Genomic DNA, 55,858 nt, shown 5'->3' on the forward strand with positions numbered 1-55,858 from the left:
CGCCTCGCCGAGGACGCCCGCGCGTGCGCCCTGATGCGCGTCGACCAGGTGCTCCTCGACCACGCCGACGGCCCGTACCGCAACAGCGAGCCCCTGACCGCTCTGACCGACTTCCTCGCCGCCCTGCCGCTCACCACCCGGGTCCTGCTCCCCCTCGGCACCAACCAACGCGACCACCAGGCCGTACGCGACCAGGCCCTCGCCGCCCTCGCGACCCGCCCCGGCGCCGAAGCCGCGCCCCGCCCCTGGGTCTACGCCGACCTCCCCTACTCCGGCGCGTCGGACGAATGGGGCACCGACGAGGCGTCAGCCGCCCTGGAACGCAGCGACCGCGGCAGCGCGTACCGCGACCTGAAGTCCCAGTACCGCCTAGACGTCGTACAGGATCTCCACCTCACCGAAGAGGAATGGATCGCCAAACGCGAAGCGGTCCTCTGCTACACCTCCCAGCTCGCCCCCGTAGCCGTGGACCACAAGACCTACCTCCGCCACCCCGGCCCCCTCCAGTCCGAACTGGTCTGGGAACTGAGCTAGCGCCATGGCGGCCGACGGCCGCTGCTCCGCCCTGTCGCCGGCCGGGAGCCGTCAGTGGAGGCCGGGGCCGGGCATCCCGAGCGAGACGATGTCGGCGCCGCCCAGGCGGCGTACGGTCTCCCGAGCGGCGGCCAGCCGCTCGGCACGCTGATCGGCGGTCGGCTGCTCGGCGGCCAGGGCCTCGACCAGTTGGCCGATGGTCATGCCGCGCTCCTTGGCGAGCTCGGCGAGGTGGTCGCGGATCTCCCGCGGGACCCGAATTGTCGATGGCGCCATCCCGCCACTATAGGAGCCCGCCGGACAGCGACCGGGAATCCCGTGTCCCAAGGCCCCACAGCGAAAGGCCCCGCCCCCGTCCGAAGACAGATGCGGGGCCTCGGTGCGCGAGCCCGGAGTGGAGACCCGGGCGAAGCTCAGAAGCGGCGCGTGATCAGGGCGCGCTTCACTTCCTGGATGGCCTTCGTGACCTCGATGCCGCGCGGGCACGCGTCGGTGCAGTTGAAGGTGGTCCGGCAGCGCCAGACGCCGTCCTTGTCGTTGAGGATCTCCAGGCGCTGCTCGCCGCCCTCGTCGCGCGAGTCGAAGATGAAGCGGTGCGCGTTGACGATGGCCGCCGGGCCGAAGTACTGGCCGTCGTTCCAGAACACCGGGCACGAGGACGTGCACGCGGCGCACAGGATGCACTTGGTGGTGTCGTCGAAGCGCTCGCGGTCCTCGGCGGTCTGGTGGCGCTCGCGGGTCGGCTCGTTGCCCGTGGTGATCAGGAATGGCATGACGTCGCGGTACGCCTGGAAGAACGGCTCCATGTCGACCACGAGGTCCTTGAGGACCGTGAGGCCCTTGATGGCCTCGACCGTGATCGGCTTGTCCGGGTTTATGTCCTTGATCAGCGTCTTGCACGCGAGGCGGTTCTTGCCGTTGATGCGCATCGCGTCGGAGCCGCAGATGCCGTGCGCGCAGGAGCGCCGGAAGGTCAGCGTCCCGTCGAGCTCCCACTTGATCTTGTGGAGGGCGTCGAGGACCCGTTCCTTGGGGTCGATTTCGAGCTTGAAGTCCTCCCAGACCGCGTCCGCCGAGACCTCCGGGTTGAACCGGCGGATTCGGAAGGTGGCCGTGACCAGGTGGCCCTTGTCGGCCTCCAGCGCGTCCAAGGAGGCCGAATGCCCGTCGGCCTTGTCAATCGTGGGGGTGCTCATCAGTACTTACGCTCCATCGGCTGGTAGCGGGTCTGCACGACCGGCTTGTAGTCGAGGCGGATCGTCTCTTTGCCGGAGGAGTCCGTCTCGCGGTACGCCATGGTGTGCCGCATGAAGTTGACGTCGTCGCGGTTCGGGTAGTCCTCGCGGTAGTGACCGCCGCGCGACTCCTTGCGGGCCAGCGCCGATACGGCCATGACCTCGGCCAGGTCGAGCAGGTTGCCCAGCTCGATGGCCTCCAGCAGGTCGGTGTTGAACCGCTTGCCCTTGTCCTGCACGGACACGTTCTTGTACCGCTCGCGCAGCGCGCCGATGGTCTCCACGGCGGTCTTGATCGTCTGCTCGGTGCGGAACACCATCACGTTGGCGTCCATGCACTCCTGGAGCGCCTTGCGCAGCTCGGTGACGCGCTCGGTGCCCGTGGAGTCGCGCAGGGACTCGACCTGCGAGGCGACCAGCGAGGCCGGGTCCTCGGGCAGCTCGACGAAGTCGCTCTTCGCCGCGTACTCGGCGGCGGCGATGCCCGCCCGGCGGCCGAAGACGTTGATGTCGAGCAGCGAGTTGGTGCCCAGCCGGTTGGCGCCGTGCACGGAGACGCAGGCGACCTCGCCGGCGGCGTACAGGCCCGGCACGACGGTGGTGTTGTCGAGGAGCACCTCGCCCTCGACGTTGGTCGGGATGCCGCCCATGGCGTAGTGCGCGGTCGGCTGGATCGGGATCGGGTCCGTGTAGGGCTCGATGCCCAGGTACGTACGCGCGAACTCGGTGATGTCCGGGAGCTTGGCGTCCAGCTGCTCCGGCGGCAGGTGGGTCAGGTCCAGGTAGACGTGGTCGCCGTCGGGGCCGCAGCCGCGGCCCTCGCGGATCTCCGTGTAGATGGAGCGGGAGACGACGTCGCGGGAGGCGAGGTCCTTCATGACGGGCGCGTACTTCTCCATGAAGCGCTCGCCGTCCTTGTTGCGGAGGATGCCGCCCTCGCCGCGCGCGCCCTCGGTCAGGAGGATGCCCATCCGCCAGATGCCTGTCGGGTGGAACTGGAAGAACTCCATGTCCTCCAGCGGCAGCCCGCGGCGGTAGGCCGCGGCCTGGCCGTCGCCGGTCAGGGTGTGCGCGTTGGAGGTCACCTTGAAGAACTTGCCGGTGCCGCCGGAGGCGAAGATGATCGCCTTCGCCTGGAAGACGTGGATCTCACCGGTCGCCAGCTCGTACGCGACGACGCCGGCGGCCTTCTTGACCCCGTCCACCTCCTGGAGCAGCAGGTCCAGGACGTAGAACTCGTTGTAGAACTCCACGCCCTCCTTGACGCAGTTCTGGTACAGCGTCTGGAGGATCATGTGGCCGGTGCGGTCCGAGGCGTAGCAGGACCGGCGGACGGGGGCCTCGCCGTGGTTACGGCTGTGGCCGCCGAAGCGTCGCTGGTCGATGGTGCCGTCGGGCGTCCGGTTGAACGGCAGGCCCATCCGCTCCAGGTCGAGGACCGAGTCGATGGCCTCCTTCGCCAGGATCTCGGCGGCGTCCTGGTCGACCAGGTAGTCGCCGCCCTTGATCGTGTCGAAGGTGTGCCACTCCCAGTTGTCCTCCTCGACGTTGGCGAGGGCGGCGGCCATGCCGCCCTGCGCCGCGCCGGTGTGGGAGCGGGTCGGGTAGAGCTTGGTCAGCACGGCGGTACGGCTGCGCTTCGTCGACTCGATGGCCGCGCGCATGCCGGCGCCGCCGGCGCCGACGATCACGGTGTCGTACTTGTGAATCTTCATGGGTTAAGCCTCAGCCCCGGGGTCTACTGGATGTTCGGGTCGAAGGTGAAGATCACCAGCGTGCCCAGAAGGACGGTGAACACCGTGGCGGTGTAGAGCAGCATCTTCAGCCAGAAGCGGGTGTTGTCCCGCTGCGCGTAGTCGTTGATGACCGTGCGCAGGCCGTTGGCGCCGTGCAGCATCGCCAGCCACAGCATCGTGAGGTCCCACACCTGCCAGAACGGCGAGGCCCAGCGGCCGGCGACGAACGCGAAGCCGATCTTGGAGACACCGCCGTCCAGCACGAGCTGGATCAGCAGGTGGCCGAGGACGAGGACGACCAGCACGATGCCGGACAGGCGCATGAAGAGCCAGCCGTACATCTCGAAGTTGGTGCGGGTCGACTTGGGGGTCTTCTTGGTACGCGCGCGGGGCGGCTCGATCACCGGAGCCGGGTGTTCCGCGTCGTACAGCGACACGGAGTCGTGCGGCGTTGTGGTCTCTGCGGAGGACATCTCAGCTCCCGAACAGCGTGCGCAGGGTGTGCTGCAGCACGGGGTAGAAAGCGCCGGCCATCAGCACGACCCAGACGCCGACGACGGTCCAGAGCAGCTGCTTCTGGTACTTCGGGCCCTTCGACCAGAAATCCACGGCGATGACCCGCAGGCCGTTGAGCGCGTGGAAGAGGATGGCGGCCACCAGGCCGTACTCCATCACGTTGACGATGGGCGTCTTGTACGTCGCTACGACGTCGTCGTACGCCTGGGGAGAGACGCGGACGAGAGCGGTGTCGAGGACGTGCACGAACAGGAAGAAGAAAATGAGGACGCCAGTGACTCGATGAGCCACCCAGGACCACATGCCTTCCCGGCCGCGGTACAGCGTTCCAGCCGGCACTGAAAACCCTCCGGGAGCGGGGATTGGGGGCTGCCGCCAGCTTCTAACAGGTAAGAGAGGAGCACTGTCGGTCGGGCCCGGCCGGGTACGGTCCACCGGCCCTGGCCATCGTAGCGACGACGTGTCGGTTCGCTCGCCCGGGGTCCTTAGGTGTGATCAAACAGGCACGTACGGCCTACTCGGGAGGGGTGCGGACCGCCCTGGAAGCCCGATTTCGGGGCGTATGTTCGTACGGGCGTTCGAAGCGGGCGGTATGCGCGCGGCGCGCCGCTCAGGCTCCCGGGCACCCTTGCGCGTCCGGTACGGGCGCGGCCTCCGTGACGAGCCGGGCCTCCGTGACGAGCCGGGCCAGCCGGCCGCGGGCGAGCCGGCGCGTCTCGTCGGCCGTGACGGCGCGCTCCTCGTCGGGCTCATGGGTGAGCCGGACGCGGATGGCGGCCAGCACCTGGCCCAGCGCCTCCTCCGGCGCGAAACTGTCCAGGCAGATCACGAAGACATGGCCGAATTTGCTCTCGTACGCGGCGTGCGCGGCCCGTAGCGCGGTGTATGCGGCGAGCGTGCCCGGACCGGGCGGGCCGGCCGGGTCGTCGCCGTCGGCGGCCAGCGGCGGGTGGTGCGCGGCGTGCTCGCCCGCGAGCGCCTCGGCGAGGTCCGCGGGGGTGAGATCGTAGGCCGCCTCGTCGGCGGCGGCGAGCAGCGCGTCCAGGTCGGGGTAGGGGCGGTGGGCCGTGATCCGCTCGATCCACCGGCGGCTGCCGCAGCAGGCGCGCAGGGCTTCCTCGGCCGCTCGGGGTGCGGCGGAGTTGAGGCGGTCGAGGCCGTGGTGCATGAATTCCTCGGGCTGGGTCGGGCGGCTGGGGCTGGTGGCCGGGCCGGATGGCCGGGTCAGCTGGCCGGATCGGATGCATGGATCGGGCGCGTAGCGAGTGGGGCAAGGGGTGGGGAAGGGGTTAAGGGTGAGGCGAGGGGGATTGAGTCGTCACCGTAGCGATGCAACTCGGCCACTGTCCGACGGATGCGCGAATTTCACCCGGACGTGAGGGCCTACGGGCGCGTAACTGACGGCTGAAGGGGCAACACCCAATACCTTCGCCCCGAAATCATCCTGACGCCCCGAATTCACCATGACACTCCGAATTCGTCATGACGCCCCGGATTCACCACGAAAATCATGAAACAGGAGGTATGCGCCATGCGGTTGCCCCGCAGGATCAGCCGAGCAGCGGCCGTACGCGCCGCCATCGCGGGCGCCGCCGTGGTCGTGGCCGTCGTCGTCGCCCTCATCGTGTGGCCGAGCGACGACGGCCCCACGACCCCCAGCGCGCCCGCCCGGAGCCCCACGCCCACCCCCGCCCCCACCGGCCCGCTCTCCAAGCCGCCCCGCACCATCCCCGCCGTACGGGACTTCGACGCCGCCCGCGGCCCCGGCTGGCGGCCCTCGCGCACCGCCCGCGTCATCGCCGACCCGAGCGGCCCGCTCGGCGAATCGGCCCGCCTCCTCGCCCGCGACCTCGACCTGGGGACCGCCTCCGGCCCCGCCCACCGCGGCGACGTCGAACTCCGCCTCGGCCACGACGGCGGCCCCGAGTCGTACACCATGACCACCCGCGACGGCCGCGTGGTGATCACCGGAGCGGACGAGGCCGGCGCCTTCTACGGCACCCGCACCGTCGTACAGGCCGTGCGCTCCGGCGGACAGGTGCCCGAAGGGAGCGTGCGGGACCGCCCCGACCGGCCCCAGCGCGGCCTCAACCTCGACATCGCCCGCAAGTTCTTCGACGCCGACTGGATCGAGGCCCGCCTCCGCGAGATGGCCGACCTCAAGCTCAACCAGCTCTGCCTGCACTTCTCCGACGACCAGGGCTTCCGCATCGAGAGCGGCAGCCACCCCGAGATCGTCTCCGACCAGCACCTCACCAAGGCGCAGCTGCGCCACATCACCGACCTCGCCACCAGCCTGCACATCGAGGTCATCCCCGAGATCGACTCGCCCGGCCACCTCGGCGCGGTCTTCAAGGCCCACCCCGGCCTCGAACTCCGCAACGCCTCCGGAACCCCCGCCCGCGGCGCGGCGGACATCTCCGACAAGAAGGCCGCCCGCGTCGTCGACGACCTGCTGCGCGAGTACGCCCCGCTGTTCCCCGGCCCGTACACGCACCTCGGCGGCGACGAGTACCTCGCCCTCATGGCCAGGGACCCCGAGAGCTCGTACCCCGGCCTCGCGGAGGCGGCCCGTGCCGAGTACGGGCCCGACGCCAAGGTCCAGGACCTGGCGACGGGGTGGCTCAACGACCGGGCGGCGACCGTGCGTTCCCTCGGCGGCAAGGCCAAGGTGTGGAACGACGGCGTCCACGCCGGCGGCGTCGTCGCCACCGACAAGAACCGCGAGATCGAGTACTGGACCGGCACCGAGATCGGCGCCCGCGACCCGCTGGAGTATCTGAAGGAGGGCCGCAAACTCGTCAACCTCAACGACGAGTTCCTCTACTACGTGCTCGGCCAGCCCAACCAGTTCCGCTACCCCACCGGGCAGCGGATCTACGAGCGGTGGACGCCCGCCGTGCTGCGCGGCACCGATCCCGTACCCGCCTCCCTCGCCGGACCGGACCGCGTGCTCGGCGGCCGGCTGGCGATCTGGGGCGACATCCCCGACGCCCAGACGACCCAGCAGGTGGCGCGCGGCATCCGGCTGCCGCTGCGGGCCCTGGCCCAGAAGCTGTGGGACCCGCGCCGCCCCGCATTGCCCTGGAAGGAGTTCACGGCGCTCGCCGACCGCGTCGAGCACTGAGAGCCGGGGCGGTCGTGTTCTGGCCGCGGGTCCCGATGATCGTGTCGCGCCCGCGAGGCCCGCCGTCCCCCCGGCCCCGCGGTACCTGGCAGTAGGGCCCCGGGCCGCACCGCGCCACAGCAAGGCTTGTCACTATGGGGGACAACCAATGCCGATGCTCGCGCATCTAGCCACGGCGGAGTGCGCGTTCGCGCTCCCGCGCACCTGAACGAGGGCCCGATGAAGATCGAATTTCTGATTCACAACGCGTACGGAATCGGCGGCACGATCCGCTCGACCGTCAACCTCGCCGCAGCACTAGCTGACCGGCACGACGTCCGCATCACGAGCGTCAACCGCCCGGCGGACGCCCCCGAGCTGACGATCGACCCCCGGGTCCCCGTCACCCCCCTCGTCGACCTCCGCGAGGGCGCCGACACCGACGAGTACGCCGACCCGCTCAACCAGCGGCCCAGCGCCCTCTTCCGCGACGAGCGGATCGACAACGGCCGGATGGCCGCCACCGCCCTGACCGACCAGCGCGTCGCCGCGCACCTCGCCGCCACCGACGCCGACGTCGTCATCGCCACCCGCCCCAAGCTCATCGGCTACCTCGCCGAGTACGGCAGCGACCGCTACCTCCGCCTCGGCCAGGAGCACCTCACCCACGAGGCGCACGTACCCGAGCTGCACGAGGTGATGGACCCCGCCATCGCCGCCCTCGACGCGTTCGCCACCGTCTCCGAGGCCGACGCCGGGCACTACCGGGAGGCCCTCCCCGACGCCCACGCGCGCATCCTGTGCATCCCCAACGCCGTGCCCGCCCCCGCCGCCGAATCCGCCGACCTCGGCGCGGGCGCCACCAACACCATCGTCTCGGCCGGCCGCCTCGTCGCCGTCAAGCGCTACGACCGGCTCATCGCGGCCTTCGCCAAGGTCGCCGCCGACCGCCCCGACTGGAACCTGCGGATCTACGGCCGCGGCCCCGCCAAGGCCAAGCTGCGCAAGCAGATCGAGCGGCTCGGACTGTACGAGCGGGTGCTGCTCATGGGCGCCCGCTCGCCCATCGAGACCGAGTGGGCCAAGGGCTCCATCGCCGCCGTCGCCTCCGACGCCGAGTCCTTCGGCATGACCATCGTCGAGGCCATGCACGCGGGCCTCCCCGTCGTCGCCACCGACTGCCCGTACGGCCCGCGCGAGATCCTCACCGACGGCACCGACGGCCTCCTCGTGCCCCTCGACGACTCCGACGCCGTCGACGCCTACGCCGACGCGCTCCTGAAACTCACCGGCGACGCCGAACTCCGCCGCACGCTGGGCGCCGCCGCCCGCCGGACCGCCCACCGCTACGAGCCGTCCGCCATCGCCGGCCGCTACGAGCAGCTCTTCGAGGAGCTGCGCCCCGGTTCCACGACCGCCGCCCCGGCCAAGGGCGGGCTGCTGCGCGGCCTGTTCGGCGGCGGCAAGTCCGCGTCCAAGGCCGGGGCCAAGTCCGGTTCCAAGGCCGGCGGCAAGAAGAAGACGGGCCCCGCCCACAGCCCGTCCGACCCGAACCCCGGCGCCCGCTGCGCCGTCGACAGCGACGGCACCCTGACCGTGGCGCTCCGCGCCGAACAGCTCGCCGCCGCCGACACCCACCTCCTGCTGCGCCACCGCGGCACCAAGGGCAAGGAGTCGCTGCGCGTCGAACTCCCCAAGCGGCGGCTGCCCGGCGAGCGCGTCGAGGTCCGCGTCGAACGGTCGGCGCACACCATGGCCGAGGGCCGCTGGGACAGCTACGTGGAGCGCTCCGGCGAGCAGACCCGCCGTCGCCTCGCGGCCGAACTCGTCGAGCAGAAGCGCCTGTTGAACCTCCCGCTCACCGAGACCGGCGACGGCGTCGGCCACTGGGTCCCGTACGAGACGAGCGACGGCTTCCTCGCCGTACGCACCTGGCAGCGCGCCGTGCACGCCGAGGCCGCCGAGGTGCTGGTCGGCGAGGACGGCATCACGGTCGCCGTCGACGTCGGCCCCGCCCTCGGCGGCATGCGGCTCGGCGACGGCGCGGAGCTCATCGCCCGGCTGCGCGGCGGCGACGGCTCCGTCGGGGACGTGCGCGCCCCGATCGAGAACCACAGCGGCTGCCTCCCGTACGGACCGATGGCCGAGCGGCGCGGTGCCGAGGCCGACCTGTGGGACCTGTGGGTACGCCCGTCGAAGGGCGCCGAACTCGTCCGCGTCGGCCGCCTCCGCGGCGACTTCGCGGACCGCAAGGGCGTCGACACCTTCCCCGCCGCCGCACGCGGCGAGGTGCGGCTGCGCCCGTACTTCACGGTCACCAACGACCTGACCGTCTCGGTGAAGGACGCCGCCGACGAGTCGGCGTGAGGCGTGCGCCGGAGCCGGAGCCGGACGCCGACGAGGTGTCCGGCTCCCCGGCATCGAACTTCGGCGGGTGCGGCGGCAGTATGGACGGGTGCCGCCGCCCGCCGCATCGCCAGGCGCGGAGGGACCCGGCGGGCGCCGGGGTGTGACGTTGCCGTGGGGCCGTGCGCTGTAAGGCCAAGAGCCGTGTGATCAAAGGAGATCAGGATGGGCTTCTGGGGCTACTTCGTCATCGGCCGAAGCGAACGGGGGCTCGTCGAGTGCGCCGTCTTCGACGAGAGCCGCGACCACCTGGAGCTCACCGACACCTTCGCCGACGGCTGGCAGCTGTGGCAGCACCCGCCCGAGCCCGAACTCGGCGACATCGACTCGCTGGTAAGAGGCCTCACCAAGGAGACCGGCGCCCCGGCCCTGGCCGCGTACGTACTGGACAGCGAGTGCGCGGTCGTGGCGGCGGCGAGCCCGTCCGGCGGCTCCTGGTCCGCGTGCCTGGGCCGCGCGACGATGGCCCGCTACATGGAGCAGAGCGAGATGGACATCGGCGAACTGTTCCTCACCCCGCGCGACGCCGCCTCCCAGGGCGTCGCCTGGGCCGCCGCCGCGGGCCACATCGCGAACGCGGGCGCGCTGGCGCGGGTAATGGCGGCAGAGCCCGAACCGTTCGTCGAGAACCTCTTCTACGACCTGCTCGCGGAACTCGGCATCGAGGACGAGGCGGAGGAGGGGGAGAGGGAGCGCGGACGGGAGGGCTGAGCGCCGGTCGTCACGGCGGTCAGCCGCCGGGCGTCCCGCTGGATCCGCTGGGCTCGGTTGTCGCAGAGAGAATCCCACTACGACACTTTCTGTCGAAGTAGACTTAGACGCATTCCGTCGCAGTCTGTGTATGGGAGAGCGAGTGAAGAACAGCCTGGCGGCCAAGCCGGACGACGTGGTCGATCGGGACCGGGAGTGGGATCTGCTCGCGGAGTTCCTCGCCGATCCGGATCCGGCGATGCGGCTCGGCATCGTGTCGGGGCGGCGTCGGCATGGGAAGTCGTACCTACTGCGGGCCCTGTCCGAGCAGGTCGGCGGCCTGTACGTCACAGCGGTCCGGGAGGAAGGACGCCTGCCCGCGATCCGGCGGTTCAGTGACGCGATCGCTGTCCACGCCGGCCTGCGGCCGGGGAGTCTGCGTCTGGCCGACTGGCGTGACGTCTTGTCCAACGCCCTTGATGTGACAGCTCGTTCGGCACACCCGCTCCTGGTGATCGACGAGTTGCCGTATCTGCTCCAGCACTCGCCCGAGATCCCGGGGCTGCTGCAACAGCTCTACGACGAGCGTCAACGGGGTGCCCGGCCCGGTGCCGGGCCGGGGCCGCGGCTGATCCTGTGCGGCTCCGCGATGAGCGTCATGCACGAACTGCTCTCGGGGACGAAACCGCTGCGGGGACGCGCAGTGGTCGATCTGAGGCTGGGGGCCTTCGGCTACCGCGGCAGCCGGGACTTCTGGCAGATCGCCGACCCGCTGACCGCACTGAAGGTGCACGCGGTCCTGGGCGGGGCCCCCGGCTACCGGCCGGTGGCCGCCCGCCCGCACCCGGACGACGGCTTCGACACGTGGCTCACCCGGACGCTGCTCGACCCGGGTCGGGCGGTGTACTCGCGGACCGAGACCGAATACCTGCTGCGCGAGGACCCCAGGATCACGCAGCACACGCTGTACTACGACATCCTCACCGCGATCGCGCGAGGCGCCACCACCCCCAGCAAGATCGGCGCCGCCCTGGAGCGCCCGCGCAACGCCGTCGCCCACCCGCTCGGAGTGCTGGAATCCACCGGCTACATCCAGCGGGAACAGGACATCCTCCGCTCCAGGCACCCCGTCATCACGCTCGCCGACCCCGTCATCCGCTTCAACCAGCTCATCACCCTCCCGCAGGCCGCCGCCGTGGAGCAGGGCTTCGCCGAGCAGGTGTGGCAGCAGGCCGCCCCGACCTTCAACTCCAAAATCCTCGGGCCGCACTTCGAGGACCTGGCTCGCGACTTCACCCGCCGCTACGCCCACACCCTGCTGCCCGGTGGACTGCCCGGACCGGTCGGCACCACCGAGGTCGCCGACCAGGCCGGCCGGACGAAGCACGAGGTCGATGTCATCGCTCTGGCCGCCGGTGAGCGGCCGCAGGCTCCCCGCGCGAGGATCGCGCTGCTGGGCGAGGCCAAGGCGACGGCCGCCCGCCGTGGGACCGGCGACCTGGAGCGCCTGGAACACATCCGCGTCCTGCTCGCAGAACAGGGCTACGACACCACTGCGACCACCCTGGCCCTGTACTCCCTGCACGGCTTCTACCCCGACCTGGTCGACCTGGCCGACCGGCGTGACGATCTCCTCCTGGTCGACCTGCCCGCCCTCTACGGCGGCTGACGAGCAGTGGGCGCGCCTAGGCCTTTCCGCCGCTCCGGGGAGGCGTGAGCTTGTCGAGGTCGAGACTGATCTCGAAGGGCACCGGGCGCTGGAGGGAGCCCCGGAAGATGCCCGCGGGCGCGTAGGCGCCCGCAGGCTCGTCGAGCTCGTAGACATGGACGGCGGGTGCGCCGTCCTCTTCCTCGACGCACCAGTAGTGGGGGATGCCGGCCTCCGCGTATTTGCGGAGCTTGACCGTGCGGTCGCGGTGGGCGGACTCGGGGGACACGACTTCCACGACGAGTTTCACGTCGTCGGGCGCGTACCAGGTGCGGTCGGGGTCGTAGGGGAGATTCGTCAGCAGGAGGTCCGGCTCGGGGCGGTTGCGGGCGTCGAGGCGGACCGTCATCTCCCGCTCGACCTCCACGCCCGCCGGCGCCTGCGCCATGAGGGCGGTGGTCAGGGCGGTGACGAGACGCCCGTGCCAGGACCGCCGGGGCGACATCATGAATACGAGGGCTCCGTCGATCAGCTCGGTGTGGCGCGGCGCCTCGGGGAGGTGATCCAGATCCTCCGCAAACCAGCCTTCCGTACGGGGCGGGCGCATCCAGTCGGGCAGCGCGGTCATGGCTTTACGGTAGCCGCGGCCGCGGCGAGCCGGGAGCTCCTCGGAGCCTCGGGTCCGGACCTCGGCCCGGCCGTACGCACCTGCGGCGCGGGATCGCGGTGGCCGGTACGGCGGGGCCGGAGAGACAGCCGGGGCCGCCACCCCCCACAGGAGAGGCCCCGGCCGCCCGTCCGGTACGGGCGGGTGTACGGCCCGTACTTCTTACAGCGCCGCGCGGCGTGAAACCGTCACACCGCACGGCCGTACGGGCGGCTGTGCGGCTCTGGACGGAACCGGGCGGGTGCCCGTAACGTGCTGGTCCGCGCCGGTGGGCGCGATATTCGCTCATCACGCCCGTGACTGGCGAAACGGTCACGTCCCCTGGGGGTCTCGAAGATGTATCCGTGCGGGAACTGCCGCGCCGTCGCCGTGGGGCAGGACGGCCGCTGTGCCGCGTGCGGCGCCTACCAGCAGCCGCAGCCGGGCGGGTACCAGCAGCCGGGGCCGTATCAGCAGCCCGGCGCGTACGCCGCGCAGCCGGGCGGGCCGCACGCCCCGTACGCGCCGCCGTCGATGCCCGCCGGGGGCGTGGATCTGCGCCGCGGGCTCGCGACGGCGGTGACGGTGCTGTTCGCGGTGACCATCCTCGTGCTGGTGCTGCGCGTCATCGCCGCGGCCGGGCAGTACGGCGTCATCTCGGACGCCCTCGACGGGGGCCGGGCGAGCGAGTCCGACCTCGACGGCGCGGACGATTTCTTCCGGGTCACGCTGCTGCTCGGCTCGCTGACGCAGGTGGCCACGGCCGTCGTGTGGGCGGTGTGGTTCCGGCGGACGCGGCTCAACGCCGAGGTGTTCGCGCCCGGTCAGCACCGGTACGGCAGCGGCTGGGCCGCGGGCGCCTGGTTCACGCCGGTGGTGAGCTTCTGGTTCCCCAAGCAGATCGCCAACGACATCTGGCGGGCCAGCTCCCCCTCCGGGCCGTACGCGCCGCGCGGGCTGCTCAACGCCTGGTGGGTGCTGTGGATCGTGGGGGCCGTGCTCAACTCGGCCACCACCATGCAGTACGTCGTCGCGCGCGGCCGGATGGTCGACGCCGACGTCGCCGTCTTCAACGTCCGCAGCCGCGTCGACGCCTTCCAGAACGCGCTCGCCTCCAGCATCGTCGCGTACCTCGTGCTGCTCGCCGCCGCGATCCTCGCCATCCTCCTCGTCCGCCGCCTCACCGCGATGCAGGAGCAGCGGGCCATGGCGGGGCCGCAGGGCGGCCCGGGGTACGGCGGCGCGATGCCGGGCATGCCGTACGGAAATCCGGGGTACCCGGCCCCGGGCGGCGGCGCCGGCTATCCGGCTCCGGGCACTGGTTACGGCTACCCGGGCGCTCAGGGCACTCCGGGTGCTCCTGGCACTCCGGGCGGCGGCTACGGCCAACCGGGCGCCGCGGGTGGTGGCTACGGTCAACCGGCCGCTCCGGGCAGTGGCTACGGCTACCCCGGCCCGCCGCAGAGCCCGCCCCCGCCGCCCCCGCAGGCGGGTCAGTACGGGCAGCAGGGCCAACAGGGCCCGCAGCCGCCGAACGGTTCCGGCCCGGCGGGGTACTGAACCGCGGGCCGATCGGAGTGGGGCAGGATGTGGGCGTGCTGGGGGACGACGCTGAACTGACCGCCGCCGTGTACGCGGCCCAGGACGGGGACGAGACGGCCTTCAGAACCGTCTACCGCTCCGTACAGCCCCGGCTGCTCGGCTACCTGCGGACGCTGGTCGGCGAGCCCGACGCGGAGGACGTGGCCTCCGAGACGTGGCTCCAGATCGCCCGCGACCTCGGCCGGTTCCGCGGCGACGCCGACCGGTTCCGCGGCTGGGCGGCCCGTATCGCCCGCAACCGCGCCCTCGACCACATCCGGCTGCGCGGGCGGCGCCCGGCCATCGGCGGCGACGAGAGCGAGTTGGAGGGCCGGGCCGCCGACGCCGACACGGCGGGAGAGGCGCTGGAATCGCTGGGCACCGGACGCGCGTTCGCCCTCATAGCCCAGCTGCCGCAGGACCAGGCGGAGGCCGTCGTGCTGCGCGTGGTGGTCGGCCTCGACGCGAAGAGCGCCGCCGGAGTGCTGGGCAAACGGCCCGGAGCGGTACGCACCGCCGCGCACCGGGGGCTGCGGCGGCTGGCGGAACTGGTGACGGGACCGGCGGGACCAGTGGGACCGGACCCCGCGCCGGGGCGGCGGGGCGGGCGCACGCCGCCCACCGGGGTGGGCGCTTCCGCAAGTGTGACGCAATTGCGTTCCGGGACGCAGAAGGACATGTGATGGCGGACGACCACCGGTACGGCTGGCTGGACGACGACGCCGTGGAGCGGTTGCTGCGCGGCGAGCCGGTCCATGCCGATGATCCGGCCGGTACGGACGCGGTGAGCGCGCCGGGTGTGACGAGTGCGGCGGGTGCGACAGACGCTATGGACGCTGCGGATGAGCCGAGCGCTACGGGCGCGGTGGGCGGTGCGGCCGGTACGGATGTGGTCGCAGACGCGCGCGGCACCGGGGATGTGAGCGGGGCGGGCGAGGCCGGTGAGGCGAATGCCGCGCGAGGTACAGGCGGGCAGGCCGCCCCCCGTCGGCTCGCCGCCGCTCTCTCCGAGGCGTTGTCCGAAGCCTCCGCCGAGCTGACGGCCGCCGGGCCGGACGGACTGTCCGCCGGTGAGGAACGGGCGCTCGCCGCGTTCCGGGCGGCGCGCGCCGAGCAGCCCGCGCCGGTACGGACCGTGTGGCTGGGCGCCCTCGCCGGTCGGCCCTCCTTCGTACGGCGGCCCCTGAAGGCCGCGTTCGCCCTGGCCCTCGCGGGCTGTGCGCTGGGCGGGGTGGCGGTCGCGGCCGGTACGGGCATGCTCCCGGCGCCGTTCAGCGACGGCGGCGAACCGGGGCCCGCGACCAGCGTCTCGGCGGCCGACGACACAGGCGGCAGCGGCCGGTCGCCGGGGCCCGACCTCGAACTGAGCACGGGGGAGCCCTCGCGGTACCCGTCGGGTTCGGCCGGCACCGCACCGGACCCGTCCCCTTCGCCGACCGGCGGCCCGCCGGGGGACCGGCGCGGGGGCGAGGACGGCGCCGACCCGTCCCACGGCCGGAAGGACGACGGCGACCGCCGCGGCGACGGCAAGGCGGAACACGGCGGCGGCGAGCACGGCAAGGACGGCAGGGCCGGGAGAGCACGGGCCGAAGAGGTGTGCCGCGCGTACCTGTCCGCGAAGCGCGGTCCGGACGGCGAGGTCGAGGACAAGAAGCTGCGCCGGCTGGAACGCGCCGTCGGCGGCCCGTCCGCGGCGCACAAGTACTGCGAGCGCGTGCTGGATTCCGGCGGCTCCGGGGGTTCCGGGGGTTCCGGAGGCTCGGCGGGCTCCGGGGAGTCGGGCGGCTCCCAGGGAAGCGAGGCGGGCGGCGGCCACGGTGGCGGCGGGGGCGGTCACGGCCACGACGGCGGCCCCGGTCACGCCGGGGGCGGATCCGGAGCCGGAGACGGTGACGACGCGGGGGACGGGGACGGAGGTGAGGGCGACGGCTCGGGACCAGGCGGGGGCATGGGTGGCGGAAACAGCGGCCCCAGCCCCGACCCCACCGCCCACACATCGGCCCCGCCCACGCCCACACCGTCCCGAACCGCCTCGGCAGCACCGTCCGCGAAGGCCCGGCCGGTACTGGCGATGGCCTCGGCGAACCGGTGACGCCGCCGGGTGTGACGTTTTTCGGACGGCCGGCGCTGAATGAAGTAGGCCGACTGGTCATCGGCTGCGCATGAGGCCGGGGTTCCCCCCGTACCAACGGCCAGTGCGCATTTCGGCGCGGGCGGGGCACGTTCCCCCGGCCCTGCCCGCGCTGCTCTTCGAGAGCGGACCACCGGGAGACGGCCGCCGGGAGCGGACCGACGGTGACGGACAGTCGGTAGCGACGAACTGCTGATAGCGGCCGACCGGTAGCGGCCTACCGGTAGACGACGACGCGGTCGCCCTTGCGGACCTCCCGGAAGAGTGCCGCGATCTTCTTCTTGTCCCGGACGTTGATGCAGCCGTGCGAAGCCCCCGCGTAGCCGCGGGCCGCGAAGTCCGAGGAGTAGTGGACGGCCTGGCCGCCGCTGAAGAACATCGCGTACGGCATCGCCGAGTGGTAGATCGTCGACACGTGGTCGCGGCTCTTGAAGTCCACTTTGAACGCGCCCTCGCGCGTCGGCGAGTACTGCGAGCCGAACCGCACATCCATGGCCGACACGACCTTGCCGTCGACCATCCAGGCCAGCGTGTCGCTCTTCTTGCTGATGCACAGTACGCGCCCGGTCCGGCACCGCCGGTCGGGTGTGTCGAGCGGCTTCGTGGTCGGCGGGCGCAGCTCCATGTCCGAGGGCCGGCCGGTCGCGGAGCGCAGCGCGCGCCAGGTGCCGCTGTCGGTCGTGCCGGTGCCGTTCAGCCCGTGCCCGCGCTGGAAGGCGGCCACGGAACTCTTGGTCGCCGGCCCGTAGTAGCCGGTCGGGTTGGGGCCGAAGAGCGCGAGCCGGCGCAGCCGCGCCTGCAACTCGCGCACGCGCGAGCCGTGCGCGCCCGGTGCGAGGACGACCTTGGGCGCCGCCGGACGGGTCGCGTGAGGCGCGTGGGTCCGATTGGGGCCGTGAGGGGCATGAGAGACATGGGGTGCTTGAGAGGCGTGCGAGCCGTGGGGAGCGTCGCGCCCGGATGAGCCGGGCCAGGACGGCCACGGCCGTACGCCCGTAGCGGGCTTGGCGTCCGGGCCGGGGTCCGTACGGGCGTGACTGCCGCCGACCGGCTGCGAGGCGCCGGAGACGGGCGCGGTCTGCACCTTGCACCCGGCGGTCAGCGCCACCGCTCCCGCCGCCACTCCTGCCGCGACGAGCACTCTGCGTACGACGGTTGTCTGCTGCATCACCGGTGGATGATGCCCAGAGCCGCCGAAGACCGAACCTCGCCCCCGCAGATGGGCGAAGCCCGCCACCTCCCGCGTGCGAACCTCCCCGTCCCTTCCCGGCACCGATCACCGAACCTCGCCCAGGCCACAGCCGCTCCTCGACACCGCCCGAGGCCGAACCTCGCCCCCGCCCCGAGGTGGCTCAGCCTCGCTCGACGGGCAGGCTGTGAGGAAGGTCCCAGGCCGTGCGGCTCCACCCTTCGCGCGGCCGCCGCTACAGTCCGCGGCGAGACCCCGGCAGCTGCCTTTCGGCAGTTCGGCAACTCAGCGGGAGGCACAGCCCATGGCGCGTGAGACAGAGTCCGGTCTGCCCATCGAGCCGGTCTACGGTCCGGACGCACTCGCCGGCCGGGACGCGGCCGACATACTGGGCGAGCCGGGTTCGTACCCCTTCACGCGCGGCGTGTACCCGACGATGTACACGGGGCGGCCGTGGACGATGCGCCAGTACGCCGGGTTCGGCACGGCCACCGAGTCCAACGCCCGCTACAAGCGGCTGATCGCCGACGGCACGACGGGTCTGTCCGTCGCCTTCGACCTGCCGACTCAGATGGGCCACGACTCCGACGCGCCGCTGGCGAGCGGCGAGGTCGGCAAGGTCGGCGTCGCCATCGACTCCATCGAGGACATGCGCATCCTGTTCGACGGCATCCCGCTGGACAAGGTCTCCACCTCGATGACCATCAACGCGCCCGGCGCGCTCCTGCTGCTCCTCTACCAGCTCGTCGGCGAGGAGCAGGGCGTACGGGCGGACCAGCTGACCGGCACCATCCAGAACGACGTGCTCAAGGAGTACATCGCCCGCGGCACGTACATCTTCCCGCCCAAGCCCTCGCTGCGGCTGATCGCGGACATCTTCAAGTACTGCAAGGCCGAGATCCCGAGGTGGAACACGATCTCGATCTCCGGCTACCACATGGCGGAGGCCGGGGCCTCGCCCGCGCAGGAGATCGCCTTCACGCTCGCGGACGGCATCGAGTACGTGCGTACGGCGGTGGCGGCGGGCATGGACGTCGACGACTTCGCGCCGCGCCTGTCCTTCTTCTTCGTCTCGCGGACGACGATCCTCGAAGAGGTCGCCAAGTTCCGCGCCGCGCGCCGGATCTGGGCGCGGGTCATGCGCGAGGAGTTCGGCGCGCTGAACCCCAAGTCGCAGATGCTGCGCTTCCACACCCAGACCGCCGGCGTGCAGCTCACGGCGCAGCAGCCCGAGGTCAACCTCGTACGGGTGGCCGTGCAGGGGCTCGCGGCGGTGCTCGGCGGCACGCAGTCGCTGCACACCAATTCCTTCGACGAGGCCATCGCCCTGCCGACCGACAAGTCGGCGCGGCTCGCCCTGCGCACACAGCAGGTGCTGGCCTATGAGACGGACGTGACCGCGACCGTCGACCCCTTCGCGGGCTCCTATGTCGTCGAGACGATGACCGACGACGTCGAACGGGCCGCGCTCGACCTCATGGCCAGGGTCGAGGACATGGGCGGCGCGGTCGCCGCGATCGAGAACGGTTTCCAGAAGAACGAGATCGAGCGCAGTGCGTACCGCATCGCGCAGGAGACGGACAGCGCCGAACGTGTCGTCGTCGGCGTCAACCGCTACCAGCTCGACGAGGAGGAGCCGTACGAGCCGCTGCGCGTCGACCCCGCCATCGAGGCCCAGCAGGCCGCGCGGCTGGCCGCGCTGCGCGCCGAACGAAACCAGACGGCGGTGGACGCGGCGCTGGCCGAACTGAAGAAGGCCGCAGAGAGCGAGGCGGGCTCGGTCAGCTCGGTCAATGTTCTCTATCCGATGAAGGACGCCCTGCGGGCGAAGGCGACGGTGGGCGAGGTCTGCGACGCGCTGCGCGAGGTGTGGGGGACGTACGTGCCTGCCGACGCGTTCTGAGTTCCGACGTGCAGAGCGGGGGCACAGGCGGCTGGCTCGGCTTCAGCCACGGCTACGGCCTCTTCGTCGTCGGCGGGCTGGACCTGCCGCGGCTGACGGACGCCCTCGCGGAGGGCTTCGGCGTGTCGGCGGCGGAGATCGGCGTGGCGGCCGCGGGCGACACGCCCGCGGCCTGCCCCGTCGTCTGCGCGTACCGGTCCGTGACCGGCGACGTCTCCTGGCACCTGGAGATCCGCGTCCGCGAGGGCGCGCCCGACCCGCCCGGGGGCCGGGCCCTGGGGCAGATCCTCGCCGCCCGGCTCGCCCGGCCCGTGCTGTACGAGGCGGAGCTGTTCCGCCCGAGCGCGTACTGGGTCGTCACCCCGGACGGCACGCACGGCCGGGCGCGGCTGCACGGCCCGCAGCAGCAGCAATCGCGGCAGCAGGAAGCGCGGCAGCAGCAGGAATCGCGGCAGCAGGAAGCGCGGCGGCAGCAGGAATCGCAGCACGGCTCGCGGCGCGGCTCGCGAGGCGGGGGCGGCGGCGGGCAGGCTGGTGGGCGGCGCGCGGGCCGGCCCGTAGGACAGCCCGCAAGACAGCCCCTAGGACAGCCCGTAGGACGGCCCGTTTACGTCCTGGACGCCGCCGAAGTCCCCGTGCCAGGGCTGCCGAACGTCCCCGTCGAGATCATCTACGAGGCGATCGGGGACCGCTGCGGCTTCGCCTTCGCCGAGGCCCTGCGCCGGATCGTCGACGCCCTGGCGGACTGCTGCCCCCAGGCCCGTACGGCCGTCCTGCGCGGTTCGCTGGCCACTGACACGGCGGATCGTTACAGCGACTTCGACCTCGTGTGGACGGTGCCCGACGCGGACTTCGCGGCCTGCGTCGACGCCGTCCCGTCCGCCCTGAACGCCGCCCATCCGCTGCTCCTACCGGCGCGCAGCGACCCCGACTTCCACGCCCGCCCCGACCGCCGTCTGCTGTTCCTCACCTTCCGCGACCTGCCGCTGTTCTGGCGCCTGGACCTGGAGGTACGGGCGGAGTCCGGCTCCCCGGCCGGGCCCGCGGCGCCGGCGGGCGGGGGATGGCCGCTGTCCGTGAGCGCCCTCGCCAACGCGGTGGCCGCCGTGAAAGCCGTGAAACGCGACCGGCCCGACGCGGCCCGCGGCCTCCTGGACCGGGGCTTCGAACGCGTCGGCTCCGACCGCCGCGCCACGGGCCGCTGGCCGGAGGACATCCGCCGCCTGGCCGCGGAGGCGGAGGCGGAGGCGGCTGAAGAGGAGGGGGAGGGGGTGAGGGCTTTCGCGGACCGGGTGCGTGGCTTGGTGGCGACGGAACTGGAGTGATGAGGGGCGGTTCGGACGGGGCGAGGTGCCGATGCGGGCTGATCCGCGCCGATGCGCGCCGATCCGGCCCGATGCCGCGATCAGCCTGAGTCAAACTGGTGTCATGTCGTCTCCCCGCCGCGCCTGCCCCATCTGCACCCGCGAGATCGCCGTCGTCGGCGGCCGCTACGCCCGCCACGACCCGCCGGGCCGCCGTACGAGCTTCGAGCTGATCTCCTGCCCCGGCTCCCGCCGGATGGCCCCGCTCATGGCGGCGGCCCCCAAGCTCTTCGACCCGGAGGAGCCGCCGATCCCCGGCCAGCAGCCGCTGTTCTAGCTGTTCCGGCTACGGGCCGGCTGTTCCGGCTGTTCCTGCTACGGGCCGGCGTCGCACCGCAGGTCGTGACGGGGCAGCTCACCGGAGGCGAGGTAGGCGTTGGTCAGGTCGTCGACGCAACGGCTGACGCCGCTCCCGTACGCGATGTGGACCCGGGCCCGTAGCGTTGCGAGGCGTGACTCCCGCAGCAGGCCGTGGAGGGCGACGCCTTCCGAGTAGGCGGCCTTGACGTCGCCGGTGGCGGCGATGAGGAGGGCGGGCACGCGGTTGCCGATGACGGGATGCGGCTCGCGCGGGGACGGCCAGAAGGCGCACGGCAGGATGTTGTGGAACAGCGGCCCGAACACCGGCAGGGCGGCGCGGCTGCGCTGGACGTCGCGCCAGTACGCCATCGGGTCGTGCGGCGCGGGCCCGTCCGCGCAGGAGACCAGGACGTCGGCGCCGGTGGGCCCGTCGGGCGGGGCGGCCATGGCGCGGAGCAGCTGTTCGGCCGCCCCGCCGCTGGGCGGCGGCGCGGGCTTCCCGTCGGCGGCCGTACGGAAGAGGCTCAGGACCTCGCCGAGCTGCGGGTCCCGCCGGGCGTCGGCGAGCAACGCGTACAGGGCGATGGGGAACTGCCGCTCGCCGAGCGTGTACGGGCCGAGCCGCAGCGGCGCGCGGGCGGCGGCGCGCTGGATGTGAGCGACGGTGCGCAGCACCTCTTGGCGGGTGGCCCCGAGCCCGTAGGCGTCGTCGCGCCGGGCCGCCCAGCCGGCCCACGCGTGCAGCGCGCGTTCGGTGGACGCGGCCTGCCCCTGGAGCGTACGGAGCGGCCAGCGGCGCGGATCGACGGGTGCGTCGAGTACGAGCCGGTCGACGCGGGAGGGGAACAACTGCGCGTAGACGGCGCCGAGGTACGTACCGTACGACTCGCCCAGGTAGGAGACCCGCTCCTCGCCCAGCGCGACGCGCACCCGGTCGAGGTCGCGGGCCGCGGAGACGGTGCCCGCGTACGGCAGGGCGTCGGCGGCGTGGACACGGCACGCCTGCGCCAACTCCCGCTGTCGTGCGGCCGACCGCCTGAATCCTTCGAGGTCGTGCCCGGCGGCCTCTGCCCAACTCCGCACCTTCCAGCGGCAGTCGGCGGCCGAACTCCGCCCGATGAACCGCGGGTCCACCCCGATAAGGTCGAACCGGGCGGCCAGTTCGGCCCCCATGGCCCGTCGCGCCCTCACGGGCATGCCGAGCCCCGGGCTGCCGGGGCCGCCTGGGTTGTGCAGCAGGGCGCCGATCCGGTGCGCCCGGTCGGTGGCGGCGATGCGTGAGACGCGGAGGGTGACGGTACGGCCGTCGTGGGGGTGGGCGTAGTCGAGGGGTACGACCAGGTCGGCGCAGCGGGCCTTCGCCGCGTCCAGTGCGGCGTCGTGGCAGGTCTCCCAGTTCGGCGACGACCGGCGGCTCGGGGCCGGAGGCTCCTTGCCGTGCGCGGGTGAACCGGGGGCGAGCAGTCCGGCGGCGAGGGCGATGCATACGGCGGTGTTCCTGCTGCGAATCCCCATGGGGGAGGGGACGCGGGGGGAGAGGGTGGGGTTGACGGGGCCTGTGCCAACTCGTGGGCTGGGAACGGTGGATGGGGAGAGGGCAGGTCGACGAGAACTTTGATCCAACTGAAGAAATGTCAGATGTCCGAAGCCGTCTGTATTCGAGGAGAGCAGTGACCGCAGAAGTTACGGCTTGGCTGGCGGCGAACGCCGTCCCGCTGGACAGCCTCACGGCAGGGTCGCCCACCGGAGACCTGGAGCCGCTGAAGCGGACCCTGGACGGGGTCCGGGTCGTGGGGCTGGGGGAGGCCACGCACGGCACGCGGGAGTTCTTCCTGCTCAAGCACCGGCTGCTGGAGTTCCTGGTCACGGAGATGGGGTTCTCCGTCCTGGCTATGGAGGCCAGCGCCTCGGCGGGCCTCGCGGTCGACCAGTACGTCCTGCACGGCACCGGTGAGGCCGCGGACGTGCTGGCGCGGCTGGGCTTCTGGACCTGGCGCACGTACGAGGTGCTCGCGATGATCGAGTGGATGCGCGCGTACAACCGCGGGGTGCCCGACGACAAGCCCGACGACAAGAAGGTGCGCTTCGTGGGCATCGATCCACAGCGCTGTGGGGACTCGATCACGGTGCTCGACGCCTTCTTGCGCGCGGCGGCGCCGGAGAGGGCGGCAGCGTTTCGAGCGGGGCTCGGCGGACTCGCCGACGCGACACCGGGCGCGCCCCTCGCAGCACGGCGCCAGTGGCTGCGCGATACCCAGGAGCTCGTCGGCTATCTGGAACGAGACGCGGCTGAGCTGACCGAACTCACCTCCGCGACAAGAGTCGATGAAGCACGTCGGCACGCCCGCCTCGTCGTCCGGGCCGCTGATGTGGTCAGCCGTCCCCCGCACCATGAGGCGCCGGAGCGCAGCGCCCTCGTCGCCCGCGACCGGTACATGGCCGAGGCCGTCGCGGAGCTGCTCGACCGCGATGACGCCGCCAAGGTCGCCCTGTGGGCGCACAACGGCCACATCATGACCGGCCACTACGGCGGCGGAGTCCCCGCGGCGGGCCGACACCTGCGGCAGCGCTACGGCGAGGCGTATTACGGGCTCGGCCTGCTGTTCGGCAAGGGGGCCTTTCGGGCCTGTCGCGGCGGGCGGCGCGCTCTCGCCCGGCCCGCTTCGGCGCCGCGGCGGCCCGTCAGGAACACGATCGGCGCGGCCGGCTCCGATTTCGTGGAAGCGAAGCTGTCCGAGGCTTCCGCCGGAAGCCACATGGTGAACCTCCGCACCGACGGCGACGCTCCGCCGACCGTGGAACAGTGGCTGCGCGAAAGCCACTCCCAGCGCAGCTTCGGGGCGTACGTTCCGCGCTTCGTCTACCGGCTGAGCTCTATGCCGACGGTCCTGGCCGAGGAGTACGACGGCCTCGTATTCATACCGGAATCGACGTGTTCCCGGCCTCTGCCGCCCCTGCCCGGGAAGGCTTCGCCCGCCTGATGCCTGATGTCTGATGCCCTCTGGACGCGGCGAATTCCAGGGCCCGGCTGTGTTCAGCGGCCGTGTTCAGCGGTCGTGTTCAGTGGCCGGGGATGGGGACGACGTTGCCCGCCGCGTCGCAGCGTACGGTCCACGGCGTCTTGTAGCCGGGCTCGTGGACTCGTACGGTCACGTCCGGTGGCTGCTTGCCGCCGGGCAGGCGGGCGTTGGCGGCGGTGCAGACGATCTGGCTGAGGCCGAGGCCGCCGCCGCCGTTCATCTGGGACACGGGGGCGGGGAGGCGTACGTCCACGGCTCCGTAGGCGGCCTGTGCGGCCAACCGGCCGTGGAACGGCGGGACTTCCGTCGTCAGGCCGCGGGAGCGTTCGGTGGCGTCGGGGCCTTTGAGGAGCAGGTCGAGCGCCTGTTGCGGTGGCGCTGGGGCGGTGACCTCGCGGGCGGTCGACTGGAGACCGTTGGGGCTGACGAAGTAGAGCTGCGCGTACTCCGTCCCGGACCCTGGCTCGCGCAGCCCGGAAGCCGGAGCGCCGGCCCGGACCGGGCCGGTGGAGCCGGTCCCGCAGCCGGTCACCGCGAGCGCGAGCGTCAGCGCGGCGGCCCCCATGTACGTGAGTGAGCGCTTCACGACGGGGCCTCTTCCGGTTCCGGGGGTGGTGGCTGCGGCAGCGTCACGGTGAACACCGCGCCGCCGTCCGGGAGGTTGGCGGCGGTGAGGGTTCCGTGGTGCAGGCGTACGTTCTCCATCGCGATGGACAGTCCCAGGCCGCTGCCCTCGGACCGGGTACGCGCCGTGTCCGCCTTGTAGAACCGGTCGAAGACATGGGTCAGGACCTCGTCGGGGATTCCGGGCCCGCTGTCGGCGATGCCGATGACGAGGGAGTGGGGCGTGGTGGTCGCCCGTACGGTGACGGGGGCCGCGCCGTGGCGCAGGGCGTTGCCGATGAGGTTGGCGAGGACCACGTCGATGCGGCGCGCGTCGACGCGGATGCGCGGGCTGTCGGCGGGGAGATCGGTGATGACCTGGTGCGACGGCGACGGCGACGGCGACTGGGACTGGGACTGCGACGGCGACTGGGATTGTGACTGGGACTGGGACTGGGACGGCGTCTGCGACCGTGATTGTGATTGCGATTCGTGCCAGCCCCGCAGTTGGAGCGTCTTGCCGATCAGGGTGCGCAGGTCGACGTCGTCCAGGTGGAGGTGCGCGGCCCCGGCGTCGAAGCGGGACATCTCCATGAGGTCCTCGACCATCGTGGTCAGCTTGCGGGTCTCGTCGCTGATGAGGAGGACCGCGTCGGCGGTGTCCGCCGGCAGCTCGCCCGAACGGGCGTCTTCGTCGAGGGCGTCGGTGACGGCGGCCATCGCGGCGAGCGGGGTGCGCAGTTCGTGCGTGACGTCGGCGGCGAACCGGCGGGAGTCGGCCTCCATCCGCCGCAGCTTGGTGTCGTTCCGTTCCAGCGCGCCGGCCATGGTGTTGAAGGTGCCGGTGAGCGCGGCGAGTTCGTCCTTGCCCGTGGCGTCGAGGCGGGTGTCGAGTGCCCCCTCGGTGATCTTCTCGGCCGCGGTCCGCAGCCGCCGTACGGGACGCAGTACGCGGCGGGCCGCGAACAGGGCGGGCACGACCGCGAACGCCAGCGCCGGGATCGCGCCTGCCCAGGCGGCGGTGATCAGTGCGGAGATGTCGGTGCGTTCGCGGTCCAGGGAGAGGGCGGCGTAGATGACGAGGCCCGAGGGCTTCGCCGTGCTCCGCCGGCCGTGATGGTCGTAGCCGACAGGCATGCCGATGAGCAGGCGCGGCCTGCCGTCGCGGTCGACGCGCTCGTAGAAGCTGGCGTCGCCGCTCCTGGCGGTCGCGTCGCGCAGGGCGCCGCTGACGTCGACCGCGGCGCCGATGAGCGGTCCGCCGTCGCGGGAGACGGCGGTGTGCCAGTCCCGGGAGCCGGTCGCGCGGTCGAGCTGGCGGGCGAGGGCGCGCAGGTCCTCGTCGGTCGGGCTGACCGGGAGGTTCGGGGCGAGCGAGTCGGCCTGGACGCGCAGATCGTGAACGGCGCTGCTCTGGGCGCGGTCCAGGATCGACTGGCGGGCCTGGCGGAAGGTGAGGGCGGCGGTGACCAGGGCGCTGACCGCCGCGACCAGGAGGAACGCGACGACCAGGCGCGGGCGCAGGCCACGGGATGGCGTGATTCTCATGCGGGCGGTGTTTTCATACGGGTGGTGCCTTCATGCGCGCGCTGTCTCCATACGGGCGGTGCCTTCATACGGGCGGTGCCTTCATGCGGGTGGCGTTCTCGTGCGGATGGACATCTACAGCGGGCGGCGTTCATGCGGCGGAGTTGTCATGCGGCGGAGTTGTCATGCAGGCGGTGTTCTCACGCGGGCGGCTTTCTCATGCGGGCAGCGGGCCGAAGCGGTAGCCGAAGCCGCGCACGGTCTGGACGTACACGGGCTCCCGCGGTTCGTCCTCGATCTTGCCGCGCAGCCGCATGACGCAGGCGTCGACCAGGCGGGCGTCCCCGTAGTAACTGTGCTCCCAGACGTCCTCCAGGAGCTGCTGGCGGTTGAAGGTGAGCCCGGGGGCGGCGCTGAGGAAGAGCAGCAGCTTCAGCTCCGAGGGGGCGAGGGTGAGGTCCGTACCCCTCTTGCGGACGATGAGCGAGTCACGGTCGATCTCCAAGTCGCCGATCTGGGTCAGGCCGGTGGCCGTTCCGGCGGCGTCCTGGGCCGGGGCGACGCGCCGCAGGACCGCGCGCATCCGCGCTTCGATGACCGCGGCACTGGCCGGCTTGACGACGTAGTCGTCGGCGCCCGCCTCAAGGCCGACGACGATGTCGACGTCGTCGCCGCGGGCGGAGAGGATCACGAGGGGTACCTGGCTGGTCTCGCGGATGCGGCGGCACACCTCCAGGCCGCTCATTCCCGGCAGCATCAGATCCAGGAGCACGAGATCGGGTCTGATGGCCTCCAGCGCCTCCAGGCCGTCCTCGCCGGTGCCGACCGCCTCCGTCTCGTGGCCCATGCGGTTCAGGCCGAACACGATGCCGCGGCGGACGGCCGGGTCGTCCTCGATCAGCAGGACGCGGGACATGGACGGGACCTCCTGGGCAGCGAGCACAGATGTCATATCGGGTCATATCGTGACGCAGGGTGTGTACGGTCGTCGACTCCACGCGCAGGACGTACAGCCGTCGGCTCCTGCGGCGCGGTGGACGTACAGCCTCCGCCTCCCCCGACGCGGTGGACGTACGGCTGCCGCCCCACGACACAGTCTGACTCCACGGCGTAGGACGACCCGACGACGCGGTCTGACTCCATGGCACGGGCCGCCCCCACGACGCAGGCCAGCCCGACGACCGAGGCCGACCTCACCACGACCCAGGCCGGCCCGACGAAACAGGCCGCCCCCACGACGTAGGACGGCTCGACGACGCAGGACGGCTCGATGACGCAGGAAGCGTACGGCCGCCGATTCAACGGCGCGCTCACCGCAACTGCTCGATGTCGACGGTGCCCGCGCCCGTCACCGGTTCGGGCACCGTCGCCCACAACACGGCCGTCGCCAGCGCCGCCACGGCCACGGCGGCCGCCCCGCGCCGGCCGCGCGCCCAGCCCGTCCGGAACCGCACCGGGTCCTCCACGACGGCCTTCGTCAGCGCCGCCGCCAGCAACGACACGGCGATGGCCACGGCCGTCGCGCCCCAGTCGCCCAGCCAGCCGAGCCAACCGAACCGGCCGAGCCCGGTGAGCCGGGGCAGCAACAGCAGGTAGACCGGCCAATGCCACAGGTAGAGGCTGTACGACAGCGCGCCGAGGCCCCGCGGGAGCCGACTTCCGGCGACGCGCGCCGCGTACGTATCCGGTACGTGCGTCAGGAGCGCGATGAGCACGGCCGCGGCGAGTGAGTGCAGGAACAGCCCGCCCTTGAAGAGCAGCGGCGAGCCCTCGCCCCCGGTCACCGTCCAGGCCACGGCGAGGCCGCACGCGATCCCCAGGCACACCAGGTCGGCCGCGCGGCGCGGCACCCGCCGCGCCAGGGCCCGTAGCGGGGCGGTGGCGGCCAGCGCCCCGAGCAGCAGGGCGGCCGCGCGGGTGTCGGTGCCCTCGTACGCGCGGGTGGTGTCCACGGCCGTCCCGAGCCAGACGGTCAGGAGGAGCGAGACCAGGGCGCCCGCCCCTGCGAGGACCGCCACGATCCGCTGGCCGTACCGCCCCCGGGCGGCCACCGCCACGACCAGCGGCCAGGCCAGATAGAACTGCCACTCCACACCGATGCTCCACAGGTGGGCGAAGACCCGGGTGCCGGAACCGTCCCAGTAGCCGATCTGCTCACCTATGTAGTGCCAGTTGACCGCCTGGGCCCCGACCCAGGGGGTGTCGTCCAGCGCGAACCGCAGCAAGTTGCCGCCGCCCCATGCCCAGGTGGCAGGCAGGACGACCGCCACCACACAGACCAGGGCCGGCAGCAGCCGCCGGGCCCGGCGCCACCAGAAGGCGCCCAAGGCGACCCGGCCCTTGTCCGCCGCCTCGCCGAGCAGCAGGCCGGTGATCAGGAACCCGGACAGGACGAAGAAGAGGTCGACTCCGAGGAACCCGCCGTTCAGCCGGCCGGCGTGGAAGAGCAGTACGGCCGCCACGGCGAAGCCGCGCAGCCCGTCGAGCGCGGAGACGTGGTTACGGGCGGTTCCCCGGCTATCGGGGGACCGGTGCCGCCCGGGAACGGCAGGGACAAGAGCTGCCGCCGACGAGGCTGCCACAGCCCCTCAGCTCTCGCACTTGAGCTTGCCGTACCGGTCGGAACCGGTCCACCCGCCCTTGGCCCACTTGTCGACGGGCGCGGGCTTGAACCCTTCGCTCTTGCCGAGCTCCTCGCCGAACCACTTGGCGAAGGCGGCCGCGCCCTGCTGGCAGTTGTGGATACCGTCCGGCCCGCGCTGCGCCTTTTTGGCCGACCTGTCGGTGCCCCACAACTGCGAGGCGTCCAGGTACGTCGCCGTTCCCCCGCTCTTCCCGGCGACTTCCTCGGCCGTCTTCGGCGCGGTGCGCATCTGCGCCTCGTGCTGCTTGTAGAAGTCGTCGATCTTGATGGGCGGCGACGGCACGAACACCACCTTCGCCTTGGCGTCCTTCGCCGTGCGTACGAGCTTCTCGTACGCGGCACGCTGCTGGTCCGCGCTTCCCCAGTCATACGTGGTGACCTGGTAGGCGATCACGGTCGGCTTGAACGCCTTGATGTTCTCGGCCAGTTGCTTCCAGGTGTCACCGGAGATCATCTGCGTGATCTTCTCGCCACTGTCCACGACCGTGCCGCCGCCGTCGGACGAGGCGTCCTTGAACTTCACGCCGCTCGCCTCCAGCGCCGCGCCGATCGCCGGGGCCTCGGCCGCGGCGATGGAGTCACCCACCCACAACACCTTCGCCCCGCCGCCCGAGGCCGCCTGCTGCTTGTGCTCATCCGGCGCCCCGGAGCCCGACTCCTGCTGCCCGCAACCCACCAGGGCCACACCGAGCACGGCGACGGAGGCCATCGCGGTCAGGACGGGGCGGTAGGGGGAGCGGTGCTTCTCATCGCTGTTCCTGCGGTTCCTGCTGTTCTTGCTGTTTGCGTTGCTCATGCGCCGAGAGAATCAGCCGGATGACCGCCGATCGCCGCCCGTCATCGTCCGGTCATATTCCGGGAAACAAACCCTCACGAGCCCGAGGGACGTCACATCGGCCGGTCCCCGCGTATGAGGCGGAGGAGCCCGGTCAGGGCGAGGGGGGTGGTGGTGACGGCGACGGCGGGCGTGTCGCTCTCGCGGAGGTGGACGTGGCCGGCGGATATGCCGACCTCGACGCAGTTGTTGTTCTCGCCGCCCCCGGAGTAGGAGGACTTCTGCCAGATGATCTTTACGGGCGTGGTCACGGTGGGTCCTCTCAGAGTTCTTGCGCGTGGCTGCAGACCTCGTAGGGGAAACCCTCACGAGCCTGAGGGACGTCACATCGGCCGGTCCCCGCGTATGAGGCGGAGGAGTCCGGTCAGGGCGAGGGGGGTGGTGGTGACGGCGACGGCGGGCGTGTCGCTCTCGCGGAGGTGGACGTGGCCGGCGGATATGCCGACCTCGACGCAGTTCTCCTCCTCGCCGCCGCCGGAGAACGAGGACTTCTGCCAGTCGATTGATGAGGGCACGAATACCCCTTTCACATGTCCGTTGCGATGCGGTGGATGAGCTCTCGCGACTTCCCGGGATCCAGCGCCGAGCGACCGACTCTGTCGAGACGCGCCCGGTAGGGCTTGAGCTGGGGTTCGGCGTCCAGGAACGTACTGCCGTGCGCGGCGTCCAACTGCACTGTGTCGAGCTGCGGAACACAGCCGCGGACGAAGAGCATCGAATGCCCGGCGCCGGCGAAGTCCTCGGCGGAGAACGGGATGACGCGTACGGTCACATTCTCTCGGTCGGAGGCGTTCAGGATATGTGCGAGCTGCGCTCGTGCGACCACCGTGCCGCCCACCTTGATGCGCAGCGCGGCCTCGTGGACGACGACGTCGTACGGCAAGGGCGGGGCGCGGTCGATGACGGCTTGCCGACGCATGCGGTATTCGACCCTCGGATCGAGTTCGGAGGGCGGCAACTCCGGGTCGACATAAGAGAAAGCGGCTCGTACATGTGCTTCCGTCTGGAGCAGCCCGGGGATGTGGGCGATCTCCATGGTGCGGAGGCCGGTGGCGTGGTGCTCCATTTCGGCGAGGTCCAGCGCCTTCGGGGCCAGGATTCCGCGGTACTCCTCCCACCACCCGCCGCCGCGTTCGTTCGCCATCGCGACCAGCGAGTCGACGAGTTGGCGATCGTCGCACGCGTAGAACGCCGCCAGCCTGCGAAGCCGGTCCTCGCTGACGCCGAATCGGCCCGCCTCGATGTGGCTTATCTGGGTCTGACCGCTTCCGAGCAGCGCGGCGGCCTCACGAGCGGTTGCACCCGCCGCCTCGCGCATCTTGCGGAGTTCGGCGCCCAGTCGCCCCTGACGTGCCGTTGGATTGCTCCTCGGCGGCATGCGGCCCTTCCCTTGCGTTGGTCACTGAGTGTGCGGCGACACCATCCCACGGTTTATGAAACGGCTTACGGGCCCCACGGACACGGTTGCGACGTATCAACCATGTCCTCTACGGTCTGTAACGTATCCCTCACGCAAGGGTACGGGTCGCGATCCGCTGCCCAACTCCCTTGGCCTGCCCGTGAGTCGGAAGCGCACCCAGCACGGCCCCCACAGAGAGAAGCCCCCCATGGGAGTTAATGCCGCCTGCCCTGCTGACGGCCTCGCGGTGCCGCACTCGTACACCCTCTACTGCCCGCCCCTCAGAACCTCTCCCCGCGTGGCCCGCGACTTCGTAACCTCGGTCCTGCGCACCCTGGACCTGACGGCGGCCGTGGACGCGGCGGCCCTGTGCACGTCGGAACTGGTGACCAACACCTACCTCCACACCAGGGGCGCGGGCTCCGTCCTCTGGCTGGCCATCGAACTCCCCACGGTCCGCGTAACGGTCTACGACGACAACCCCGCCGAACCGACCTCCCACCCGGCACCCGATTTCGACGAACACGGCAGGGGCCTGCATTTGGTGGGCGCGCTGGCGGACAAGTGGGGCGTATGCCAGGGCGCTCCGATGGGGTTGGGGGGTATGTGGGGGAAGGGGGTGTGGTTCGTGCTGGCGGCGGGGTGACGGGCTGCCGGGTTACACCCCTTGGTCAAACACGCCGCACAACCGAGCGGCGGTGACCGTGCGGGACCCTTCCCGTACGAGCAGCTCGACGCCGGGGGGCGCAGGCGGGGCCGTGCCGGTTCAGGCACCAGGAAGCCGGCCAGACATCGCCGCCAGCCGGCCGCCCCGACCTCGGGCCTCCCCCTCGGGGGAGTGCCCCATCAAGGGCTATGACCGCCGAGGTCCGGTTCCGGGGTCAGCTCTGAAGCCCAGAAAATCGGAGGCGGACAGGGAGATTTCGATCAGATGCTCGCAGGGCACGGCAGGGACTTCGAAATGATTCTCCGTCATGAACGTCATGAAATCATCTGGCAGTTGGATTGGATACCGTTCGACGTAGGCCGCCAAATCCAGTCGCCAAACGAAAGTACCATCCGTCAGGATCGATGAACCGCCGAGTACTTGGAAGGCTCCCTCAAGGACATCTGTGGTCCCTTCCATGACGTCCAGGATCGGGTGCCCTGCGCTGAGGTATTGAACGACCAGCCCGCTGGGATACTCGTGGCGAAGGGTGAGAGAGTCCCGGATCGACCCCTGATAGGCCCGCGGGGAATCGGGCTCCAGCTCACGAAAGAATCCGACCGGCTGCATTGTGTTCGTCTCCAAGATGACGGGACGGGGCGAGGCTGTGGCTGCCGAGCGCTCAGCCAGCGTTCCTGCGCCCGGCCTCCAGTACCGCTGCGCAGAATTCTTCCGGCGGCAGATATCCGTGGTCGGCGACGTAGTGCACGATCAGCAGAGGCGCCGCGTAGGTGGTCCCGCTGCTGCCCGTAACCCAAATTTCCCCGCTTCCCAGAGACAGGCCCTCGCTGTCGAGGTGGTCCCTGGCGGCATCCAACGTAGGGCAGAGCTCGCAGAAGTGCACGCCCCGGTATACGTTCTCCGGGTTCTTCGCCAGTTCCCGCAGCTGGGAAAGTAGACCGAGCGGGATGGGCCCGCACGAGTACTCATGCTTTGACGAGAGCCAACCCACGTTGCGGGCCGGGGGAGTGGGGTCTGAATAACTGTAGGGTGACAAATCTGGGAAATGTGCCATATGCCCAAAAGTTGGAGAGTCGTTTGAAACTGGGGTGCTCCGATGATCAGTCCGTCCACGAAGCCTGGTTCCAAACCTCGACGAACTCGACCTTGTGGATCACGGCGGCTGTAAATTCTGCCTGGGCTTCCACGTCTTCAATGGAGCCGGAGCCCACAGGGACCTCACTCAGCCCGATGGCGTCCGACTCGTGCAAGTGGTCTGCTCACAGGAGGCGGCCATCGCGGTATCTTTGCACTTTCCGTACCTCGTAGCCGTCCGCTCCAATTTCACTGAAAAGCGCAACGGGCTCTTCGGTAAGATCGTGATGCCAAAATACCTTCCAGTACTCCACGTCACTTTACTCCTGTGCAGAGCTTTCTCGTGGCTCCACTCTCAGTTTGATCTGTCGATTGTGCTCGGCGTGGGCCACGACCTTTGCTTCGATGCTGTCGCCGGGTGCGGGCCATTCTTCAGGCGGGACGGGTGAGCCGTGTGGCAGGTAGGAGATTGCGTCTACTACGGCTACTGTTCCGGGAGCCTCGGGAATATCCAGAAAGAATCCGAAAGGTCTTTTCTCTTTTACCGCTCCGCATACGCGAATCCCGATCGGGAAGTTTTCTTTCGCGATTCGCCAGGTGGTGTCATCGATCATCGGTGCCAATCCCTCGGGTGCTCGTTGAGTTTTTCGACATGCTCTTTTGGGATGACGACCTCCGTTAGAGGGCCTCCTTCGTATAGATATTCGTATTCCTTGAAATGTTCCGCATACTTGTCCGCCGGTATCCTGACCTCGATCACTCCGTCGCCGTAATGTTTAGCGTAGTTGTCGGCCAGTTCGCGTTCTTTGGCGAAATATGCCTTACCGTCCGCGTATGGATCATGAGGGCCGCCAGGGAAATCGCTTTCCAGGAATCCGTTGTCATAATGGTATTGGCCTTGCCCTCTGGCTGGTGCTTTGAAGAGGCTGATCTCGTCGCCGCAACCTGGAGCGAGCCCCAAGAGGTCCGCCCACGTATGCGGATTATGAACATACGCGACCGGGTTCGGAGCCGGAGCCAGTCCCAGCGGGTCCGGCGTGGCGTAGCGGGCCGTTTCCGGGTCGTAGTGGCGGTGGTAGTTGTAGTGGAGGCCGGTTTCCGGGTCGAAGTATTGGCCGGGGAAGCGGAGGGGAGTGTAGGCCGGGCTGTTCGCCGGCCAGGTGGTGGTGCCCCATAGGGTGGATCTTTTGCGCCAGGCGATTTCGCCGGATTCGGCTACGAGTTCGCTCGGGGTGCCGACCAGGTCGGTGATGATGGCGAAGAAGCGCTGGTCGATTTCCTGCTGGGGCGCCTCGGCCGCGGTGATGCGTTCGGTCTGGGCGATCGGCTGGAGGCCGTTGTGGTCCCAGGTGAGGGTGACCGAGTTCGGGTGGGTGGAGGTGGTCGTGGTCTGTTCGGTGAGGGTGGGGCCGTCCCAGGTGAAGTCGGTCTGTTCCGCCACCTCGCCCGACTCCGTCAGGCGCTGTTTTGCCGTGCGGCGGCCCAGCGGGTCGTAGCGGTAGCGCCAGCGGGTGCCGTCGGGGGTGGTCACGGAGGTGAGGCGGTCCTCGGCGTCCCACTCGTAGCGCCAGGTGTCCGGCTTGCGGGAGAGGCGTGTCTTCTGGCGGAGTACGACGCGGCCCAGCGCGTCGTACTCGTAGCGGACGGCGCCCGCCCGAGTTACGCGAGTACCCGTGTAGGAGCGGGCGCCCCTGGCCTCGGCGCCCGGGTGGTCGTCCGGCCAGTCGGCTTCCGACTGGTTGCCCGCCGCGTCGTACGCGTAGCGCTCCGTCCAGTCGGGGGCGTCGACCGACGTGACGCGGCCCGTCGCGTCCAGGCCGAAGGAGCGCGGGCCGGAGAGCAGGTCGTCGACGGCGGTGAGGTTGCCGTCGCGGCGGTAGGTGTACGCGCGGGTCTGGAGCGGGGCGGCGGAGGGCCCCGCCGTCACGGTCTGGTCCGTCAGGCGGCCCGCCGGGTCCCAGGCCTGGGTCAGCGACAGCGCGTCGCCGAAGTGGCGCGCGACCTCCCGCCCCGCCGCGTCGTGTTCCAGCGCGAAGGCGTGCCCGGAGGCGGACACGGAGGTGCGGCGGCCCGCCGCGTCGTACGACCCGGTGCTGACCGCGCCCGTGGGGGTGACTCGGCGCGTACGGCGGCCCAGCTCGTCGTACGCGAAGGTGAGGGTGCGGCCGTCGCACGTCTGCGACTTGACCCGGCCGAGCCGGTCGCGGCCGTAGACGAGCGTCGCGTCCGGGCCCGCCGCCTCCATGAGCCGGCCCGCCACGTCGTGCCGGAACCGGGTGACCTTGCCCGCCGCGTCCTTCGCGACGACGCGGTCGAGCACGTCGTGTTCGTAGCCGATGGTCTGCCCCAGCGCGTCGGTACGGGACGTGAGGCGGCCCGCCGCGTCGTGCGCGTACGTCAGCGTGCGCCCGTCGAAGTCCGTCTCGGCCAGTAGGCGGCCCGTCGGGTCGTACTCGTAACTCCACTCCAAACCCTGGGGGTTGACCACCCCGACGAGCTGGAGCTGGGTGTTGTGCCGGAACTCGTGGCGCATCCCGTCGGGGCCGGTCCGCGCGCTGAGCTGGTCGAAGTGCGTGTACTCGGAGCGGGTCACGCCGCCGAGCGCGTCGGTGTGCGACGTGCGGTTGCCCTCGCCGTCGTACGTCCAGGACTGCTCGGAACCGTCTGCCTCGACGCGGCGCACCAGCTGCCCCTCCACCGACCAGGAGAGCCGGGTCGTCGCGCCCATCGGGTCGATGATGGCGGTGATACGGCCGAAGGCGTCCCGCCGGTAGGTGGTTGTTCCGTCGAGCGGATCGGTGATCTCCACCGGCAGCCCGGCCGCGTCGCACCGGATGCGGGTGGTGGCGCCGAGCGCGTCCGTCACCGAGGCGGGGTGGCCCAGCGCGTCGTACGTGAAGCGGGTCGTCGCCCCGGCGGGGTCGGTGACGGAGGTGCGGCGGCCCGCGTCGTCGAACGTCTGGTGCCACGTCGTGCCGTCCGGCTCCGTGATCGTCTCCGGCTTGCCCAGCCCGTTCTGCGTGCTGTGCGTGCCGTGCGAGCTGTGCGTGCCGTCCGAATTGTGCGAGCTGTACGAGGCCGTGGCCGCCCGGCCGTCCGGGCGGACGACCGCGGTCAGCCGGCCCGCCTCGTCCCTGCGGTACTCGGTGGTGCGGCCGAGCGCGTCGGTGCGTGCGCACAGCCGGTCGTAGCGGTCCCATCGCGAGTGGACGGCCGCGCCCGTGGGGTCGATCTCGGTGACGACCTGGAGTGCCCGGTTGATGACGTAACGGTTCTTGTGGCCAAGGGAGTTGGTGAGAGTCGTGACGCTGAGTCCGGTGTCCGGGTCACGCGGCCCGTACTCCAAGGTGGCCCGCATATGGCCCTCGGCCCCGGACTCGAAGACACAGCGGTCCCACTCGTCGTACGTGTACTCGTACCGGCTGTCGTTGCGGTCCGTCCAGGCCGTGATGCGGCCGCGCTCGTCGTACTCGAACCGCAGCGGCAGCCCGGAGGAGTTGACCACCTCCGTGAGGTCGCCGCCGGTGTAGCCGTAGCGCACCAGTTCCGCGTCTTCCCCGCCCGGCCCGCCGCCCACCAGGTGCAGCGCCGTGATGCGCGGCCCGCCGTCCGTAGCGCCGGTGGTGACGCGGACGCGGTAGCCGCTGTCGTGGACGATGGCGGTCGGCACGCCGTCCGCGTCCCGTTCGAAGGCGATCCAGTGGCCGTCGCGGTCCGAGATCTGTTCCAGCGGGGCGGTCCCGTCGCCGTAGCTGTTCGGTGCCGGGGCCGGACTCGGTGCCGACCCGTTCTCGTACGAGCGCGCCCCGCCCGGACCGTCGGCACCCCCGGCCCCGCCTCCGAACCCAGCCGCCGCGCCCCCGTACGCCCCGCCCCCGTACACCCCGAAGTGCCACACCCGCCCCGAAGCCGGGTCCCGGACGGCATAGCCGCCGTCCTCCGGAATCTCCAGTGGCCACCGCGGCCCCTCGACCGGCAGCGTCGCGACACCCGGTACCGGGTGCGGATAGGACAGCACCATGCCGTCCTCGCCGACGAACACCACGCCCTCGGCGTCGATCTCCAGCCGCTGATCGGCGGTGCTCGACCACGACGGCCCCAGCCACCGCCCGGCCCGGTACCCGGACTGCGCCTTGCGTACGAACGCCAGCGGCAGCGCACCGGGCAGCACCACGTCGGCCTGCGGCAGGAACATCCGGCCCGAGGCCAGGTCGACCGGGTCCGTGCCCTTGGTGGCCTTCGTGCCGTCCGGGCGGGTGCCCTCGTGCGGCCCCCGCTCGGCCTCGCGCCGGGCCGCACCCTTGCCGGCCTGCCTCGCGCCGGCCTCCGCGCCCTCCTCTGCCGCCTTCTTGGTGGCATTGAGGACCGCGCCCTCGGTCGCCTTCGCCGCCGTACCGGCGCCGCCGGTGCCGATGGCCATGATGATGTTGCCGAACAGCCGCCCGCCCGCCTCCGACGGGTCCGAACCCCAGCCGGTGCCCAGCAGGGCGCCGGGCAGGCGCTCCGGGTGGGAGGCGAGGGAGAGGATTCCGGCGGCGGTGTTGGAGACGGTGTCGAGGTACGCCGCGGGGTGCGTGAGGTTGTACGGGTCCGTGGGGTTGAGGCCGCGGGCGAACTTCAGCACGTCCGTACCCGAGCGGATGACGCCGCCGGTGAAGTGCAGCAGCTCGACCTGGCCGCCCTCGAACCCGTCGAGCGCGTCCCCGGCCATCCGGTCGTGGAACTCGGGCTTGTCCGGGGCGAGTTTCGTCGCGGCGTCGACCTTCGCCTTGGCGGTGGCGGCCGCCGTGTTGCGCTGCTTACGGGCCTCGGCGAGGACGCGCTGCGCCTCCTTGCCGTCCGCCACCCCCGGATCGTGGAACTCGCCCGGCTTCGGCCCCGGGTCCTCGCCCTTGTCGACCTTCGCGTTGTAGGCGTCGACCTTCTTGTTGTGCGCGTCCACGGCCTCCTTGGACGCGGCCTTGCCCTTCTTATAGAGGCGGACCGCTTCCTTCGCCTGCTTCTGCGCCCAGGTGACCGTGTGCCCGTACGCCGTGAGCGCGCCCGCGGCGTCCTCGCAGGCGTCGGCGGCCCGCGCCCACTTCTTCGGATGCTCTGCGAACTTCTTGGCGAACGCCTGCTTGCCCTCGCCCTCCCACTCCGCGGAGCCGACCTTCAGCAGCCCGGCGTGCACGGTGTCGAACGCGGTGTGGAACTTCTTGAGGTGCTCGGCCGCCGCCTCGATCCGCTTCACGTCGCCGTGGATCAGCTCGTCGGCCTCCTCGGTCTGCCCGAGCTGCTTCTCGTCGACCTCCGCGCCGAGGTCGGAGGCGGTCTCGTCGCCCCAGTCCTCGACCGATTCGGCCCAGTCGTGCAGGCCGACGTGGTCGAGGCCGTCGCTGACCTTGTGGGTCGCGTACTCGACGCCCTCGCCGACGAGCTTCTTGCCCTGCTCGACCTTCCCCTCGACCCAGTCGCCGCCCTTGTCGATCCAGTCCGTGAACCCCATCAGCCGTAGTCCTCGATCTTGCTCACCCCATGGGCGGCGGGACCGACGGGCCCGAGCCCCCAGCCCGTCTTGACGTCGTCGGCCGTCCTCGACCAGGTCTCCTTCGCGTTCCCGGCCGCGTCCTGGAAGGACTTCGCGCTGTAGTCCGCGTCCCGCACCTGCGTGTACGGGTTGTCGGCCAGCGTCTCTCCCCAGGACTGCTTCTCGACCTGCTCTTCCGTCAGGTGCGGATTGCCCATGGCCGCGTTCGTGGTGACCTTGAGGGTGTTCGAGATGTACTCGTCGGTCTCGTGGTAGTAGCCCGCGGCCAGGCCCACCCGGTGGGCGAGCTCGTTGCCGTCGCGCACCAGGGCCCGTACGCCCCACTCCCAGCGGTCGCAGAACGTCTTGAAGGACGAGGTCAGGTCCTCGTGCCCGGCCTCCAGGCCGTTCAGGGCGAGCTCGGAGAAGCCGCGCCCGACCGCCGCGTCACCCGGCGAACCCACCTTCTTCAACTCGTCGATGGCCCCGTCTAGCCCCTTGGCGATGTTGTCCAGCGCTTCCTTGCCGGCCTTGAGACCGTCCCCGCCGCTCATCGGGACGCCTCCGGGCCTGCTGAGCCCGTACGGTCCTCTGAGCCTGTACGGCCTGCTGAGCCCGTACGGTCTTCCGAGTACGCAGGGCCTGCTGAGCCCGCCGCACCGGCTGAGTCCGCCGAGTACTCCGGGGCCTCTGACGCTTCTGATGCCTCTGGGGCCTCCGGCCGCCAGTTCTCCGGCGCGTCGACCGCGACGGCGTCCGGCACGATGCCCACCACCGGCGGGAACATCATCGGGTGCTCGCTGCCGACGTCCAGCGCCACCCCCGCCGGGACGCCGACGCCGGGCACGACGACGTCCAGCAACCGGGCGCCGAGCACGGACCGGTACTCCCAGTCCGCGCCCCCGTCGCCCCCACGGCCCCCGTCGCCCCCACGGCCCCCGCCGCCCCCACGGCCCCCGCCGCCCCCACGGCCCCCGCCGCCCCCGCGGGCGGCGGCGAACCGGGCCAGCGCCGCCTCGTCGGTGAACGCGCAGATCCAGCGGATTCCCCCGAACTCCACCGACAACAGCCCGTCCTCGCCCGGCACGTCCGTCGGCTCCGTCGGCACCAGCACCGCTGTACGCCGCAGCTCCCCGACCATCGCGGCCGGCCGCCCCCGCTCCGCGTGAACCGCGGCAACCTCATCCGTCAGTGACACCGCACCCACCCCCCTTGTGGACAACCGCACCCACCCCCCTGTGGACAGCAGCCTACAAAGCCCCACTGACAACCGGGGCCCGGCCCCGGAATCCGGTCTACGAGGGGCAGGTCACATCCCGCTCCGGCCGTTGCCCCGTCGCCAGGTAGGCGGTGACCAGCGCGTCGCCGCAGGCGTTGCCGTGTGCGAGGTACGAGCCGTGGCCGCCCGCGTCCACGGCGACCATGCGGGCGCGGTCGCCGAAGGCGTGGCGGAGTTTCAGGGCTCCGCTGTACGGGGTCGCGGGGTCGCGGAGGTTCTGGATCAGCAGGATGTTGGAGGGGCCGCGCGGGGTGACGTGTATGGGCTTGTCGACCGGGGCGGTGGGCCAGAACGCGCACGGGGTGATGCCGGCCGGCTGGCCCGCGGTGAGGGGGTAGCGGGTCCGGTTCGCGGCGACGGCCTCGGCGTAGGCGGGGACCGACTTCGGCCAGGACACGTCGTTGCAGAGGGTGGCGACGGCCATGGCGGCGCTGTTCTGCATCGTCGCGTCGGATGGGCCGGCGGGGGCGGGCAGTGCGCGGTGCCCGGGGTCGGCGGCGGCGCGTATCAGTTGGGCCAGGGCGGCGAACCGGCCGTCGTCGTAGAGCGCGTCATAGAGGGTCTGGCGCAGTACGTTGCCGTTGAGCTCCGCCGGGTTGGCGCCCGGCCAGGGGAGCGGGTGCCGGTCCAGTCGCGCGGCCAGGCGCAGGAACAGCGGCCGTATCTCGGCGGGGGTGCGGGCGAGGCGGTCCGCGCCGCGTTCCCGGGCGGTGGCCCACTTCGCGAAGTCGGGGAAGCGGTCCTCGGCCCCGACGGCGGCGTTGGCCAGCCAGCCGCGCTCGACCAGGGCGGGGTTCGGGTCGTCGTTGCTGTCCAGCACCACGCGGTCGGTGCGGTCCGGGAACATCGTCGCGTAGACGGAACCGACGTACGTGCCGTACGAGACGCCCCAGGCCGACAGTTTCTCCTCGCCCAGCGCCCGCCGGACGCTGTCGATGTCGCGGGCCTCGTTGACGGTGCTGACGCCGCGCAGCACGGGGCCGCCGTCGCGGAGGCAGGCGTCGGCCGTGCGGCGGGCGCTCGCCGCGTTCCGCGAGATGTCGCCGCCGGGGCCGGGCCAGGCCCGGATGGCGGTCAGGGCCACGTCCTCGTGGGACAGGCCGCAGCTGATGGGCGCGGAGCGGCCGACGCCGCGCGGGTCGAAGCCGACGATGTCGTACGTGTCGCGCACGGACCGCGGCAGTTTCGCGAGCTTGGCGCTGGGGTCCTTCCAGCTCGATCCGCCGGGGCCGCCGGGGATCAGCAGGAGGGCGCCGCGCCGCCGGTCGGGGTGCTCGCTACGGATGCGGGAGACGGCCAGGTCGAGGCGGGGGCCGTCCGGCGCGCGGTAGTCCAGGGGTACGGACACGGTCGCGCACTCCTGGCGCGGGTCGAGGCCCTTGCCCTCGCAGGCCGACCACGTGACGGGAACGGGCGGAGCGGCTGTGCCGGTGGCCGTTCCAGTGGCTGTTCCAGCGGCTTCCGCGCCGGGGGCCGTCATCGTCAGCGCCGCCGCGGCTGCCGCCAGCGGGAAGGCGAGGGTTCTTCGGTTCCAGAGGCTCATGCGGGCCATCGTCGTGGCCCGCGAAGCCCGTGCCCATCCGGCGGACCAGAAGCCGTCAGGGGTGCTACCTGGGGGCTAGAACAGCCCCAACTGCGTCACCAGCATCGCCAGCACCACGACCAGGGCCCAGCCGACCACCTGCTCGACGATCTTGTTCTTGTCGGAAGGCCCGCCGGTACCGGCCCGGCTCGCCGCGATCTCTGCCATCTCCGCCAACTCTCGTCCGATGTCCCTTATGCCCCTCCCATCCCCTCACAGTGCGGCCGGCGCACAGCCCGGTAAAGGGGGAGTGATTCAGGACACGCGGGCCGGACAGCGCCGGTGCGCGGCGAACTCGCGGGCGGTTACGGTTCGTTGGTCTGAGCGGCACCCGTCATGAGGGGGAGCACCGTGACCGGCTTCATACCGCACGGGCCGGGCGATCGCGCCCGTACGCCGTCCAACGACACGTCGGCCGCCCCCGCCACTCACGCCCGTACGCTCGCCGGTCAGGCACGGGCTCTCGCCGAGGGCGAGGTGAGTGCGCAAGCCCTGGTGGAACGGGCCCTCGCGCACATCGCCCGCACCCAGCCCACGGTCAACGCCTTCCGGCTCGTACGGGCCGAGGCCGCCCTCGCGGAGGCGCGCGCCGCCGATCTGCGGCTGGCGGCGGGGGAGCGGCTGCCGCTGCTGGGCGTGCCGGTCGCGGTGAAGGACGACATGGACGTGGCGGGCGAGCCGACCGCCTTCGGCTGCCGGGGGGATTTTCCGCCGAAGTCCGCCGACAGCGAGGCGGTGCGGCGGCTGCGCGCGGCCGGGGCGGTGATCGTCGGGAAGACGAACACCCCGGAACTGGGCCAGTGGCCGCACACCGAGGGCGCCGCCTTCGGCGAGACCCGCAACCCCTGGAGCGCCGAGCACACGCCCGGCGGGTCGTCCGGGGGCTCGGCGGCGGCCGTCGCCGCCGGGATCGTGCCCGCGGCGCTCGGCTCGGACGGCGCGGGGTCGGTCCGTATCCCGGCGGCCTGGACCAACCTGGTCGGCGTCAAGCCGCAGCGCGGCCGGATCTCGACCTGGCCGGAACCCGAGTCGTTCCGGGGCATCACCTGCTTCGGCCCGCTGGCCCGTACGGTCGCCGACGCCGCGCTCCTCCTGCACGTCGTGAGCGGCCGGCACCCCGGTGACCGGCACATTCCGCCGGCGGTCGACGTCCGCTCGGCGGCCACGCGCGACCCGGGGCGGCTGCGGATCGCGCTGTCCTTCCGGCCTGCCTTCGCGGCGGTGCGCCACCGGCTCGACCCGGGCGTACGGGCCCGGGTGCTGCGGATCGCGGAGCGGCTGGCGGCGCTGGGGCACGAGGTGGCGGAGGCGGACCCGCGGTACGGGCCGATCGGGCTGACCTTCGTGCCGCGCTCGACGGCGGGCGTCCGGGAGTGGGCGGAGCGGGTCCCGCAGGCGCGGCTGCTGGACCCGCGTACGCGCGCCAACGCCCGTAACGGGCTGCTCCTCGGCGGCGGCGGGGTGCAGCGGCTGGCGCGGGCGGCGGAGGACCCGTTGCGGCGCAGGGTCGGGGAGATCTTCCGCCGCTTCGACGTGGTGCTGACGCCGACGACCGCCGTGCCGCCGCTGCGGATCGGGGCGCTGTCCGGGCTCGGCAGCTGGCGCACGGACGAGGCGATGATCACGGCATGCCCGTACAACTGGCCGTGGAACGTGCTGGGTTGGCCGGGCGTGAGCGTGCCCGCCGGGTTCGTGGCGGTGGGTGGGGAGGGGGAGGGGCTGCCGGTCGGCGCGCGGCTGTCGGCCGGTGCGCAGTCGCCGGTCGGTGCACAGTTGCCGGTCGGCGCGCAGCTCCTCGGCCCGGCGGACAGTGAGCCCCTGCTGATCTCCCTCGCCGCCCAACTGGAGGCGGATCAGCGGTGGTACGAGCGGTGGCCGCCGGAGCCGGGGCGTCAGGGCTGAGGGGACTGCCGAGGGGACTCGATCCCTACTGGCCTTCGCGTTCGGCTACGGACTGGGAGAACCGCGCCCAATCCTCCCCGGCCAGCGGCGTCATGACGGCCCGCCAGCCCTCCGCCGCCTCCGGCCCCGCCGCGCCCAGCGACTCCTCCAACGCCTCGGCGAACAGCTCGCGCTGCCGCTCGTGCAGCTCGCGTTCCAGCTCCGCGCCGCGCGGGGTGAGGTGCAGTTCCTTGCGCCGCCGGTCGTCCGCTCCGGGCGCGACCCGCACCATCTCCTCGGTGATGAGCCTGCGCAGCGGCCCGTTGATGGCCTGCTTGGTCAGCCGCAGGGTGGCGCACAGTTCGCCGACGCTCATGCCGGGGGAGTACGCGAGGAAGGTGAGGATGCGGTGGTGGGCGCGGCCCATGCCGTGCCGGTCGAGCGCCTCGTCGGCCGCGCCGGTGAAGGCGCGGTAGGCGAAGTAGAAGAGGGTGAAGTCGCGGTCGAAGCCGTCCGGACGATTAAGGTCAAGCATGTTGACATATTAGCCCGCACCTCCTTATGCTCGCGATTAAGGTCAATAAGCTTGACCTAATGATGCCGGTGTGCTGCCTAACTGCCCGCCCGCCCCGCCCGCGTGTCGCCCGCCCGATCGGCGGCGGCCTCGCGAAGCGCTCGGCGTGGCGAGACGTGAAGTGGCGCGGCACGACACGGCACAGAACGGAACGAAGAAAGGCCAGTGACCGCGATGTCGGACATCACCGTCGGCGCGTACCTGCTCCGCCGCCTGCGCGAGCTGAACATCGAGCACCTCTTCGGCGTGCCCGGTGACTACAACCTCGGCTTCCTCGACCAGGTGCTCGACTCGCCCGGACAGACCTGGGTCGGCAACTGCAACGAACTCGACGCGGCCTACGCCGCCGACGGCTACGCCCGCCTCCGCGGCGCCGCCGCCCTCGTGACCACCTTCGGCGTCGGCGAGCTGTCGGCCGTCAACGGCGTCGCCGGCTCGTACGCCGAGTCGGTGCCGGTCATCGCCGTCACCGGCATGCCCGCGACGGCGGTCGCGACGGCCGGGGAACGGGTGCACCACACGCTGATGGACGGCGAGTACGACCACTTCGGCCGGATGTTCGCCGAGGTCACCGTGGACCGCGCGACCCTCTCCGCCGCGTCCGCCGCCGACATCGCCGCCGCCCCCGCGCAGATCGACCGCGTGCTGCGCGCGATGCTCCGGCACAGCAGGCCCGTACACCTCAACCTCCCCACCGACGTCGTACTGGCCCGAGTACCCGCCCCTGACGGCCCCCTCATAGCCGCCGGGGCCGAGGAGGCGACCGACCCCGCGCTGCTGCGCGCCTTCCTCGACGACTGCGCGCGCCTGCTCGACGGGGCGCGGACCGTCACCGTGCTCGCCGGGCACGAGGCCGAGCGGTACGGGCAGCGCGAGCCGCTCGGCGAACTGCTCGCGGCGGCCCCGGTGCGCGCCGCCGTGTTCTCCAGCGGCAAGGGCGTGGTGGACGAGGCCGCGCCGGGCTTCGCGGGCGTGTACACGGGCGAGTTCAGCCAGAAGGCGGCGCGGGTCGCCGTCGAGGACGCCGACTGCCTGATCCTGGTCGGCGCGGTCGCCACCGACAGCGTGACGGGCGGGTTCAGCCACCACTTCACCCCCGAGCGGACCATCGAACTGCGGCCGTACGGCGCGTCGGTGGGCCGGGCCGGGTACGACGGGGTGCGCATGGCGGACGCGGTGGCCGGGCTGACGGAGCTGCTGCGGGACGCGGAGCTGCCGGAGCCGGCGGGGTACGGACGTACGGATGGGGAGGCCGAGGCCGGGGCCGGTTCATCCACTGACACGCTGCTGACGCAACGTCAACTCTGGTCGTCCATAGCGGCGTTCCTGCCCCCGAGCAGCGTCTTCCTCGCCGAACAGGGCACGTCCTTCTTCGGCGGCCAGGAAGTACCGCTGCCCGCGGACGGGCGCTTCGTCGGCCAGCCGATGTGGGGCTCGATCGGCTACACGCTCCCCGCCGCGCTCGGCACCCAGCTCGCCGCCCCCGACCGCCGCTCGGTCCTCGTCATCGGCGACGGCTCGCTCCAGCTCACCGCCCAGGAACTGGGCACCATGACGCGGTACGGGGCCGCCCCCGTGATCGTCGTCATCAACAACGACGGCTACACCGTCGAGCGCGCCATCCACGGCGCTACCGCCTCGTACAACGACATCGCCGCCTGGGACTACACCGCGCTGCCCGCGGCCTTCGGCGGCGGCGACCGCGCGGTCTCGGTCCGCGCGGAGGCGCCCGCACAGCTCGCCGACGCGCTCGCGCTGGCCGCGCGTACGCCGGACAAGCTGGTGCTGATCGAGGCGGTGCTCTCCCGCGACGACGCGCCGGAGCTGCTCACGGCGCTGGCGGGCCGCTTCGCGGCGCAGAACGACTACGGGGCCTGACGGGGGCGTAGGGGGAGGAGGGGGAGGGGGGAGGAGGCGTACGGACCGGCGAGGGGCGCCGGTCCGTACGTCGGTCCGTACGTCGGTCCGTGCGTCTGTACGTACGTTGGTCCGTGCGTCGGTCCGTGCACTCGTGAGGGAGCAACGTCGCCTGATGAGGCACGGGACACCACGCGAACCCTTGTCACTGCCCGATCGGACGTACCGGATCAGGCCGCACGCGCACCCATGCGGGGCGCGCATGGAACACCTACACAGAACATCAAAAGCGTTTTAGCATAAGCGAGTTGTCAGCTTGGAAGCAGCGCACTAACGATCAGTGACGGGGCGCCCATGTCCAGTTTTCCTGAGATCTCCGCTGAACTCGCCACCTACTTCTCGCTGGCGACCGAGACCTTGGGCGCCGCCATGGTGGCGAGCGCCGCGCAGCGCATCGCGGACGGGTCGATCGACGCGGGCCAGGGCTACTTTCGCCGGCTCTTCCGCCGCGGTAGCGGTGAGGACGCCCCGATCGCCCTGCCTGAGGGCCGCAGTGAAGAGCGCGCCGACCATCTGCTCGGCGTGCTCTCCCCGGAGGACAGGCACCGGCTGGCCGCGGCCCTGGAGGCATGGCTCGGCGAACAGCGGGACAGCACTCCGGACGAGGCCCGCCTGGCGGAGCTCATGTCAGCCGCCCCGGCGCCCGCCCGCGCGTACCACGTCACGGCCCATGGCCCGAACTCCGCCGCCATCGGTTCGGTCGGGGACGGCGCCACCTTCCGCTTCGGCGGCGGCGGCGATCGTCACGAGGACGGGTCGTGAGATCCGCCGGCTCCGGCGCGGACAAGGGCCCCGAGACCGGCAAAGTCAGCTCCAGCTCCAGCGGCGACGGCTCGTCCTCGTTCGGCGCGGTCGGTGACCACGCCACGTTCAAATGGGAGCTCAAGCGGACGTTGACGAACGTCGCATGGCTCCCCGTGTCCGCCTGTCTCGTCATCGCCGCGACCATCGGCTTCGCCGTCTTCGCCGTCGCCCAGTGGCCCGGCGGCCCGCAGAGCCAGTACGTGTGGGCCTACGTCCTCGGGGCCCTCGCCCTGCTGATCGCCGGCGCCGCCGCCCTGTACCCGGCCGGCCGGACCGCACAGGCCCGCGATGCCGTGCGGCGGGCCGCCGACGCCCGGCGGCGCGGGATGGTCCGCGCCATCCTCGTCGGCGTCGCCGCGCTCTGCTGCGGTGGCGGCGCGCTCGCCTGGGTGGCCGTCGACCTCACCGGCGAGGTCGAGGCGGAGATGACCATCTCAGGCCCGAAGGCCGTGGACGAGAACGGCGGCACATTCACGGTGGAGATGGCGCGGCCGGCTTCCGGCGACGCACGGAACAAGCTGCGTCTGACGCTGGCCATCACCGACAGCGTTCCGGACACGGCCACCTGCGTCGGCATGATCAAGGCGGGGATCACCGCCGTCACCCCGGGCGTCACCCCGAGCACACGGGAGGTGCCCGCGCGGTCGACCGTCGACTTCGACCTCGGCGGGCACCACGGGCCTCTCCAATTCGCGGTCACCGTGCGGCCGGAGACAGGCTGTTCCATGAGCCTCGCGCGGGCCCGCGGAACGCTGCACAACGACTGAGACGAAGCGACTGGAGACCGTTCATGGGCAGAACAGGGAATCGTTCCCGCACGATCCGCGTCTGGGCCGCGGCAGCGGCCCTCGCGGGAGTCGTCCTGGCCGGCTGCTCCTCGGATCCCCCGTCGCTGTTCGCCGAAGGAAAGGTCGAGGTCGGCGCCAAGAGCGATCAGCCGGGCACGAGCTATTCACCCCACGACGGCGAGTTCAACGGCTTCGACATCACGGTGGCCAGGGAAGTGCTCGACAGGGTGGGGGTCAAGACCCCCAGTTTCAAAGGCGTCCTGTCCAAGAACCGGGTCGGCGCCCTGGACAAGGGGGACGTCCAACTCATCGCGGCCACCTACTCGATCACGAAGGAAAGGATGGCGCCGACGTCGAAAGACCATGTGGGGGTCGACTTCGTGGGCCCCTACGCAGCCACCCAACAGGGCCTCCTTGTACGGACCAAGGACGCCGGACGCTTCAAGAAGCTCAAGGACCTCGAAGGAGAGGAGGTCTGCGTCTGGGAAGGCACCACCTCCGAGGCGCTGCTGAAGAGCCCGGCGTACCAGCTCATCCACACCACCTCGAAGACAGATGCGCGGGACTGCGTCAAACTGCTGCGAGACGGCCTCGTCGCCGCCGTCTCCACCGACCAGTTGCTTCTCTACGGATTCATGGCAGTCGAACCCAAGCTCACCGTCGTGCGGTCCTTCGCATTCGGCGCGCCCAACTACTACGGCATCGCCATGGCCAAAGGCCACCGCGGCGACTGCAAGAAGCTCCGGCAAGCCCTCACGGAGTACGCGCTCAGCAATGACTGGGACCGGGACTTCCAGCTCAACCTGTCAGGTGTCCCCAAGGACATCCGCGACAGCGCCAGGCCCACCAGCGACGCTATCGACACCTACTCCTGCCGCGACGAGCCGGGCAACAGAAAGATGGACGACTGACAGCTCCCCCAGCGTCGAACGACAGCTCCTCCAACGCCGAACGACAGCTCCTTCAGCGCCGGGCGACGAGCGACGCCGGGCGGCAAGCGACGCCAGACGACGAGCAACCCCAGACGACGAGCAACCCCAGACGACGAGCAACCCCAGGCGACAATCAACGCCAGACGACGAGCGACGCCAAAGGTCGAGGAGCAGACGCACGCAACGTCGCCCGACGCTGCGCTAAGGAGCCAGGACGTCCAGTTCGGCCATAGCCCCGACCGTGATCTCGCGCGTCAGCTCCTCCGCGCGGGCGGAGTCCCGTTCCCGTACGGCCTCGGCGACGCGGACGTGGAGGGTGACGGCGGCCGGGTCGGGGTCCGTGAACATCACGTGGTGGTGGGTGCGCCCGGTGAGGACTTCGGCGACGACGTCGCCGAGGCGGGCGAACATCTCGTTGCCGGACGCGTTGAGGATCACCCGGTGGAACGCGGTGTCGTGCACGAGGTAGCCGTCGAGCTGCTGGCCGCGCGAGGTCTCCACCATGCCCAGCGCGTGCCGCGTCAGGGCGGCGCACTGCTCGGGGGTGGCGAGGGCGGCGGCGAGGCCGGCCGCGACCGGTTCGACGGCGGAGCGCAGCACCGTCAGTGACCGTAGCTGCCGGGGCCGGTCGACCCCGGCCAGCCGCCAGCGGATGACCTGCGGGTCGTAGACGTTCCACTCCTCGGTGGGGCGTACGGTCACGCCGACCCGGCGGCGCGAGGCGACCAGGTGCATGGACTCCAGGACGCGGATGGCCTCCCGTATGACGGTGCGGGAGACGTCGAAGCGCCGTTCCAGCTCGTCGGTGCGCAGGACCGTGCCCGGCGGGTACTCGCCCGCGGTGATCGCGGGGCCGAGGCAGGAGAGCACGCGCTCGTGCAGCCCGCGTATCCCCTGTGTGCCAGGCGGCAGCCCCTGCGTGTCCATGTGCTCAGCCTACGGGCCGCTCCGCCGGGGTCCCCGGCGGAATATTAAGTATGACGTTTGCGTCACAAGCTCTTGAATACGTCGTACGTATGGGTTTCAGTGTGGCGACGTACCGATGTCACCGATGTCAATGAAGACAGCGCGTGCCGATGGCGGCAGCGCGCGCAGCGGACAGTGAGGCCCCCATGAGCACCCGCACCCCTGACGCGGCCGACACCCCCCACGTGGTCGTCGTGATGGGCGTGGCCGGCACCGGGAAGACCACGATCGGCCCCCTGGTGGCGGCCGCGCTCGGGGTGCCCTACGCCGAAGGCGACGACTTCCACCCGCCCGCCAACATCGCCAAGATGTCGGCCGGCACCCCCTTGGACGACGGCGACCGCTGGCCATGGCTCGACGCGATCGGCGCGTGGGCGCACCGCCGGGCCGGGCTGGGCGGCGTGGTGAGCAGCTCCGCGCTCAAGCGCGCCTACCGCGACCGGCTGCGGGCCGCCGCGCCCGATCTCGTCTTCCTCCACCTCACGGGCGACCGCGAGCTGATCGAGGGCCGCATGGCGGAGCGCAAGGGTCATTTCATGCCGACGGCGCTGCTGGACTCGCAGTTCGCCACGCTTCAGCCGCTGGGGGCGGACGAGGCGGGTGTGGCGGTGGATGTGGCCGGTACGCCGGGAGAGATCGCCGAACGGGCGGTGGCGGCGCTGAGGGGCGTGGACGGCAGCTAGAGGGGCCGCACACCCACCGCACCCGCCCCCCCACCACCCCCACCAGAAGAACAACTTTCAGACGTTAGGAACCCGCCGTGACTCATCTCAGCGTCGAGATGCTGGCAGCGGACGCAGCGGCGCCGATCACCTCGGCAGGCCACGCGCAGCTGGGCATCGCCGTACTGGCCGGAATCGCCGCCATCGTCCTGCTGATCACCAAGTTCAAGCTGCACGCCTTCCTCTCCCTGACCATCGGCTCGCTGGTGCTGGGGGCGGTGGCGGGCGCGCCGCTGGACAAGGCGATCGCCGGTTTCACGACGGGCATCGGCTCCACGGTCGCGGGTACGGGCGTCCTCATCGCGCTCGGCGCGATCCTCGGCAAGCTGCTGGCGGACTCCGGGGGCGCGGACCAGATCGTCGACACGATCCTCGCCAAGTCGAGCGGGCGCGCGCTGCCCTGGGCGATGGTGCTGATCGCGGGCGTGATCGGGCTGCCGCTCTTCTTCGAGGTCGGCATCGTGCTGCTGATCCCGGTCGTCCTGCTCGTGGCCAAGCGCGGCAACTACTCGCTGATGCGCATCGGCATCCCCGCCCTCGCGGGCCTGTCCGTCATGCACGGTTTCATCCCGCCGCACCCGGGCCCGCTCGCGGCGATCGACGCCATCGACGCCAACCTCGGCGTGACGCTGGCCCTGGGCGTGCTGATCGCCGTCCCGACGGCGGTCATCGCGGGCCCGGTCTTCGCCCGCTACGCCGCCCGCTGGGTCGACATCACCCCGCCCGAGGGCCTGACCCCGCAGCGCGCCTCGGAGAACCTGGAACGCCGCCCGAGCTTCGGCGCCACGGTCTCGACCGTGCTCCTGCCGGTCGTGCTGATGCTCGCGAAGGCCCTGGTCGACATCGTCGTGGACGACCCGTCGAACCACGTCCAGCGCGTCACCGACGTCATCGGCTCACCGCTGATCGCCCTGCTCGCCGCCGTCATCGTCGGCATGTTCACCCTCGGCCGCGCGGCGGGCTTCGGCCGCGACCGCATCGCGACGACGGTCGAGAAGTCGCTGGCCCCGATCGCGGGCATCCTCCTGATCGTCGGCGCGGGCGGCGGCTTCAAGCAGACGCTGATCGACGTCGGCGTCGGCCAGATGATCCTGGACATCTCCAAGGACTGGAACATCTCGGCCCTCCTCCTCGCCTGGCTCATCGCGGTGGCCATCCGCCTCGCCACCGGCTCCGCCACCGTCGCCACCATCTCGGCCGCCGGCCTCGTCGCCCCCCTCGCCGCCGACATGTCCACCACCCACACCGCCCTCCTGGTCCTCGCCGTCGGCACCGGCTCCCTCTTCTTCAGCCACGTCAACGACGCCGGCTTCTGGATGGTAAAGGAGTACTTCGGGATGAACGTCGGCCAGACCGTCAAGACGTGGTCCCTGATGGAGACGATCATCTCGGTGGTCGGGATCGTGTTCGTGCTGCTGTTGTCGCTGGTGTTGTAGCGGGCTTACGGGCCCGCGCCGCCGGTACGGCCAGTACGGCCAGTACGGGTGGCGGGGCGGGCGTACGGACGTACGGGCGGGGTGCGGGCGGGCGTACGTCCGTACAGGCGGGCCCACAGGTTGGTGCTCAGCTCCCGCCGGGGATCGCCTGCCTGCCATCGCTGCGGAGCCGAGATCGGTACTCGCCCGGGGGCATGCCTCGGGCACGTCGGAAGGCGCGGCTGAAAGCGTGCGGCGAGGCGTAGCCGACCGCGCCGGAGATCGACTCGACCGGCTCGTCGGTGTCGCGGAGCCGGACGGACGCCAGGTCCATGCGCCACTGCGTCACGTACGCGCCCGGCGTCTGTCCGAGGGCGGACCGGAAGCGTCTGGACAGCGTCGTACGGGAGACCGCCGTCGCGGCCGCCAGGGACTCGGTGGTCCAGGGGTGTTCCGGTCGGGCGTGGACGCATTCCAGGGCGTCGCGCACGACCGGGTCACGCATCGCGCCCAGCCAGGAGCCGGACCGCTCCTCAGGGTGGCGGGCCAGCCAGACGCGTACGAACTGGATGAGCAGAAGGTCGACGATGCTGTTGACGGCGGCGGTGGTGCCGATCTGCGGCTGCGCGAGCTCCGCCGTCAGAAGCTCGACGGTCTTTCTGAGCTGTGCGTTCTCCCGGCTCGTGACGTGCATCGGCCGGGCGAGGGAGGTGAGCACCGGCGTACTCACCTCCGGGTCCTGCGCATAGCGCAGGACGAGCACTTCCGTCTCCGCCGGCGCCGAGCCCAGGTGCAGGGCGCTGCCGTCAGTGAGGGCCTGGTCCGTCGCCTGCCGGTCACAGGCGCTCATCGTCGTACTGGACGGCCCGCCGGCTATCCCGTGGGCGGTGCCCGGCGACAACAGGACGGCGTCTCCCGCCCGCACTTCCAGGGGTTTCCCGCCCGGCACGTGGAGCCACATCGTGCCCCGGGACACCACGTGCAGTGCCGCTCCCGGATAGGGCTCCAGCCACAGGCCCCAGGTTCCTCCGGCCTTCAGCACGACCCCGAGCGCCCCTCGCGCCCCCGATACGCGCAGGGCCTCCGCGAGTACGTCCATCGTTGCATTCTCGTCGACGGGCATCAGACCACGTCGAGAACGATCTTTCCGTGCACCTTCCGCGCGAACAGCGCCTGGACGGCGTCGGCCACGTCATGCCAGTCGCCGCGCAGTCCGACCGGCGCCGAGAGCTTCCCGGCGGCCATGAGGCGCAGCAGGTCCGTCAGCTCCGCGCTGGTCGGCGTCATGTCGCCGTAGGTGGCGATGCTGCGGGGTTCGCCGAAGCCGAACAAGTTCCCTGACGGGAACGTGGTGTCCTGCGCCGAGGAGTAGCCGACCACGTGGATGGTGCCGCCCTCGGCGAGGGAGTTCCACGCCTGGGCCGTCACCGGCCCGCCGACCGTGTCCAGGACGAGGTCGAACCGGTACTCGCTCTCGGCCAGATCGGTCAGGACCTCGTCGGCCCCGAGCTCGCGGAGTCCGGCGGCCCGGTCCGGCGAACCCACGAGGGCCGTCACCCGTGCGCCCGCCAGCGCCGCCAACTGGACGGCGAAGTGCCCCACGCCCCCGCTGGCACCGGTGATCAGGACGTCGCGCGCCAGCAGGGAACGCTTGCGCAGCACCCGCAGTGCGGTGACTCCGGCGATCCCCAGCGCGGCGCCGTCGGCCAGATTCACGCCCTCGGGAACGGTGCCGAGCGAGGCGGGGCTGACCGCCACCCGCTCCGCCCACGCGTGGGCGGACATCCCCAGCGCGACGCGCGTACCTACGGGCGGCCCCGAACCATCGGCCGCGGCGCGCGCCACGACACCGGCCGCGTCGTGACCATGAACAGCGCCGGCCGGCCACCTGTCCAGGTAATTCAGCTCTCCGAAGTTGAGACCGATGTGTCGTATCTCGACCAACGCCTCGTCACTGGACGGCACGGGCTCATCGACATCGGCGAACCGGACAGGTCCGGCCTCGCCGTGATCGACAACAAGGGCGCGCATGGGCGTGTTTCCTTCTCTCGTGAATGCTCGCGTGATGCTCCCGTGAATGCGCCTGAACACTCGGCGCGGCAGCGGACGGAGGGCGCGAATGCCGCACTGCCGTCTCCTTGAAACCCTTACGCAGGACCAGCACAGCGACCAGTCCCGTGAGAACCGATCAATTGACGATCTGTAGCAACTGGAGACGACCATTTCGGTGGTCGGGATCGTGTTGTTCGCGCTGCTTGCTGCTGCTGTCGCTGGTGTTGTAGCGGGCGTACGGGCCCGAGCCGCCGGTACGGCCAGTACGGCGAGTACGGGCGGAGGGAGCGTACGTCCGTACAGGCGGGCCTACAGGTTGTACGCGCGTAGGGACGGACGTCGCCGCCCAGCGCCAGCGCTTCCCATTCCCCCTTCGGCGGCCCGCGAGACCACTGCCCGTAGGCACCGCACCCCGGTCAGCCGCCGTGCGGCCCGTGACTCAGCCGCCGTGCAGCCCGTGGCAGAGGGCGTCGAAGGCGGTGCGGGTGGATTCCTTGAGGGCTCGGCAGGCCGATTCCGCGGGTTGTCCGGACATGAGGCGGCGGCGCAGTTCGCGCAGGGCGGCGCGGTGGAGACCGGCGAGGGCGCCGGCCAGGAGGGCGGGGGCGGGGACGGAGCCCTCCGCTTCCAGTTCGGCGGCCAGGACCGCTTCCGCGCGTTCGCGGATCTCGCGTTCGCGGGCGCGCAGGGCGGGGCTGTCCGCGATGACCTGGTGGAAGCGCAGCCCTTCTTCGGCGCTGGGGAACGGGGGGAGTTGGTGCCCCAGGGCTTCCAGGAGCTGGTCGCGGATGGCCTCGGCGGGGCAGGAGCCCGGTTCCCGTTCGCGGACCAGGCGGGCGAGTTCGCCTTCGACCTCCGCTTGGCGGTCGAAGAACAGGTCTTCCTTGGTGGGGAAGTAGTTGAAGACCGTCTGCCCGGATACGCCCACGTGGCGTGCCACCTCGGCGACGGTCACCTGATCGAACCCGTGCTCCAGGAAGAGCGGGAGCGCGGCGTCCGCGATCGCCTGCCGCGTCTGCTGCTTCTTGGTCTCGCGAAGTCCCATGGCTCAATCATAGGGCCACGCAAAATTTTGAGTCACTCAAACTTTCTCGTACGGTGGTGGCCATGCGGCTCCGGCCCCCTGCTGGACCCCTTCTGAGGAGGCGGTCATGACCACCCCACCCCCATCTCCATCCCCACTCCCGTCCCCATCCCCATCCCCGTCCCCATCCGCTGCGCCCGCCGTGCCCCGCGACGTCCGCTGGGTGCTGCTCGGCGTCATGCTCGCCATGCTGCTGTCGATGCTCGACAACATGGTCGTCAGCACCGCGATGCCGACGATCGTCGGCGACCTGGGCGGCATGGCCTCCCTCTCCTGGGTCGTCACGATCTACGCGCTGGTCACGGCGGTCACCACACCGGTGTGGGGCAAGTTCGGCGACCTCTTCGGCCGCAAGCGGATGTATCTGGCCTCGATCGCGTTCTTCATGGCCGGCTCCGCGCTCTGCGGCGCCGCCGCCTCGATGGGCATGCTGATCGCGGCCCGCGCCCTCCAGGGCATCGGCGCCGGAGGCATCGGCGCGGGCGCGTTCGCCCTGATCGCCTCACTCGTCCCGCCGCGCGAACGCGGCAAGTACCAGGGCCTGACCGCCTCCGTCATGGCCATCGGCACCATCGGCGGCCCGCTGCTGGGCGGCTTCGTCACCGACCACCTGAGCTGGCGCTGGGCCTTCTGGATCAACCTTCCCCTCGGCCTCATCACCCTGGTGTGGATCTCCGTGCTGCTGCGGCTGCCCGCCCAGCGCGTCAAGGCGCGGATCGACTGGACCGGCATCGGCCTGCTCGGCGCCGCCATCTCCGCCCTCGTCCTGGGCACCACCTGGGGCGGCGACCGCTACGCCTGGGGGAGTTGGCAGATCGCCGCACTCGGCGTCGTCGCCGCGCTGTCCCTGGCCGGGTTCATCGCGGTCGAGCGCCGGGTCGCCGAGCCTGTACTGCCGCTACGGATCTTCACCGGGCACCGCAACTTCCCGCTGTCGATCGGGATCATCTTCGCCGTCGGCGCGATCACGCTGGGCGCGGGGCTGTACCTGCCGCTGTTCCAGCAGACGGTGCAGGGGGCTTCGGCCGCCAACTCCGGCCTGCTGATGGTGCCGATGATGCTGCCCGTACTCGTCGTCTCCACGATCGCGGGCAAGGTCATGTCCGCCTCCGGCCGCTACCGGATCTTCCCCATCGTCGGCACGGCCCTGATGGCCATAGGTCTGGCCCTGCTCGCCACCATGAGCGCCGACACTCCACGCCTGCTGATCGGCTGCTACATGGTGATCCTCGGCGCGGGCCTGGGCCAGTGCATGCAGATGGCGGGCACCATCGCCCAGAACTCCGTGGAGATGCGCGACCTCGGCGTCGCCAGCAGCTCCCTCAACCTCTTCCGTTCCGTGGGCGGTTCGATCGGCGTCGCCATCTTCAGCGCCCTGTTCAACCACGCACTGAGCAGCCACAACGGCCACGTCGAAGTCGACAGCTTCGTCGACGGAACCCGGTACATCTTCCTCCTCGCCGCCGCACTCGCCGCTGTGGCCTGCGTCGCCGCCTTCTTCGTCATCGAGGTACCGCTCCGCAAGGGCCCGCCCACCGCCAAGCCCAGCACTCCAGAACCCGCCGCCGACCCCACGCCCTCCGCGTCCTGAGCCGATCC

Annotated in this window: 50 protein-coding genes and 1 pseudogene (1 of these 51 only partly in view); 21 read left to right on the forward strand and 30 right to left on the reverse strand. The window is 71.4% G+C overall.

What is annotated here, in order from left to right:
• Positions 1–534, forward strand: the 3' portion of a protein-coding gene (locus AB0I22_RS26740) for a PIG-L family deacetylase (RefSeq protein ID WP_363133454.1). It extends 198 nt beyond the left edge of the window; only the last 534 of its 732 coding nucleotides appear in the window; the start codon falls outside the window, past its left edge; it ends in the stop codon at positions 532–534.
• Positions 535–585: 51 nt separating this feature from the next.
• Here the strand turns inward: AB0I22_RS26740 and AB0I22_RS26745 are convergent, their stop codons facing one another.
• The 6 genes from AB0I22_RS26745 to AB0I22_RS26770 form a co-directional block, all read right to left on the reverse strand.
• Positions 586–810, reverse strand: coding sequence for a hypothetical protein (locus tag AB0I22_RS26745; protein WP_363133455.1), 225 nt, complete (start codon positions 808–810; stop codon positions 586–588).
• A 137-nt stretch (positions 811–947) separates the two neighbouring features.
• The gene (locus AB0I22_RS26750; RefSeq protein ID WP_363133456.1) at positions 948–1,730 is read right to left on the reverse strand and encodes a succinate dehydrogenase iron-sulfur subunit; all 783 of its coding nucleotides are present in this window, start codon (positions 1,728–1,730) and stop codon (positions 948–950) included.
• Positions 1,730–3,484, reverse strand: a complete 1,755-nt coding sequence (sdhA, locus tag AB0I22_RS26755; protein WP_363133457.1) for a succinate dehydrogenase flavoprotein subunit — start codon at positions 3,482–3,484, stop codon at positions 1,730–1,732. Before sdhA ends, AB0I22_RS26750 begins: the two co-directional genes overlap by 1 nt.
• Positions 3,485–3,507: 23 nt before the next feature.
• Positions 3,508–3,978 carry a succinate dehydrogenase hydrophobic membrane anchor subunit gene (locus AB0I22_RS26760; RefSeq protein ID WP_363133458.1) on the reverse strand — a complete coding sequence of 157 codons (471 nt, stop codon included), beginning with the start codon at positions 3,976–3,978 and terminating at the stop codon, positions 3,508–3,510.
• Between the two features lies 1 nt (position 3,979).
• Positions 3,980–4,360: a succinate dehydrogenase, cytochrome b556 subunit gene (gene sdhC, locus AB0I22_RS26765; protein ID WP_363133459.1), complete on the reverse strand. Its 381-nt coding sequence runs from the start codon at positions 4,358–4,360 to the stop codon at positions 3,980–3,982.
• A gap of 271 nt (positions 4,361–4,631) precedes the next feature.
• Positions 4,632–5,189, reverse strand: coding sequence for a 2-oxo-4-hydroxy-4-carboxy-5-ureidoimidazoline decarboxylase (locus AB0I22_RS26770; RefSeq protein WP_363133460.1), 558 nt, complete (start codon positions 5,187–5,189; stop codon positions 4,632–4,634).
• 363 nt (positions 5,190–5,552) lie between these two features.
• Here AB0I22_RS26770 and AB0I22_RS26775 point away from each other — a divergent pair, with 363 nt between their 5' ends.
• The 4 genes from AB0I22_RS26775 (at position 5,553) to AB0I22_RS26790 (ending at position 11,892) form a co-directional block, all read left to right on the forward strand.
• Positions 5,553–7,148, forward strand: a complete 1,596-nt coding sequence (locus AB0I22_RS26775; protein ID WP_363133461.1) for a glycoside hydrolase family 20 protein — start codon at positions 5,553–5,555, stop codon at positions 7,146–7,148.
• 219 nt (positions 7,149–7,367) lie between these two features.
• Positions 7,368–9,494, forward strand: a complete 2,127-nt coding sequence (locus AB0I22_RS26780) for a glycosyltransferase (RefSeq protein WP_363133462.1) — start codon at positions 7,368–7,370, stop codon at positions 9,492–9,494.
• 204 nt (positions 9,495–9,698) lie between these two features.
• Positions 9,699–10,244: a hypothetical protein gene (locus tag AB0I22_RS26785; RefSeq protein ID WP_363133463.1), complete on the forward strand. Its 546-nt coding sequence runs from the start codon at positions 9,699–9,701 to the stop codon at positions 10,242–10,244.
• A 142-nt stretch (positions 10,245–10,386) separates the two neighbouring features.
• Positions 10,387–11,892 carry an ATP-binding protein gene (locus AB0I22_RS26790; protein WP_363133464.1) on the forward strand — a complete coding sequence of 502 codons (1,506 nt, stop codon included), beginning with the start codon at positions 10,387–10,389 and terminating at the stop codon, positions 11,890–11,892.
• A gap of 16 nt (positions 11,893–11,908) precedes the next feature.
• Here AB0I22_RS26790 and AB0I22_RS26795 read toward each other — a convergent pair whose 3' ends face one another.
• A complete protein-coding gene (locus AB0I22_RS26795) occupies positions 11,909–12,499 on the reverse strand; it encodes a Uma2 family endonuclease (RefSeq protein WP_363133465.1) in 591 nt (196 codons plus the stop codon).
• Between the two features lie 375 nt (positions 12,500–12,874).
• Here AB0I22_RS26795 and AB0I22_RS26800 point away from each other — a divergent pair, with 375 nt between their 5' ends.
• From AB0I22_RS26800 to AB0I22_RS26810, 3 genes are read left to right on the forward strand one after another with little or no spacing between them, the layout of a single operon-like run.
• Entirely contained in the window at positions 12,875–14,077 is a 1,203-nt protein-coding gene (locus tag AB0I22_RS26800; protein WP_363133466.1) for a DUF4328 domain-containing protein, read from the forward strand.
• 35 nt (positions 14,078–14,112) lie between these two features.
• Positions 14,113–14,781, forward strand: coding sequence for an RNA polymerase sigma factor (locus AB0I22_RS26805; protein WP_363133467.1), 669 nt, complete (start codon positions 14,113–14,115; stop codon positions 14,779–14,781).
• Complete coding sequence (locus AB0I22_RS26810) at positions 14,781–16,190, forward strand: hypothetical protein (RefSeq protein ID WP_363133468.1); 1,410 nt, start codon at positions 14,781–14,783, stop codon at positions 16,188–16,190. Before AB0I22_RS26805 ends, AB0I22_RS26810 begins: the two co-directional genes overlap by 1 nt.
• 256 nt (positions 16,191–16,446) lie before the next feature.
• Here the strand turns inward: AB0I22_RS26810 and AB0I22_RS26815 are convergent, their stop codons facing one another.
• Positions 16,447–17,397: a L,D-transpeptidase family protein gene (locus AB0I22_RS26815; protein WP_363133526.1), complete on the reverse strand. Its 951-nt coding sequence runs from the start codon at positions 17,395–17,397 to the stop codon at positions 16,447–16,449.
• A 325-nt stretch (positions 17,398–17,722) separates the two neighbouring features.
• Between AB0I22_RS26815 and AB0I22_RS26820 the strand changes: the two genes are divergently transcribed.
• The 3 genes from AB0I22_RS26820 (at position 17,723) to AB0I22_RS26830 (ending at position 20,962) form a co-directional block, all read left to right on the forward strand.
• Positions 17,723–19,321: a methylmalonyl-CoA mutase family protein gene (locus AB0I22_RS26820; protein WP_363133469.1), complete on the forward strand. Its 1,599-nt coding sequence runs from the start codon at positions 17,723–17,725 to the stop codon at positions 19,319–19,321.
• Between the two features lie 8 nt (positions 19,322–19,329).
• On the forward strand, positions 19,330–20,646 hold the full coding sequence (locus AB0I22_RS26825; protein WP_363133470.1) for a nucleotidyltransferase domain-containing protein: 1,317 nt from the start codon (positions 19,330–19,332) through the stop codon (positions 20,644–20,646).
• Between the two features lie 103 nt (positions 20,647–20,749).
• Positions 20,750–20,962, forward strand: a complete 213-nt coding sequence (locus AB0I22_RS26830) for a hypothetical protein (protein WP_363133471.1) — start codon at positions 20,750–20,752, stop codon at positions 20,960–20,962.
• A 38-nt stretch (positions 20,963–21,000) separates the two neighbouring features.
• Here AB0I22_RS26830 and AB0I22_RS26835 read toward each other — a convergent pair whose 3' ends face one another.
• Positions 21,001–22,500, reverse strand: a complete 1,500-nt coding sequence (locus tag AB0I22_RS26835; protein WP_363133472.1) for an alpha/beta hydrolase — start codon at positions 22,498–22,500, stop codon at positions 21,001–21,003.
• 155 nt (positions 22,501–22,655) lie between these two features.
• On the opposite strand from AB0I22_RS26835, the gene AB0I22_RS26840 reads away from it, so the two are divergent.
• A complete protein-coding gene (locus tag AB0I22_RS26840; RefSeq protein WP_363133473.1) occupies positions 22,656–23,966 on the forward strand; it encodes an erythromycin esterase family protein in 1,311 nt (436 codons plus the stop codon).
• 79 nt (positions 23,967–24,045) lie between these two features.
• On the opposite strand, the gene AB0I22_RS26845 is transcribed toward AB0I22_RS26840, so the two are convergent.
• From AB0I22_RS26845 to AB0I22_RS26880, 8 genes are all read right to left on the reverse strand, one after another.
• Positions 24,046–24,591, reverse strand: coding sequence for a hypothetical protein (locus AB0I22_RS26845; RefSeq protein WP_363133474.1), 546 nt, complete (start codon positions 24,589–24,591; stop codon positions 24,046–24,048).
• Positions 24,588–26,156, reverse strand: coding sequence for an ATP-binding protein (locus AB0I22_RS26850; RefSeq protein WP_363133475.1), 1,569 nt, complete (start codon positions 26,154–26,156; stop codon positions 24,588–24,590). Before AB0I22_RS26850 ends, AB0I22_RS26845 begins: the two co-directional genes overlap by 4 nt.
• A 196-nt stretch (positions 26,157–26,352) precedes the next feature.
• The gene (locus AB0I22_RS26855; protein ID WP_363133476.1) at positions 26,353–27,051 is read right to left on the reverse strand and encodes a response regulator transcription factor; all 699 of its coding nucleotides are present in this window, start codon (positions 27,049–27,051) and stop codon (positions 26,353–26,355) included.
• 394 nt (positions 27,052–27,445) lie between these two features.
• A complete protein-coding gene (locus tag AB0I22_RS26860; RefSeq protein WP_363133477.1) occupies positions 27,446–28,717 on the reverse strand; it encodes an acyltransferase in 1,272 nt (423 codons plus the stop codon).
• A 6-nt stretch (positions 28,718–28,723) separates the two neighbouring features.
• The gene (locus tag AB0I22_RS26865) at positions 28,724–29,575 is read right to left on the reverse strand and encodes an SGNH/GDSL hydrolase family protein (RefSeq protein ID WP_363133478.1); all 852 of its coding nucleotides are present in this window, start codon (positions 29,573–29,575) and stop codon (positions 28,724–28,726) included.
• Between the two features lie 92 nt (positions 29,576–29,667).
• Positions 29,668–29,865 (reverse strand): DUF397 domain-containing protein, encoded by a 198-nt coding sequence (locus AB0I22_RS26870; protein WP_363133479.1) that lies wholly within the window; start codon positions 29,863–29,865, stop codon positions 29,668–29,670.
• Positions 29,866–29,937: 72 nt separating this feature from the next.
• Positions 29,938–30,129: a DUF397 domain-containing protein gene (locus AB0I22_RS26875; protein WP_363133480.1), complete on the reverse strand. Its 192-nt coding sequence runs from the start codon at positions 30,127–30,129 to the stop codon at positions 29,938–29,940.
• An 11-nt stretch (positions 30,130–30,140) separates the two neighbouring features.
• Positions 30,141–30,992: a helix-turn-helix transcriptional regulator gene (locus AB0I22_RS26880; RefSeq protein WP_363133481.1), complete on the reverse strand. Its 852-nt coding sequence runs from the start codon at positions 30,990–30,992 to the stop codon at positions 30,141–30,143.
• 229 nt (positions 30,993–31,221) lie between these two features.
• Between AB0I22_RS26880 and AB0I22_RS26885 the strand changes: the two genes are divergently transcribed.
• The gene (locus AB0I22_RS26885; RefSeq protein ID WP_363133482.1) at positions 31,222–31,659 is read left to right on the forward strand and encodes an ATP-binding protein; all 438 of its coding nucleotides are present in this window, start codon (positions 31,222–31,224) and stop codon (positions 31,657–31,659) included.
• A gap of 207 nt (positions 31,660–31,866) precedes the next feature.
• Here AB0I22_RS26885 and AB0I22_RS26890 read toward each other — a convergent pair whose 3' ends face one another.
• From AB0I22_RS26890 to AB0I22_RS26925, 8 genes and pseudogenes are all read right to left on the reverse strand, one after another.
• Positions 31,867–32,289 carry a hypothetical protein gene (locus tag AB0I22_RS26890; RefSeq protein WP_363133483.1) on the reverse strand — a complete coding sequence of 141 codons (423 nt, stop codon included), beginning with the start codon at positions 32,287–32,289 and terminating at the stop codon, positions 31,867–31,869.
• A 491-nt stretch (positions 32,290–32,780) separates the two neighbouring features.
• Positions 32,781–33,068: pseudogene (locus AB0I22_RS26895) on the reverse strand (hypothetical protein).
• Between the two features lie 6 nt (positions 33,069–33,074).
• A complete protein-coding gene (locus AB0I22_RS26900; protein WP_363133484.1) occupies positions 33,075–33,368 on the reverse strand; it encodes a hypothetical protein in 294 nt (97 codons plus the stop codon).
• The gene (locus AB0I22_RS26905) at positions 33,365–38,242 is read right to left on the reverse strand and encodes a putative T7SS-secreted protein (protein ID WP_363133485.1); all 4,878 of its coding nucleotides are present in this window, start codon (positions 38,240–38,242) and stop codon (positions 33,365–33,367) included. The genes AB0I22_RS26900 and AB0I22_RS26905 overlap by 4 nt, the downstream gene beginning before the upstream one ends.
• Entirely contained in the window at positions 38,242–38,817 is a 576-nt protein-coding gene (locus tag AB0I22_RS26910; RefSeq protein WP_363133486.1) for a hypothetical protein, read from the reverse strand. The genes AB0I22_RS26905 and AB0I22_RS26910 overlap by 1 nt, the downstream gene beginning before the upstream one ends.
• Positions 38,814–39,461 (reverse strand): hypothetical protein, encoded by a 648-nt coding sequence (locus AB0I22_RS26915; protein ID WP_363133487.1) that lies wholly within the window; start codon positions 39,459–39,461, stop codon positions 38,814–38,816. The genes AB0I22_RS26910 and AB0I22_RS26915 overlap by 4 nt, the downstream gene beginning before the upstream one ends.
• Positions 39,462–39,558: 97 nt before the next feature.
• On the reverse strand, positions 39,559–41,085 hold the full coding sequence (locus AB0I22_RS26920) for an alpha/beta hydrolase (protein WP_363133488.1): 1,527 nt from the start codon (positions 41,083–41,085) through the stop codon (positions 39,559–39,561).
• Positions 41,086–41,160: 75 nt separating this feature from the next.
• Entirely contained in the window at positions 41,161–41,292 is a 132-nt protein-coding gene (locus AB0I22_RS26925) for an SCO1431 family membrane protein (protein WP_363133489.1), read from the reverse strand.
• Positions 41,293–41,475: 183 nt separating this feature from the next.
• On the opposite strand from AB0I22_RS26925, the gene AB0I22_RS26930 reads away from it, so the two are divergent.
• Positions 41,476–43,026, forward strand: coding sequence for an amidase (locus tag AB0I22_RS26930; protein WP_363133490.1), 1,551 nt, complete (start codon positions 41,476–41,478; stop codon positions 43,024–43,026).
• Between the two features lie 25 nt (positions 43,027–43,051).
• Here AB0I22_RS26930 and AB0I22_RS26935 read toward each other — a convergent pair whose 3' ends face one another.
• Positions 43,052–43,540: a MarR family transcriptional regulator gene (locus AB0I22_RS26935; RefSeq protein WP_363133491.1), complete on the reverse strand. Its 489-nt coding sequence runs from the start codon at positions 43,538–43,540 to the stop codon at positions 43,052–43,054.
• Between the two features lie 213 nt (positions 43,541–43,753).
• On the opposite strand from AB0I22_RS26935, the gene AB0I22_RS26940 reads away from it, so the two are divergent.
• The 4 genes from AB0I22_RS26940 to AB0I22_RS26955 all read left to right on the forward strand — a co-directional run bounded on the left by AB0I22_RS26940 (position 43,754) and on the right by AB0I22_RS26955 (position 47,999).
• Positions 43,754–45,457: a thiamine pyrophosphate-binding protein gene (locus tag AB0I22_RS26940; protein WP_363133527.1), complete on the forward strand. Its 1,704-nt coding sequence runs from the start codon at positions 43,754–43,756 to the stop codon at positions 45,455–45,457.
• Positions 45,458–45,790: 333 nt separating this feature from the next.
• On the forward strand, positions 45,791–46,258 hold the full coding sequence (locus tag AB0I22_RS26945; protein ID WP_363133492.1) for a hypothetical protein: 468 nt from the start codon (positions 45,791–45,793) through the stop codon (positions 46,256–46,258).
• Positions 46,255–47,067, forward strand: a complete 813-nt coding sequence (locus AB0I22_RS26950) for a hypothetical protein (protein WP_363133493.1) — start codon at positions 46,255–46,257, stop codon at positions 47,065–47,067. Before AB0I22_RS26945 ends, AB0I22_RS26950 begins: the two co-directional genes overlap by 4 nt.
• Before the next feature lie 23 nt (positions 47,068–47,090).
• Entirely contained in the window at positions 47,091–47,999 is a 909-nt protein-coding gene (locus AB0I22_RS26955) for a transporter substrate-binding domain-containing protein (RefSeq protein WP_363133494.1), read from the forward strand.
• A gap of 222 nt (positions 48,000–48,221) precedes the next feature.
• On the opposite strand, the gene AB0I22_RS26960 is transcribed toward AB0I22_RS26955, so the two are convergent.
• On the reverse strand, positions 48,222–48,947 hold the full coding sequence (locus tag AB0I22_RS26960; protein ID WP_363133495.1) for an FCD domain-containing protein: 726 nt from the start codon (positions 48,945–48,947) through the stop codon (positions 48,222–48,224).
• A gap of 185 nt (positions 48,948–49,132) precedes the next feature.
• Here AB0I22_RS26960 and AB0I22_RS26965 point away from each other — a divergent pair, with 185 nt between their 5' ends.
• Positions 49,133–49,669: a gluconokinase gene (locus AB0I22_RS26965; RefSeq protein ID WP_363133496.1), complete on the forward strand. Its 537-nt coding sequence runs from the start codon at positions 49,133–49,135 to the stop codon at positions 49,667–49,669.
• Positions 49,670–49,746: 77 nt separating this feature from the next.
• Entirely contained in the window at positions 49,747–51,144 is a 1,398-nt protein-coding gene (locus AB0I22_RS26970) for a gluconate:H+ symporter (RefSeq protein WP_363133497.1), read from the forward strand.
• 127 nt (positions 51,145–51,271) lie between these two features.
• Here the strand turns inward: AB0I22_RS26970 and AB0I22_RS26975 are convergent, their stop codons facing one another.
• From AB0I22_RS26975 to AB0I22_RS26985, 3 genes are all read right to left on the reverse strand, one after another.
• Positions 51,272–52,222 (reverse strand): AraC family transcriptional regulator, encoded by a 951-nt coding sequence (locus tag AB0I22_RS26975; RefSeq protein ID WP_363133498.1) that lies wholly within the window; start codon positions 52,220–52,222, stop codon positions 51,272–51,274.
• A 23-nt stretch (positions 52,223–52,245) separates the two neighbouring features.
• A complete protein-coding gene (locus AB0I22_RS26980; RefSeq protein WP_363133499.1) occupies positions 52,246–53,154 on the reverse strand; it encodes a zinc-binding dehydrogenase in 909 nt (302 codons plus the stop codon).
• A 460-nt stretch (positions 53,155–53,614) separates the two neighbouring features.
• Positions 53,615–54,220 (reverse strand): TetR/AcrR family transcriptional regulator, encoded by a 606-nt coding sequence (locus AB0I22_RS26985; RefSeq protein ID WP_363133500.1) that lies wholly within the window; start codon positions 54,218–54,220, stop codon positions 53,615–53,617.
• Positions 54,221–54,401: 181 nt separating this feature from the next.
• Between AB0I22_RS26985 and AB0I22_RS26990 the strand changes: the two genes are divergently transcribed.
• On the forward strand, positions 54,402–55,850 hold the full coding sequence (locus AB0I22_RS26990) for an MDR family MFS transporter (protein WP_363133501.1): 1,449 nt from the start codon (positions 54,402–54,404) through the stop codon (positions 55,848–55,850).
• Positions 55,851–55,858 lie beyond the last annotated feature (8 nt).

This window comes from Streptomyces sp. NPDC050610, assembly GCF_040654875.1.
GTDB lineage: Bacteria > Actinomycetota > Actinomycetes > Streptomycetales > Streptomycetaceae > Streptomyces.

What these genes read in the sequence shown, in the direction of transcription:
- AB0I22_RS26745 (WP_363133455.1), bottom strand. Translation starts at nt 810, where the DNA reads ATGGCGCCATCGACAATTCGGGTCCCGCGGGAGATCCGCGACCACCTC.
- AB0I22_RS26750 (WP_363133456.1), bottom strand. Translation starts at nt 1,730, where the DNA reads ATGAGCACCCCCACGATTGACAAGGCCGACGGGCATTCGGCCTCCTTG.
- sdhA (WP_363133457.1), bottom strand. Translation starts at nt 3,484, where the DNA reads ATGAAGATTCACAAGTACGACACCGTGATCGTCGGCGCCGGCGGCGCC.
- AB0I22_RS26760 (WP_363133458.1), bottom strand. Translation starts at nt 3,978, where the DNA reads ATGTCCTCCGCAGAGACCACAACGCCGCACGACTCCGTGTCGCTGTAC.
- AB0I22_RS26770 (WP_363133460.1), bottom strand. Translation starts at nt 5,189, where the DNA reads ATGCACCACGGCCTCGACCGCCTCAACTCCGCCGCACCCCGAGCGGCC.
- AB0I22_RS26775 (WP_363133461.1), top strand. Translation starts at nt 5,553, where the DNA reads ATGCGGTTGCCCCGCAGGATCAGCCGAGCAGCGGCCGTACGCGCCGCC.
- AB0I22_RS26780 (WP_363133462.1), top strand. Translation starts at nt 7,368, where the DNA reads ATGAAGATCGAATTTCTGATTCACAACGCGTACGGAATCGGCGGCACG.
- AB0I22_RS26785 (WP_363133463.1), top strand. Translation starts at nt 9,699, where the DNA reads ATGGGCTTCTGGGGCTACTTCGTCATCGGCCGAAGCGAACGGGGGCTC.
- AB0I22_RS26795 (WP_363133465.1), bottom strand. Translation starts at nt 12,499, where the DNA reads ATGACCGCGCTGCCCGACTGGATGCGCCCGCCCCGTACGGAAGGCTGG.
- AB0I22_RS26800 (WP_363133466.1), top strand. Translation starts at nt 12,875, where the DNA reads ATGTATCCGTGCGGGAACTGCCGCGCCGTCGCCGTGGGGCAGGACGGC.
- AB0I22_RS26810 (WP_363133468.1), top strand. Translation starts at nt 14,781, where the DNA reads ATGGCGGACGACCACCGGTACGGCTGGCTGGACGACGACGCCGTGGAG.
- AB0I22_RS26815 (WP_363133526.1), bottom strand. Translation starts at nt 17,397, where the DNA reads ATGCAGCAGACAACCGTCGTACGCAGAGTGCTCGTCGCGGCAGGAGTG.
- AB0I22_RS26820 (WP_363133469.1), top strand. Translation starts at nt 17,723, where the DNA reads ATGGCGCGTGAGACAGAGTCCGGTCTGCCCATCGAGCCGGTCTACGGT.
- AB0I22_RS26830 (WP_363133471.1), top strand. Translation starts at nt 20,750, where the DNA reads ATGTCGTCTCCCCGCCGCGCCTGCCCCATCTGCACCCGCGAGATCGCC.
- AB0I22_RS26835 (WP_363133472.1), bottom strand. Translation starts at nt 22,500, where the DNA reads ATGGGGATTCGCAGCAGGAACACCGCCGTATGCATCGCCCTCGCCGCC.
- AB0I22_RS26850 (WP_363133475.1), bottom strand. Translation starts at nt 26,156, where the DNA reads ATGAGAATCACGCCATCCCGTGGCCTGCGCCCGCGCCTGGTCGTCGCG.
- AB0I22_RS26855 (WP_363133476.1), bottom strand. Translation starts at nt 27,051, where the DNA reads ATGTCCCGCGTCCTGCTGATCGAGGACGACCCGGCCGTCCGCCGCGGC.
- AB0I22_RS26865 (WP_363133478.1), bottom strand. Translation starts at nt 29,575, where the DNA reads ATGAGCAACGCAAACAGCAAGAACAGCAGGAACCGCAGGAACAGCGAT.
- AB0I22_RS26880 (WP_363133481.1), bottom strand. Translation starts at nt 30,992, where the DNA reads ATGCCGCCGAGGAGCAATCCAACGGCACGTCAGGGGCGACTGGGCGCC.
- AB0I22_RS26885 (WP_363133482.1), top strand. Translation starts at nt 31,222, where the DNA reads ATGGGAGTTAATGCCGCCTGCCCTGCTGACGGCCTCGCGGTGCCGCAC.
- AB0I22_RS26890 (WP_363133483.1), bottom strand. Translation starts at nt 32,289, where the DNA reads ATGCAGCCGGTCGGATTCTTTCGTGAGCTGGAGCCCGATTCCCCGCGG.
- AB0I22_RS26900 (WP_363133484.1), bottom strand. Translation starts at nt 33,368, where the DNA reads ATGATCGATGACACCACCTGGCGAATCGCGAAAGAAAACTTCCCGATC.
- AB0I22_RS26905 (WP_363133485.1), bottom strand. Translation starts at nt 38,242, where the DNA reads ATGGGGTTCACGGACTGGATCGACAAGGGCGGCGACTGGGTCGAGGGG.
- AB0I22_RS26910 (WP_363133486.1), bottom strand. Translation starts at nt 38,817, where the DNA reads ATGAGCGGCGGGGACGGTCTCAAGGCCGGCAAGGAAGCGCTGGACAAC.
- AB0I22_RS26920 (WP_363133488.1), bottom strand. Translation starts at nt 41,085, where the DNA reads ATGAGCCTCTGGAACCGAAGAACCCTCGCCTTCCCGCTGGCGGCAGCC.
- AB0I22_RS26925 (WP_363133489.1), bottom strand. Translation starts at nt 41,292, where the DNA reads ATGGCAGAGATCGCGGCGAGCCGGGCCGGTACCGGCGGGCCTTCCGAC.
- AB0I22_RS26935 (WP_363133491.1), bottom strand. Translation starts at nt 43,540, where the DNA reads ATGCTTGACCTTAATCGTCCGGACGGCTTCGACCGCGACTTCACCCTC.
- AB0I22_RS26940 (WP_363133527.1), top strand. Translation starts at nt 43,754, where the DNA reads ATGTCGGACATCACCGTCGGCGCGTACCTGCTCCGCCGCCTGCGCGAG.
- AB0I22_RS26945 (WP_363133492.1), top strand. Translation starts at nt 45,791, where the DNA reads ATGTCCAGTTTTCCTGAGATCTCCGCTGAACTCGCCACCTACTTCTCG.
- AB0I22_RS26955 (WP_363133494.1), top strand. Translation starts at nt 47,091, where the DNA reads ATGGGCAGAACAGGGAATCGTTCCCGCACGATCCGCGTCTGGGCCGCG.
- AB0I22_RS26960 (WP_363133495.1), bottom strand. Translation starts at nt 48,947, where the DNA reads ATGGACACGCAGGGGCTGCCGCCTGGCACACAGGGGATACGCGGGCTG.
- AB0I22_RS26965 (WP_363133496.1), top strand. Translation starts at nt 49,133, where the DNA reads ATGAGCACCCGCACCCCTGACGCGGCCGACACCCCCCACGTGGTCGTC.
- AB0I22_RS26975 (WP_363133498.1), bottom strand. Translation starts at nt 52,222, where the DNA reads ATGGACGTACTCGCGGAGGCCCTGCGCGTATCGGGGGCGCGAGGGGCG.
- AB0I22_RS26980 (WP_363133499.1), bottom strand. Translation starts at nt 53,154, where the DNA reads ATGCGCGCCCTTGTTGTCGATCACGGCGAGGCCGGACCTGTCCGGTTC.
- AB0I22_RS26985 (WP_363133500.1), bottom strand. Translation starts at nt 54,220, where the DNA reads ATGGGACTTCGCGAGACCAAGAAGCAGCAGACGCGGCAGGCGATCGCG.